The organism is Methylopila capsulata, from assembly GCF_016907975.1.
GTDB classification, from domain to species: Bacteria; Pseudomonadota; Alphaproteobacteria; order Rhizobiales; family Methylopilaceae; genus Methylopila; species Methylopila capsulata.
The window spans coordinates 223,849-279,442 of the sequence record NZ_JAFBCY010000004.1 but is presented as its reverse complement, the minus strand read 5'-3'; the positions used below and the strand labels follow the sequence as shown (position 1 = coordinate 279,442).

General features: G+C 69.8%; 52 protein-coding genes, 2 tRNA genes and 1 riboswitch (2 of these 55 running past the window's edge). Of the genes, 30 read left to right on the top strand and 24 right to left on the bottom strand.

Translation table 11 applies throughout. The features are described from left to right. The 4 genes from JOD31_RS17215 to JOD31_RS17200 all read left to right on the top strand — a co-directional run. Positions 1-562, top strand: partial view of an ABC transporter substrate-binding protein gene (locus JOD31_RS17215; protein ID WP_204951662.1) — the final stretch only. It extends 578 nt beyond the left edge of the window; only the last 562 of its 1,140 coding nucleotides appear in the window; its start codon lies off the left edge, out of view; the stop codon is at positions 560-562. Positions 563-736: 174 nt separating this feature from the next. Then, on the top strand, positions 737-1,849 hold the full coding sequence (locus JOD31_RS17210; RefSeq protein WP_204951661.1) for an ABC transporter ATP-binding protein: 1,113 nt from the start codon (positions 737-739) through the stop codon (positions 1,847-1,849). A gap of 65 nt (positions 1,850-1,914) precedes the next feature. Further along, entirely contained in the window at positions 1,915-2,886 is a 972-nt protein-coding gene (locus tag JOD31_RS17205) for an ABC transporter permease (protein ID WP_204951659.1), read from the top strand. Positions 2,887-3,049: 163 nt separating this feature from the next. Then, positions 3,050-3,865, top strand: a complete 816-nt coding sequence (locus JOD31_RS17200; protein ID WP_204951658.1) for an ABC transporter permease — start codon at positions 3,050-3,052, stop codon at positions 3,863-3,865. Positions 3,866-3,881: 16 nt separating this feature from the next. On the opposite strand, the gene JOD31_RS17195 is transcribed toward JOD31_RS17200, so the two are convergent. The 4 genes from JOD31_RS17195 to JOD31_RS17180 form a co-directional block, all read right to left on the bottom strand. Continuing rightward, positions 3,882-6,578: a valine--tRNA ligase gene (locus tag JOD31_RS17195; protein WP_204951657.1), complete on the bottom strand. Its 2,697-nt coding sequence runs from the start codon at positions 6,576-6,578 to the stop codon at positions 3,882-3,884. Between the two features lie 345 nt (positions 6,579-6,923). Further along, positions 6,924-7,562 (bottom strand): PopZ family protein, encoded by a 639-nt coding sequence (locus JOD31_RS17190; protein ID WP_204951656.1) that lies wholly within the window; start codon positions 7,560-7,562, stop codon positions 6,924-6,926. Positions 7,563-7,717: 155 nt separating this feature from the next. Continuing rightward, positions 7,718-9,121, bottom strand: a complete 1,404-nt coding sequence (locus JOD31_RS17185; RefSeq protein ID WP_246482564.1) for a TolC family outer membrane protein — start codon at positions 9,119-9,121, stop codon at positions 7,718-7,720. A 241-nt stretch (positions 9,122-9,362) separates the two neighbouring features. Continuing rightward, positions 9,363-10,007 (bottom strand): protein-L-isoaspartate O-methyltransferase family protein, encoded by a 645-nt coding sequence (locus JOD31_RS17180; RefSeq protein ID WP_204951653.1) that lies wholly within the window; start codon positions 10,005-10,007, stop codon positions 9,363-9,365. Positions 10,008-10,201: 194 nt separating this feature from the next. Here JOD31_RS17180 and JOD31_RS17175 point away from each other — a divergent pair. The 3 genes from JOD31_RS17175 to JOD31_RS17165 all read left to right on the top strand — a co-directional run bounded on the left by JOD31_RS17175 (position 10,202) and on the right by JOD31_RS17165 (position 11,046). After that, a tRNA-Cys gene (locus JOD31_RS17175) sits at positions 10,202-10,275 on the top strand. Positions 10,276-10,414: 139 nt separating this feature from the next. Next, positions 10,415-10,888 (top strand): PEGA domain-containing protein, encoded by a 474-nt coding sequence (locus JOD31_RS17170; RefSeq protein ID WP_204951652.1) that lies wholly within the window; start codon positions 10,415-10,417, stop codon positions 10,886-10,888. Positions 10,889-10,971: 83 nt separating this feature from the next. Next, a tRNA-Asn gene (locus JOD31_RS17165) sits at positions 10,972-11,046 on the top strand. An 81-nt stretch (positions 11,047-11,127) separates the two neighbouring features. On the opposite strand, the gene JOD31_RS17160 is transcribed toward JOD31_RS17165, so the two are convergent. Further along, on the bottom strand, positions 11,128-11,892 hold the full coding sequence (locus JOD31_RS17160) for a helix-turn-helix domain-containing protein (RefSeq protein ID WP_204951651.1): 765 nt from the start codon (positions 11,890-11,892) through the stop codon (positions 11,128-11,130). Positions 11,893-12,070: 178 nt separating this feature from the next. On the opposite strand from JOD31_RS17160, the gene JOD31_RS17155 reads away from it, so the two are divergent. Then, positions 12,071-14,335 (top strand): marine proteobacterial sortase target protein, encoded by a 2,265-nt coding sequence (locus tag JOD31_RS17155; RefSeq protein ID WP_204951650.1) that lies wholly within the window; start codon positions 12,071-12,073, stop codon positions 14,333-14,335. Next, positions 14,332-14,949: a class GN sortase gene (locus JOD31_RS17150; protein WP_204951649.1), complete on the top strand. Its 618-nt coding sequence runs from the start codon at positions 14,332-14,334 to the stop codon at positions 14,947-14,949. Before JOD31_RS17155 ends, JOD31_RS17150 begins: the two co-directional genes overlap by 4 nt. A 10-nt stretch (positions 14,950-14,959) precedes the next feature. On the opposite strand, the gene JOD31_RS17145 is transcribed toward JOD31_RS17150, so the two are convergent. Further along, a complete protein-coding gene (locus tag JOD31_RS17145; RefSeq protein WP_204951648.1) occupies positions 14,960-15,739 on the bottom strand; it encodes a cobalamin-binding protein in 780 nt (259 codons plus the stop codon). Positions 15,740-15,894: 155 nt separating this feature from the next. On the opposite strand from JOD31_RS17145, the gene JOD31_RS17140 reads away from it, so the two are divergent. Genes JOD31_RS17140 through JOD31_RS17120 form a run of 5 tightly spaced genes read left to right on the top strand, consistent with a single transcriptional unit; the run spans position 15,895 to position 22,166 of the window. Next, positions 15,895-17,361, top strand: a complete 1,467-nt coding sequence (locus JOD31_RS17140; protein ID WP_204951647.1) for a cryptochrome/photolyase family protein — start codon at positions 15,895-15,897, stop codon at positions 17,359-17,361. Positions 17,362-17,372: 11 nt separating this feature from the next. Beyond that, on the top strand, positions 17,373-18,665 hold the full coding sequence (locus JOD31_RS17135) for an NAD(P)/FAD-dependent oxidoreductase (RefSeq protein ID WP_204951818.1): 1,293 nt from the start codon (positions 17,373-17,375) through the stop codon (positions 18,663-18,665). After that, complete coding sequence (locus JOD31_RS17130; RefSeq protein WP_271206215.1) at positions 18,662-19,552, top strand: DUF1365 domain-containing protein; 891 nt, start codon at positions 18,662-18,664, stop codon at positions 19,550-19,552. The genes JOD31_RS17135 and JOD31_RS17130 overlap by 4 nt, the downstream gene beginning before the upstream one ends. Beyond that, entirely contained in the window at positions 19,549-20,841 is a 1,293-nt protein-coding gene (locus JOD31_RS17125) for an SAM-dependent methyltransferase (RefSeq protein WP_246482563.1), read from the top strand. Before JOD31_RS17130 ends, JOD31_RS17125 begins: the two co-directional genes overlap by 4 nt. Continuing rightward, a complete protein-coding gene (locus tag JOD31_RS17120; protein ID WP_204951645.1) occupies positions 20,838-22,166 on the top strand; it encodes an MFS transporter in 1,329 nt (442 codons plus the stop codon). The genes JOD31_RS17125 and JOD31_RS17120 overlap by 4 nt, the downstream gene beginning before the upstream one ends. Positions 22,167-22,177: 11 nt before the next feature. On the opposite strand, the gene JOD31_RS17115 is transcribed toward JOD31_RS17120, so the two are convergent. After that, positions 22,178-22,954: an SDR family NAD(P)-dependent oxidoreductase gene (locus JOD31_RS17115; protein ID WP_204951644.1), complete on the bottom strand. Its 777-nt coding sequence runs from the start codon at positions 22,952-22,954 to the stop codon at positions 22,178-22,180. After that, positions 22,951-23,619, bottom strand: coding sequence for a ChrR family anti-sigma-E factor (locus JOD31_RS17110; RefSeq protein ID WP_204951643.1), 669 nt, complete (start codon positions 23,617-23,619; stop codon positions 22,951-22,953). Before JOD31_RS17110 ends, JOD31_RS17115 begins: the two co-directional genes overlap by 4 nt. A gap of 206 nt (positions 23,620-23,825) precedes the next feature. Between JOD31_RS17110 and JOD31_RS17105 the strand changes: the two genes are divergently transcribed. Continuing rightward, positions 23,826-24,863 carry a cysteine synthase A gene (locus tag JOD31_RS17105; RefSeq protein WP_204951642.1) on the top strand — a complete coding sequence of 346 codons (1,038 nt, stop codon included), beginning with the start codon at positions 23,826-23,828 and terminating at the stop codon, positions 24,861-24,863. Next, on the top strand, positions 24,860-25,714 hold the full coding sequence (gene sseA, locus JOD31_RS17100) for a 3-mercaptopyruvate sulfurtransferase (RefSeq protein WP_204951641.1): 855 nt from the start codon (positions 24,860-24,862) through the stop codon (positions 25,712-25,714). The genes JOD31_RS17105 and sseA overlap by 4 nt, the downstream gene beginning before the upstream one ends. 183 nt (positions 25,715-25,897) lie before the next feature. On the opposite strand, the gene pyrG is transcribed toward sseA, so the two are convergent. Continuing rightward, a complete protein-coding gene (gene pyrG, locus JOD31_RS17095) occupies positions 25,898-27,526 on the bottom strand; it encodes a CTP synthase (RefSeq protein ID WP_204951640.1) in 1,629 nt (542 codons plus the stop codon). Between the two features lie 262 nt (positions 27,527-27,788). Then, on the bottom strand, positions 27,789-29,903 hold the full coding sequence (locus JOD31_RS17090) for a sodium-translocating pyrophosphatase (protein WP_204951639.1): 2,115 nt from the start codon (positions 29,901-29,903) through the stop codon (positions 27,789-27,791). A 540-nt stretch (positions 29,904-30,443) separates the two neighbouring features. On the opposite strand from JOD31_RS17090, the gene JOD31_RS17085 reads away from it, so the two are divergent. Next, positions 30,444-31,787, top strand: a complete 1,344-nt coding sequence (locus tag JOD31_RS17085; protein WP_204951638.1) for a sugar porter family MFS transporter — start codon at positions 30,444-30,446, stop codon at positions 31,785-31,787. A 72-nt stretch (positions 31,788-31,859) separates the two neighbouring features. Then, positions 31,860-32,108 carry a hypothetical protein gene (locus JOD31_RS17080; RefSeq protein WP_204951637.1) on the top strand — a complete coding sequence of 83 codons (249 nt, stop codon included), beginning with the start codon at positions 31,860-31,862 and terminating at the stop codon, positions 32,106-32,108. Between the two features lie 162 nt (positions 32,109-32,270). Here the strand turns inward: JOD31_RS17080 and JOD31_RS17075 are convergent, their stop codons facing one another. From JOD31_RS17075 to wrbA, 6 genes are all read right to left on the bottom strand, one after another. Continuing rightward, complete coding sequence (locus JOD31_RS17075) at positions 32,271-33,113, bottom strand: lytic murein transglycosylase (protein ID WP_204951636.1); 843 nt, start codon at positions 33,111-33,113, stop codon at positions 32,271-32,273. Positions 33,114-33,282: 169 nt separating this feature from the next. After that, the gene (gene thiL, locus JOD31_RS17070; protein WP_204951635.1) at positions 33,283-34,281 is read right to left on the bottom strand and encodes a thiamine-phosphate kinase; all 999 of its coding nucleotides are present in this window, start codon (positions 34,279-34,281) and stop codon (positions 33,283-33,285) included. After that, positions 34,278-34,742 carry a type II toxin-antitoxin system RatA family toxin gene (locus JOD31_RS17065; protein ID WP_103119852.1) on the bottom strand — a complete coding sequence of 155 codons (465 nt, stop codon included), beginning with the start codon at positions 34,740-34,742 and terminating at the stop codon, positions 34,278-34,280. Before JOD31_RS17065 ends, thiL begins: the two co-directional genes overlap by 4 nt. Positions 34,743-34,834: 92 nt before the next feature. Continuing rightward, positions 34,835-35,305 carry a nucleoside deaminase gene (locus JOD31_RS17060; protein ID WP_204951634.1) on the bottom strand — a complete coding sequence of 157 codons (471 nt, stop codon included), beginning with the start codon at positions 35,303-35,305 and terminating at the stop codon, positions 34,835-34,837. Further along, complete coding sequence (locus tag JOD31_RS17055) at positions 35,302-36,276, bottom strand: quinone oxidoreductase family protein (RefSeq protein WP_204951633.1); 975 nt, start codon at positions 36,274-36,276, stop codon at positions 35,302-35,304. Before JOD31_RS17055 ends, JOD31_RS17060 begins: the two co-directional genes overlap by 4 nt. 149 nt (positions 36,277-36,425) lie before the next feature. After that, positions 36,426-37,025, bottom strand: coding sequence for an NAD(P)H:quinone oxidoreductase (wrbA, locus tag JOD31_RS17050; protein WP_204951632.1), 600 nt, complete (start codon positions 37,023-37,025; stop codon positions 36,426-36,428). 199 nt (positions 37,026-37,224) lie between these two features. Here wrbA and JOD31_RS17045 point away from each other — a divergent pair, with 199 nt between their 5' ends. From JOD31_RS17045 to JOD31_RS17010, 8 genes are all read left to right on the top strand, one after another. Continuing rightward, the gene (locus tag JOD31_RS17045) at positions 37,225-38,016 is read left to right on the top strand and encodes an enoyl-CoA hydratase/isomerase family protein (protein WP_204951631.1); all 792 of its coding nucleotides are present in this window, start codon (positions 37,225-37,227) and stop codon (positions 38,014-38,016) included. A 113-nt stretch (positions 38,017-38,129) separates the two neighbouring features. After that, positions 38,130-39,614: a glucose-6-phosphate dehydrogenase gene (gene zwf, locus JOD31_RS17040; RefSeq protein WP_204951630.1), complete on the top strand. Its 1,485-nt coding sequence runs from the start codon at positions 38,130-38,132 to the stop codon at positions 39,612-39,614. Next, entirely contained in the window at positions 39,611-40,318 is a 708-nt protein-coding gene (gene pgl / locus JOD31_RS17035; protein ID WP_204951629.1) for a 6-phosphogluconolactonase, read from the top strand. Before zwf ends, pgl begins: the two co-directional genes overlap by 4 nt. 386 nt (positions 40,319-40,704) lie before the next feature. Next, positions 40,705-42,513 (top strand): phosphogluconate dehydratase, encoded by a 1,809-nt coding sequence (edd, locus tag JOD31_RS17030; RefSeq protein ID WP_204951628.1) that lies wholly within the window; start codon positions 40,705-40,707, stop codon positions 42,511-42,513. A gap of 59 nt (positions 42,514-42,572) precedes the next feature. Next, positions 42,573-42,672, top strand: a riboswitch (TPP riboswitch). Between the two features lie 50 nt (positions 42,673-42,722). Beyond that, positions 42,723-43,736, top strand: a complete 1,014-nt coding sequence (thiO, locus tag JOD31_RS17025) for a glycine oxidase ThiO (RefSeq protein ID WP_204951627.1) — start codon at positions 42,723-42,725, stop codon at positions 43,734-43,736. After that, positions 43,705-43,902 carry a sulfur carrier protein ThiS gene (thiS, locus tag JOD31_RS17020; protein ID WP_204951626.1) on the top strand — a complete coding sequence of 66 codons (198 nt, stop codon included), beginning with the start codon at positions 43,705-43,707 and terminating at the stop codon, positions 43,900-43,902. The genes thiO and thiS overlap by 32 nt, the downstream gene beginning before the upstream one ends. 4 nt (positions 43,903-43,906) lie before the next feature. Further along, positions 43,907-44,677 (top strand): thiazole synthase, encoded by a 771-nt coding sequence (locus JOD31_RS17015; protein WP_204951625.1) that lies wholly within the window; start codon positions 43,907-43,909, stop codon positions 44,675-44,677. Continuing rightward, positions 44,674-45,285 carry a thiamine phosphate synthase gene (locus JOD31_RS17010; protein ID WP_204951624.1) on the top strand — a complete coding sequence of 204 codons (612 nt, stop codon included), beginning with the start codon at positions 44,674-44,676 and terminating at the stop codon, positions 45,283-45,285. The genes JOD31_RS17015 and JOD31_RS17010 overlap by 4 nt, the downstream gene beginning before the upstream one ends. Before the next feature lie 133 nt (positions 45,286-45,418). On the opposite strand, the gene JOD31_RS17005 is transcribed toward JOD31_RS17010, so the two are convergent. The 5 genes from JOD31_RS17005 to JOD31_RS16985 all read right to left on the bottom strand — a co-directional run bounded on the left by JOD31_RS17005 (position 45,419) and on the right by JOD31_RS16985 (position 50,027). Further along, the gene (locus JOD31_RS17005; protein ID WP_204951623.1) at positions 45,419-45,673 is read right to left on the bottom strand and encodes a hypothetical protein; all 255 of its coding nucleotides are present in this window, start codon (positions 45,671-45,673) and stop codon (positions 45,419-45,421) included. A 68-nt stretch (positions 45,674-45,741) separates the two neighbouring features. Next, positions 45,742-46,536, bottom strand: coding sequence for an amino acid ABC transporter ATP-binding protein (locus JOD31_RS17000; protein ID WP_271206216.1), 795 nt, complete (start codon positions 46,534-46,536; stop codon positions 45,742-45,744). A 20-nt stretch (positions 46,537-46,556) separates the two neighbouring features. After that, complete coding sequence (locus tag JOD31_RS16995) at positions 46,557-47,699, bottom strand: amino acid ABC transporter permease (RefSeq protein ID WP_204951622.1); 1,143 nt, start codon at positions 47,697-47,699, stop codon at positions 46,557-46,559. A 7-nt stretch (positions 47,700-47,706) separates the two neighbouring features. Beyond that, positions 47,707-48,909, bottom strand: coding sequence for an amino acid ABC transporter permease (locus tag JOD31_RS16990; RefSeq protein ID WP_204951621.1), 1,203 nt, complete (start codon positions 48,907-48,909; stop codon positions 47,707-47,709). A gap of 101 nt (positions 48,910-49,010) precedes the next feature. Then, positions 49,011-50,027, bottom strand: coding sequence for an amino acid ABC transporter substrate-binding protein (locus tag JOD31_RS16985; protein WP_204951620.1), 1,017 nt, complete (start codon positions 50,025-50,027; stop codon positions 49,011-49,013). 268 nt (positions 50,028-50,295) lie between these two features. Here JOD31_RS16985 and metC point away from each other — a divergent pair, with 268 nt between their 5' ends. Beyond that, positions 50,296-51,474, top strand: coding sequence for a cystathionine beta-lyase (gene metC / locus JOD31_RS16980; RefSeq protein WP_204951619.1), 1,179 nt, complete (start codon positions 50,296-50,298; stop codon positions 51,472-51,474). Positions 51,475-51,481: 7 nt separating this feature from the next. On the opposite strand, the gene JOD31_RS16975 is transcribed toward metC, so the two are convergent. From JOD31_RS16975 to JOD31_RS16965, 3 genes are all read right to left on the bottom strand, one after another. Further along, a complete protein-coding gene (locus JOD31_RS16975) occupies positions 51,482-52,066 on the bottom strand; it encodes a pyridoxamine 5'-phosphate oxidase family protein (protein ID WP_204951618.1) in 585 nt (194 codons plus the stop codon). A 173-nt stretch (positions 52,067-52,239) separates the two neighbouring features. Then, positions 52,240-52,320: a pyrroloquinoline quinone precursor peptide PqqA gene (gene pqqA / locus JOD31_RS19845; RefSeq protein ID WP_081761428.1), complete on the bottom strand. Its 81-nt coding sequence runs from the start codon at positions 52,318-52,320 to the stop codon at positions 52,240-52,242. Positions 52,321-52,465: 145 nt separating this feature from the next. After that, positions 52,466-52,714 carry a hypothetical protein gene (locus JOD31_RS16965; protein ID WP_204951617.1) on the bottom strand — a complete coding sequence of 83 codons (249 nt, stop codon included), beginning with the start codon at positions 52,712-52,714 and terminating at the stop codon, positions 52,466-52,468. A gap of 261 nt (positions 52,715-52,975) precedes the next feature. Here JOD31_RS16965 and JOD31_RS16960 point away from each other — a divergent pair, with 261 nt between their 5' ends. The 3 genes from JOD31_RS16960 to JOD31_RS16950 form a co-directional block, all read left to right on the top strand. Continuing rightward, a complete protein-coding gene (locus JOD31_RS16960) occupies positions 52,976-54,475 on the top strand; it encodes a helix-turn-helix transcriptional regulator (protein ID WP_204951616.1) in 1,500 nt (499 codons plus the stop codon). Positions 54,476-54,610: 135 nt separating this feature from the next. Beyond that, on the top strand, positions 54,611-54,802 hold the full coding sequence (locus tag JOD31_RS16955; protein WP_204951615.1) for a CsbD family protein: 192 nt from the start codon (positions 54,611-54,613) through the stop codon (positions 54,800-54,802). A 96-nt stretch (positions 54,803-54,898) separates the two neighbouring features. After that, positions 54,899-55,594: the 5' portion of a PhnA-like protein gene (locus tag JOD31_RS16950; protein WP_204951614.1), read on the top strand. It continues 201 nt past the right edge of the window; only the first 696 of its 897 coding nucleotides appear in the window; it begins with the start codon at positions 54,899-54,901; the stop codon falls past the right edge of the window.

The window sequence follows — 55,594 nt, the reverse complement described above, 5'->3', positions numbered from 1 at the left end:
CATGATCGCGGGCATCAACCCTTTCAAGGTGCACGACGCGGCCGAGATGACGGCCTTCGGCGAGACGGCGAAGAAGGTCTTCGGCGGCGCCAAGCTGGTCGGGGACATCGCGGCGATGAACCAGGCGCTGGTGTCCGGCGAGATCGACCTGCACATGACGGGCGGCACCTACTCGGTCTCCCCCGCCCGCGCCGACGGCCATCCGGAGCTTCGCGCCGTCACCCCGCTCAAGGGCCCGATCGACGGCAAGGGCGGCATCTCCTGGATCGAGATCACCTCGACCGTGAACAACCCCAACCTGTCGCCGCTTGCGACGGAGTTCCTGAAGTACGTGCAGGACCCGAAGGTCGCGCACACCGTGGCCTTCGCGGAGGGCACCTTCAACCCGGTGGCGCAGATGGGGAACAAGGCCTGCTTCGACCTCTTCACCAAGGAGGAGCTCGACGCCATCCAGTGGGACAGCCTCGAGGAGGAGATGTCGCGCTCGGCCGAGTACGACATCGTGCCGGACTACGACAAGGCGCTCGAGATCATGACCTCGGCCAAGCGCACCAAGGGGTGAGACGGCGATCTCAAGCCGTCGTCCACGCCGCCTCATGGACCGTCATCCCGGACGACGGCGCAGCCGTCGATCCGGGATTGTCCTGAAATGAGCGCGAAAATCTGCGCGATCCCGGCTCTCGCTCCGCGCGGCCGGGATGACGTCCCTTGATCCAAGACGCATGAGGTTCAGGCCATGACGGCGACCGCCCTCGCCGCGCCCAAGGCGCCCTCGCCTCTCCCGGAGGCTTTGCCCATCCTCCAGCTCGTCGGCGTGCGGAAGACCTTCGGCGCCTTTGCCGCCGTCGAGCGCATCGATCTCGACATCCGCGACGGCGAGTTCCTGACGATCGTCGGGCCCTCCGGGTCGGGAAAGACGACGCTGCTGCGGATGCTGGCCGGGATGGAGGCGCCGAGCGAGGGCGACATCAGCCTGCGCGGCGTGCGCATCAACGAAACGCCGCCGGCCCGGCGGCCGACCTGCCTGGTGTTCCAGTCGCTCGCGCTGTTCCCGCACAAGACCGTGGGCGAGAACATCGAGTTTCCGCTGAAGGTGAAGAAGGTCGCCGGCGCCGCCCGCAAGGCCCGCGCGCTCGAGCTGCTGCGCCTCGTCCAGCTGCCTGAGAGCTACTACGCCAAGAACGTCATGCAGTGCTCCGGCGGCGAGCGGCAGCGCGTGGCGCTGGCCCGGGCGCTCGCCTACGACCCCGACGTGCTGTTCTTCGACGAGCCGCTGTCGGCGCTCGACTACAAGCTCAAGAAGGTGATGGAGAAGGAGCTCAAGGACCTCCACCGCCTGAGCGGCAAGACCTTCGTGTACATCACCCACAGCCTCGAGGAGGCGATGGTGATGTCCGACCGCATCGGCGTGATGCGCGCCGGCCGCCTCGTGCAGGTCGGCACGCCGGAGGAGATCTACACCCGGCCGTCGACGAAGTTCGTCGCCGAGTTCATGGGCGAGGTGAACGTGTTCGACGCCGTCCGCTCCGGCGAGGGCTGGCGCATCGACGGCCTCGACGGTCCGGCCGCCCTGGACCTCCCGCCCGGGCTCCGCACGGCGGACGCTGCGGCGGTCGTGGTGCGACCCGAGTTCCTGCGCTTCGTGGACGGCCAGGCCGACGCCCAGAACCGGCTCTCAGGCGTCGTCTTCAACGAGTACGCGCTGGGCTCCCGCATCCAGTACCAAGTGCGCGTGGGCGAGAAGACCTTCCTGCTGGAGCTCTCCCGCGCCAACGCCTGGGGCGGCAAGCCCGGCGACGCGGCGACCATCGGCTGGGACGCCCGCGACGCCATCGTGGTGGCGGCGTGAGCGGGGCCGCGACCGGCGCCCCCATCGACGGCGCACGCGCGATCCCTCCCCTGGGAAAGGGGAGGGTGGACGGCGAAGCCGGCCGGGTGGGGTCCGGCGCCGGACTGCGCTCCGGGCCGAAGATCCCACCCGACCTCGGCCTTGCCGCCGAGGCCACCCTCCCCGCTGCGCGAGGAGGGAAAGGGACGGCGTTTCGCCTGTCGCGCGGCGCGCTCTGTTCACTTCCGGTCGGGCTAACGCTGCTGCTGGGATTCGTCGCGCCGCTCGCGACCGTCGCCGCCTACGCCTTCGCGACGCCGAAGAGCTTCGACGTGTTCCGCTCGTTCACGCTGGCGAACTTCGCCGCCATCTTCGACCCCGCGAACACGGTCTGGCAGTCCTTCGCCTGGTCGCTCGGGCTGGCGGTGCTGACGGTGGTCGCGCTCGCGGTCGTCGCTTACCCCATCGCCTGGGGCCTCGCCCGCAGCTTCGGGCGCTGGTCCGGCTTCATCAGCGTGCTGTTCGTGTTCCCGCTGTTCGTGTCGGAGAACGTGCGGCTCTACGGCTGGACGCTGTTCTTCCTGAAGAACGGCGTGCTCGACGGCACGCTGAAGCTGGTCGGCGGCGCCGGCCCGGAGGTGCTCTACACGCCCGGCGCGATCCTGTTCGGCATGGTCTACGTCTATCTGCCCTTCATGCTGTTACCGATGACGCTCGGCCTCGCCATGGTGCCGAAGGACCTCGTCGAGGCGGCGCGCGACCTCGGCGCCTCCCGCCTCCTGATCTGGCGCGAGATCGAGCTGCCGCTCGCGACTCCCGGGATCCTGATCGGGATGCTGCTGACCTTCGTGCTGGCGGTCGGCGCGGTGGCGGAATCCAAGGTGCTCGGCGGGCAGTCGGTGATCGTCATCACCCACGACATCGAGATCGCCTTCACCTACGCCCAGAACTGGCCGCTCGGCTCCGCGCTGGCGCTGCTGCTGACGCTCATCGTCGGGGCGCTGTCGCTGGCGGCGCTGGCGAAGCTCGACCTCGACCGCATCCTGGGGAGGCGATGATGGTGGTTCTCCAGAGGCCCCCTCACCCAGCCCTGCGGGCCGACCTCTCCCCGTTGGGGAGAGGTGCGAGACGGCGCCGTTATTCACCTCTCCCCAGCGGGGAGAGGTCGCAAGGCTCCAGCCTTACGGGTGAGGGGCCTCAACGGTCGGGAGGTCCCGCGATATGAACCAGTCCGCCCGTCGCTCCAACTTCCTGATTTGGGTCTGGACGCTGTTCGTCCTCGTGCTGGTCTACCTGCCGATCGTCTGCGGGGCGCTCGCGGGGCTGTCCAAGAGCCGCTACTTCGGCTTCCCCGTCGCCCGCTGGTCCACGGAGTGGTGGAGCCGGGCACTTGAGAGCTTCGAGGTCCAGACCATCGTCAAGACCTCGCTGGCGATCGCCTTCATCGTCACGGCTGTCGCGGTCGTCGTCGCCTTCTTCGGGGCGCTCGCCTTCGCGCGCTACGACTGGAAGGGCCGGCGGCTCTACCAGAAGCTGGTGCTGCTGCCGATCTTCTTTCCCCAGCCGGTGCTCGGCCTCGCGCTGCTGCTGTGGTTCAACGCAGTCGGGATCCAGCCGACGTGGCAGACGGCGATCTTCGCTCATCTGGTCTGGATCGTCCCGGTCGTGACGCTGGTGATCGCGATCCAGGTCTACGGCTTCGACCCGGCGCTGGAGGAGGCCGCGGCCGATCTCGGCGCGGGCCGCCTGTTCATCCTGCGCGAGGTGACGCTGCCTATCCTGTGGCCGGGCGTCTGGTCCGGGGCGCTGTTCGCCTTCCTGCTGTCCTGGGGCAACTTTCCGCTGTCGCTCTACACCACGGGCGCGGACTCCACCGTTCCCGAGTGGCTCTACTCGAAGATGGTGGCTGGCTACACGCCGATGGTGCCGGCGCTCGGGACCATGAGCACGCTGGCGGCCGCGACCCTGCTGCTCGCCGGCGGCCTGATCGCCGCCCTGCTCCGCCGCCGCGCCGCAGGCAAGGCGGCGGAAGCGTAAGGCGACGGCGCCGCCCTCACCCGCCCAGCTGCGTCAGCGCCGCCTCGATCTTGGCGAGGCGGGCGACGTAGTCCGCGCGCTTCTCGCGCTCGGCCTCGACGACCTCCTCCGGCGCGCGGGCGACAAAGCTCTCGTTGCCGAGCTTGCCGTCGATGCGCTTGATCTCGCCCTGCGTCTTAGCCTTCTCCTTGGCGAGCCGGTCCTTCTCGGCGGCGATGTCGACCACGCCCTCAAGCGGCACGGCCACCACGCAGCCGCGGACGATGAGCTGGATCGCCGCCTCGGGCGGCGAGTCCGCAAACGAGACGCTGGAGACGCGGGCGATGCGCGCGAGCGTCGGCGCGGCGCGCTCCGCGCGGGCGCGGGTCTCGTCGTCGCCGCCGACGACCACCAGCGGCAGCGTGGCGGAGGCCGGCACGCCCATCTCGGCGCGGGCCGAGCGCAGCTCGGTCACCAGCTCCACCAGCCAGCCGATCTCGGATTCGGAGGCCGCGTCGCCGAGGCCGTCCAACGCCGGCCAGCGGGTCAGCGCCAGCATGTTCGGCCGCGCCACGTCGCCGGCGCGGGACGCCCAGAGCTCCTCCGTCACGAACGGCATGAACGGGTGCAGCAGCTTCGCCACCTCGTCGAGCACGAAGGCGACGGTGGCGCGGGTCTCGTCCGCCTCGGCGCCCTGCCCTTCACCCTGCAGCACCGGCTTCACCAGCTCGAGGTACCAGTCGCAGACGACGTTCCAGGTGAAGCGGTAGGCCGCGCCCGCCGCCTCGTTGAAGCGGTAGGCCTCGAGCGCCGCGGTGGTGTCGGCGACCGCCTTGGCCGCCTCGCCGAGGATCCAGCGGTTCACGGTCTCCTTCACCGTGGAGGGGTCGAACCCTTCGACCGGGCGGCAGCCGTTCATCTCCGCGAAGCGCGAGGCGTTCCAGAGCTTGGTCGCGAAGTTGCGGTAGCCCTCGACCCGCGCGCGGGCCAGCTTGATGTCGCGTCCCTGCGCGGCCATGGCCGCCAGGGTGAACCGCAGCGCGTCCGCGCCATAGGCGTCGACCAGCTCGATCGGATCGATCACGTTGCCCTTCGACTTCGACATCTTGGCGCCCTTCTCGTCGCGGACGAGGGCGTGGATGTAGACGTCGCGGAACGGGACCTCCTTCATGACGTAGAGGCCCATCATCATCATCCGGGCCACCCAGAAGAAGATGATGTCGAAGCCCGTCACCAGCACGGCGTTGGGATAGTACTTCTCCAGCTCCGGCGTCTGGTCCGGCCAGCCCATGGTCGAGAACGGCCACAGCGCGGAGGAGAACCAGGTGTCGAGCACGTCTTCGTCGCGGGTGAGCGCCGTCGGCGTTCCGTAATGCGCCTCCGCGGCGGCGAGCGCCTCGGCCTCGCTTTCCTCGACAAATATCTGCCCGTCCGGCCCGAACCACGCCGGGATCTGGTGCCCCCACCACAGCTGGCGCGAGACGCACCAGGGCTGGATGTTCTCCATCCACTCGAAATAGGTCTTGGACCAGGTCTCCGGGACGAACCGCGTCCGCCCGTTGCGCACCGCCGCCATCGCCTCGACCGCCAGCGTCTTGGCGTCGACGTACCACTGGTCGGTCAGATAGGGCTCGATCACGACGCCCGAGCGGTCGCCATGAGGGACCTGGTGGACGTTGGGCTCGATCTCGACCAGCAGCTCGCGCGCCTCCATCAGCGCGACGACCTGCTTGCGGGCGTCCACCCGGTCGAGACCGTCGAGCGCGAGCGCGTCCGCCTCGGGCTCGGCTCCGGCCAGAAAGGCCTCGTTGCCGGCGAGCAGCATCCGGCCTTCGGGCGTCAGCACGTTGATCAACGGCAGGTTGTGGCGCTTGCCGACCTCGAAGTCGTTGAAGTCATGCGCCGGCGTGATCTTGACCGCGCCGGTGCCCTTCTCGGGGTCCGAATACTCGTCCGCGACGATCGGGATGCGGCGGCCGACCAGCGGCAGGACAACGTATTTGCCGACGAGGTGCTTGTAGCGCTCGTCCTCCGGGTGCACCGCGACGGCCGCGTCGCCCAGCATGGTCTCGGGTCGCGTGGTCGCGACGACGATCGACTCGTCCGAGCCCTCGACGGGGTAGCGCAGATGCCAAAGATGGCCCTTCACCTCGATGGACTGGACCTCGATGTCCGAGATCGCGGTGAGGAGCTTCGGGTCCCAATTGACCAGCCGCTTGTCGCGGTAGATCAGCCCGTCCTTGTGCAGCCGGACGAACAGCTTGACGACGGCCCGCGACAGCCCCTCGTCCATGGTGAAGCGCTCGCGCGACCAGTCGGCGGAAACGCCGAGCCGCTGCAGCTGCTTCAGGATCATACCGCCAGATTCGGCCTTCCATTCCCACACACGCTCGACGAACTTGTCGCGCCCCATGTCGCGGCGGCCGGGCTGCTGGCGCTCGGCCAGCTGGCGCTCGACGACCATCTGCGTCGCGATGCCGGCGTGGTCCATGCCGGGTTGCCACAACACGTCCTTGCCGCGCATGCGCTCGAAGCGCGCGAGGATGTCCTGCAGCGTGTCGTTGAGCGCGTGGCCCATGTGGAGCGAGCCGGTGACGTTCGGCGGCGGGATGACGATGCAGTAGGGCTCGGCGCCCGGCTCCGCCCCCGCGCCCGCCTTGAACGCGCCGACCTCGTCCCAGCGAGCCGCGATCCGCTCCTCGATGTCGGCCGGAGAATAGGTCTTGTCGAGCATGGGACGGCCTCGGACGCGCTTGGGAACCTGCGGACCGCGAACGGCCCGCGCGCGTTGAACCCCAAGCGCGGCGGGAGTGTCAATCTCGGGAGCCGGGGAGCAGAGGCCAGCCTGCCGTCGAGCCATCCTCATGGCGGCCGAAGGCGGCCTCCAGACGCCGGCGCGTCTCGCGTCAGGCGACCTGCGATCTGCGCCTCACGCCCAGCCGTCGCCCCGGGCCTGTCCCGGGGCCCATAATCCCTGAGTGTGCGATCTATCTGGACCGGCGGACTGATGGGTTCCGGAACGTCGCCCGGAACGACGCGTGGTTCCCCGCGTCCCGGTCACGGAACATCACGTCGCGCCTCAGCGGCCGCCGCGGGCGACGCGTTCGATCTCGTGGCGCACCAGGCGCTCCACCAGGGGCGGCAGGTTGTCGTCGAGCCAGGCCTTCAGCATGGGCCGCAGCATCTCCTTGACGAGGTCGTCCAGCGTGCGGGCGTTCTGCGACAGGATGGTGTGGGCCAGCGAGCCGAAGGCGGCGTTGACAGCCTCGCCCGCGGGCTCCGAGATCAACCGCTCCGCGAGCGCCTCGCGCGGCGCGGACGCAGGGCGCGGCCCGAAGGCCATCGGCGCAGGCTCCGGCTCCGCGGCCATCTCGTCCGTGAGCTCGAAGACGTCGAGATCGTCCATCTGCGAATCGGGCTCCGGCGCGGCTTCCACGATCACCGGGCGGAGCGACGCCCTCTCCTCAGCCGCAGGCTTCGCGGCAGCCTTTGGCTTCTCGAGCGGCTCCGCCTTCGGCGCGGGCGGCGCGTCGAAGGACGCGAGCATGGCGTCGATGTCGTCCTGCCCGAGCGAGCTGGACGCCTCGGCCTCGATGGGTTCGGGCGCCTTCAACGGCTCGGCCTTGGTCTGCGCCGGCTCGTCATCGGAGATGATGCGACGGATCGAGGCCAGGATCTCCTCCATCGTCGGCTCGTGAGCCTTCGCGGCAGTGCTCATACGTCTGTCCTCTCACTCGCGCGACCGCCCCTCGGCGCGACTGCCATCGACGCGGGCTGGCACGAATCGCCCGGCCGCACACCGATTTCCGCGAGTATGGCGCCCTCGACTCGGCTCACAAGCGGCGGCTGACCGCCGCCCACAGCCTCGCGCGGTCAGCGACCGTCCGGGGTGCGCAGGCCGATCCACTTGTCGCGCACCTGGTCGTAGTGGACGTTCGGATCGTAACGCGCGACCTGCAGGCCCAGACGCTCGGCCGTCAGCCAACCGACCGACGAGAGCAGAGCGTAGGTCGCCACCACGCGGTCGCGCTGGGCGGTGATCAGCGATTGCCGCGCGTTCAGCAGGTCCTGCTGCGCGTTCAGCACATCGAGCGTGGTGCGCTGGCCGACCTTGGCCTCCTCGCGCACGCCGTTCAACGCGGTCTGCGACGCCTCGATCTGCGCCTGCGCAGACTTGATCTGCGCCGTGGTGGCCTCGACCTGGCCCCAGGCCGAGACGACCGCCTGCCGCACCTGATCACGCGACACGTCGGCCTCGAGCCGGCGCTGCCCCGCGGTCTCCTTGGCCTGACGGGCCTGGGAGTAGACGGTGCCGCCCTCGTAGATCGGGATCGTCAGCTGGCCGACGATGGAGCCCGACGTCGTGCGGTTGATCGACGAGCCCGGATCGTAGCGGCGCTGGAACGAGGCCTGCAGGTTGAGCGACGGCAGCAGGTTGCCCTCGACCACGCGGATGTCGAGGTTGGCCGCGTCCACGCCGTGCAGCGCGGCGAGGATCGCCGGGTGCTGCGCCTGGCTGAGGCCGATGGCCTGGGCGAGCGACTTCGGCAGCAGGCGGTCGATCGACTTCGCCGCCCGCGGCCGCGCGATGTCCTCGCCCACCACCTGGCGGTAGGTGGCCCGGCTCGTGTTGAGCTGCGATTCCGCGGCGCTGACCTCGGAGCGGGCGCCCTGCAGCGCGGCCTCGGCCTGCGCCGTGTCGGTGCGCGTCACCTCGCCGACCTGGAAGCGCTCGCGCGCGGCGCGCAGCTCCTCCTCCAGCACCTGGACGTTGTTCTTGCGGACGTCGAGGATCGCGTAGTCCCGCAGCACGTCCATGTAGGCCTGCGCCGCGTCGAACAGGATGTTCTGCTCGCTGTTCCGCAGGGTCTCGCGCGCGCCGAGGATGTTCGATTCCGACCGACGCACGGAGTTTTTTGTCTGGAAGCCGTTGAAGACGTTCTGCTCGACCGTGACGCCGGCGCCGCGGGGATAGCTGTTCTCGATCAAGTTGTACTTGGCGCCAACCTGACCAAGGCCTCCGGGAGCGGTCGGATCAAGGATTGAGCCGCTCTGTGTGCCCTTGGTCCGGTCGCGCTGAAATCCAGCGTCCACGGTCGCGCTGATCGTCGGCCGATAGCCCGACAGCGCCTGCGGCACCTGTTCGTCGGTGGCGCGCACCTGGGCGCGCTGCGCGTTGAGAGTGGGATTGCCCTGGTAGGCGCGCGACAGCGCGCCCTCGAGCGTCTGGGCCTGCGCCGCCGTCCCCCCAAACGACAGCGCGGCCAGGACGGCCATCGCTGCGACGCCCAGCGCGCGGCGCTGGCGGAGACGATACGAGTCGCTCGTCGACATATACTCACCGAATTTCGTGCGCGGCGACGGGATGAGACTCCCATCGCGCGTCGTGACGCGTCCCGGCGGCGATCCTATCGGCGCCGTCCCGCCATGGAAACGACCGAGGCGCGCCGTTAACCATTAAGTCACGACCTGTGACGCAGCGGCGCCACAGCGGTTCACGCTGAGGTGATCTCCGCCCTCAGAGCGCGAACACATCCTCCGCTGCAAATCCAGGCAAGACCGCCGCATGCGCGTCGAAGGCCGGAGCCGCGCCGAGCTCCGCGCCGTTGCGGCGGAAGATGGTGGCCTTCGTCGGCCGCGTGCGGCCCGCGGGCGCGATGATGCGGCCGTGAGGCTTCAGCTGCCCGGCGAGAGCGCTGAGGCCGTCCTCCACCGCGCCGTCGATGAAGATCAGGTCGTAGGGCGCCCCATTTGGCGCGCCGGCCGGCAGCGGCCCCTCGACCAGCGTCACGCCGTCGCCCGCAAGATTCGCCCGAGCAGCCGCCGCCAGAGCCGGATCGCTTTCCACCGCCGTCACCACGGCGACGAGCCGCGACAGCACCGCGGCCGCATAGCCGAGCCCGGCGCCCACGACGAGCGCGGTTTCGCCCTCGCGCGGATCGGCGAGCTGCACGAGCTTGGCGAGGGTCATGGGGTCGAGCATCTCGCGACCGCCGCCGAGCGGCGCGCGCGAATCGAGGTAGGCGACGTCGCGGCGGCCGGCGGGCATGTAGTTTTCGCGCGGCGTCTCGGAGAAGGCGGCGATGACCCGCGGATCGGTCACGTCCGCGACACGGATCTGGCAATCGACCATGCCCTGCCTGAGGCGCGCGAAATCCGACATGACGTCTCGTCTCCGAACGTTCCTGGCGCCGGGCCAGCCCCGCGCCGCGACGTTCTATCTGCGGCGCCGCGCCGCGTCAGGCAAGCGCGTCGCGTCATTCGCGTGTTGCGATGGCCCGACCTGCAGGCTATGGAGAGCCGCCGTTCCGCGAGCAGCAAATGCTGGGTCCCAGACCCGAGCCGCATCTCGCACGAGGCCACGTGGCGGAATGGTTACGCAGAGGACTGCAAATCCTTGCATCCCGGTTCGATTCCGGGCGTGGCCTCCACTTTTCAGCGGCGGATTCGCCACAGTCTGCTGATCCTTCGACGACTACGCAGTTTCACTCTCACGCGAATCGTCGCGCGTCCGTCATCCACCCGTCTGCGGTCGCCACGTGCGCGGCCACTTCGGGGGATTTGGGACTCATGCGCTTCGTTCTCGTCATCGCCGCGGCGGCCTCGCTCGCGGGCTGCGCCAGCATCACGCGCGGCTCCACCAACCAGATCACGGTCACGACGGAGCCGGCGGGGGCCAGCGTCCGCACCTCGATGAACCACAGCTGCCCGACCAGCCCCTGCACCTTCACGGTCGGCCGCAAGGACGAGTTCATCGTGACCGCCTCGAAGCCCGGCTACCGGGACGCCACGATGCCGGTGAAGACGCGGATCGCAGGCTCCGGCGCGGCGGGCTTCGCGGGCAACGTGCTCGTCGGCGGCGTCATCGGCATGGGCGTCGACGCCGCGACAGGCGCCACCCTCGAGCATTATCCCAATCCCATCGTGCTCGCGCTGCAGCCCGAGGCGGCGGCGTCCGCGCCGGGGCCGCGCCGCAAGAAGGCGCCCGCCTCCAGGCCCGGCTCCAAGCCGGTCGCGCAGGCGGAAACCACGCCCGCGTCGTGACGTCGTCGCGAAAGCGGCTTGGCGCCCGGTCGAATCTTCTGCTATAGGCGCGGCCTCCCGAGAGCGCGGCGCGCTTCTCGCGGTCCTCGGTAGCTCAGCGGTAGAGCCCTCGACTGTTAATCGAGTTGTCGCAGGTTCGAATCCTGCCCGGGGAGCCAGTTTCAGACCCAAGCGGTTGATCCGCTTCGATCCAAAAAATCCCCGGACGCCGGCGCGTCCGGGGATTTTGCGTTCTGGCCTCACCGGAACAGCGCGAAGCCCTCGCCCTTCACCCGGTCGAGCCGTTCGCGGCAGGCGGCGTAGGCGGCGTCGCCCGGGCGCACGCGGCCGAGCGGGGCCGCGCTCCAGTCCGTCTCCCGCACGAACGCGATGGGCGCCGCGATCGGCGTGAGTTGCGAGCCGAGGCCGGCGAGCAGCGTCGACAGCACGCCGTACATCGCGCCGTCGATGGTGGGCCGCCCCACCGTGATCAGCCGGTGCTGCCCGTGGCGGTTGGTGACGAGGTAGAGGTGGCCGGACTGGTGCGGCGCCGCCACCTCGCCGGACTGCGCGTAGGGCGCGTCGAGCCGCTCCCGCTCCACGAACACGAGACGGCTGGCGTCGTCGTTCCAGAGGATGTCGGTGCGGTAGGCGTAGACGGCGTCGGCGTCCCCGAAGGAGGGCCGCAGCGTGAGGTAGGCGCCCTCGAGCCAGCGCACCGCGGGCCGGGAGTAGGCGCCCAGCGAATCGGGCGCGGAAGCCTCGCCCAGGGCGGGCGCGGAGGGCGGCGCCGGGCTCTCGCGCAACCGCACGCCGAGCGCGTCCTCGAGCCGGATCACGCTCGCCAGCGTGAAGGGACGGCGGCCGGACAGCGCCTTCTCCAGCGTCGAGATGCTGATGCGGGCGAGGTCGGCGAGCCCCTGCCGGGACATCCGGCGCAGCGCCAGCTCCTCGCGCACGCGGAGCGCCAGCGCCTGGGCCGCCGCGCCCTCGATCTCCCCGTCCGCCCCCGGCGTTCCGTCCATATCCGCACCGTTCCGCACAAAACCGCACACGCCGCGACAGTGCCGCGCCGCCGTCCGCCGGACAAGGCGGAGCGCGCCGGAAGCTTGCCGATCATCACGCTCGCGCGGCGCAGGTCCTCCGGGCGACGACGGACGGGCGGCCGATCGGGCCGCGATCCTCTCATGCGGAGCGCCTGCGATGTCCCTGCCCTGCTTTCCCACCACCGCGTTTGGCGCCGCTCGCCGGCCCGTCGCGGACCGGACCCCGCCGCTGCGGCTCGACCAGGGCCGCGGGTCCGTCCGGCGGTTCCTGATCGCGCTGGCGACGCTGTTCGTGGTGCTGGCCTCGAGCTTCGGCGGCCTGCTCGCCATGGCCGCCGGCGGCCGCGCCGCGGAGAGCGCGGCCGTCTCGCCCATGACGGCGCGGGCCGGCGCGTTGCTGCTGAAGGGTGCGACGCCGGGCGCCTATGTCGAAGCCCCCGCGGTGCGCGCGGACTACGACGTGACGGTCAGCGGCCCGACCCAGCGCACGCGGGTGACGCAAGCCTTCGTCAACCCCGGCTCGGGCTGGATCGAGGGCGTCTATGTCTTCCCGCTGCCGGAGAACGGCGCGGTGGACGCCATGCGGATGGTCGTCGGCGGCCGCGTGGTCGTGGCGGAGATCAAGGAGCGCGCCGCGGCCAAGGCCGCCTACGAGCAGGCCAGGCGCGCGGGCCAGGCCGCGGCGCTGACCGAGCAGGAGCGGCCGAACATGTTCACCAACTCCGTCGCGAACATCGGGCCGGGCGAGACCGTGGTGGTGCAGATCGAGTACCAGGCGCCGGTGCGCCGCGACGGCGACGTGTCCTCGCTGCGCATCCCGCTGGTCGTCGCGCCGCGCTACGTTCCGGCGGCGGCGGCGCGGGTCGAGACCGTCTCCGACGCCGCCCCGTCCGACGCGCCGCGCGGCGGCGATCCCGTTCCGGACCGCGACCGCGTCACGCCGCCCGTGCTCGACCCGGCGACGTCCGCGCCGACGAACCCGGTGACGATCACGGTGCGGCTTCAGGCGGGCTTTCCCGTGGCGACCATCGAAAGCGCGCACCACGCCGTCCGCACCGAGGCCCCCGCCCCCGACCAGCGCGTGGTGACGCTGGACGGCCCCGTCGCCGCCGACCGCGACTTCGAGCTGAGCTGGACGGCGACGCCAGCCGCGGCGCCCTCCGTCGGCCTGTTCCGCGAGCGCGTCGGCGACGCCGACTACCTGCTGGCCTACGTCACGCCCCCTGCGGCGAAGGCGGCGCCGGTCGATACGCCGCGCGAGGCGGTGTTCGTCATCGACAACTCCGGCTCCATGGGCGGCCCGTCGATGGCGCAGGCCAAGGCCAGCCTCGCCTTCGCCCTCCGTCGGCTGAAGCCGGCCGACCGGTTCAACGTGATCCGCTTCGACGACACCATGGACACGCTGTTCGCCGACGCGCTGCCCGCGACCGAGGCCAACGTGGCGCGGGCGCTCCGCTTCGTGGAGGCGCTGCAGGCGCAGGGCGGCACGGAGATGCTGCCGGCGCTGAAGGCTGCGCTCAACGATCCCCGCCCCGCCGACGAGCGCTTCCTGCGCCAGATCGTGTTCCTGACCGACGGCGCCGTGGCCGACGAACAGCGCATGTTCGACGCCATCGCCGCCGGCCGCGGCCGCAGCCGCCTGTTCATGGTCGGCATCGGCTCGGCCCCCAACAGCCACCTGATGAGCCGCGCCGCAGAACTCGGCCGCGGGACCTTCACCCACATCGGCTCGGCCGCGCAGGTCGAGGAGAACATGCGCGCCCTGTTCGGCAAGCTCGAGAGCCCGGCCGTCACCAACCTCTCGCTCGCGATCCCCGGCGGCGCGGCCGACATGACGCCGGCGATCGTCCCGGACCTCTACCGCGGTGAACCGCTGGTGGTGGCCCTGCGCCTGCCGCGCGCCGAGGGCGCGGTGGAGATCCGCGGGACGATCGGCGACCAGCCGTGGCGCGAGACGCTGAACCTCGCGGACGCGACGCCGGGCGCCGGCGTCTCCAAGCTCTGGGCGCGGCGCAAGATCGACGACGCCGAGATCGCCCGTACGACGGCCACGCTGACGCCGGACCAGGCCGACGCCGCCATCCTGCGGCTGGCGCTCGAGCACCATCTCGTCACCCGTCTCACGAGCCTTGTGGCCGTGGACGCCACCCCGCGCCGCTCCGCCGACGCGCCGCTCGACCGCGCCGACGTTCCGCTCAACCTGCCGGCCGGCTGGGACTTCGAGAAGGTGTTCGGGTCGCGCGCGCCGGCCGCCCCCCTGCGCCGCGCCGATCTCGGCGACCCCGTCGCCGTCGCCGCCGCGCGGGAGGTCTCCCTGCCGCAGACGGCGACCGACGCGGAGTTGCGTCTGCTCGCGGGCCTCGGGCTGCTCGGCGCCGCCCTCCTGGTCGCCGTCGCCCGCCGGCGGGAGCGGCGCGCGTGACCCGGCGGCGGCTCTCGCTCAGGACGGCGCTCGTCGCCGTCCTGACGCTCGCAGGCCTGACGCTCGCGGCGCAGGGGCTGTGGATCCCCGCGAAGGCGGCGCTGGCGCAGGTCCTGCTCGACCGCGCCTTCGCCCGCACGCTGAGCGAAGGCCGGCCCGAAAAGGCCTGGAGCTGGGCGGACACCTGGCCGGTGGCGCGCATCTCCGTCCCACGGCTCGGCCGCAGCGCCGTGGCGCTGTCGGGCGTGAGCGGCGAGGCGCTGGCGTTCGGTCCGGGCTGGGCGCCCGGCACGCCCGAGGCCGGCGACGACGGCGTCGCCGTCTACGCCGCCCACCGCGACACCCATTTCGCGTTCCTGGCCGACCTCGTGGTCGGCGACCTGATCGAGGTGACGCGGCGCGACGGCCGGACGGCGCGGTTCCGGATGACGGGCGCCCGCGTCGCGCTGTGGGACCGATCCGGGATCGACCCGCACGCCGCCGGCCGCGGGCTGGCGCTGGCGACCTGCTGGCCCTTCGGCGCGCGCACCTCGGGACCGCTGCGCTACGTCGTCGAGGCGACGGCGGTGGAGGAGGACGCAGCCGTTACGGCCTCGGCGGAACGCCGCCCATGAGCGCGGCGCCTTACCCCGCGAGCGCCGCGGCGATGGCCGCGAGGCCGTCCGTGAGCGCCGCGGGACCCGGCTGGAGGATCAGCGGCGACTTGATCTCGACGATGCGGCCGTCGCGCACCGCGGGGATCGCGTCCCAGCCGGGACGCGCGCGGATCTTCGCGGGTGAGACCTTCTTCCCGCACCACGAGGCGAGGATCACGTCCGGGGCGGCGGCGATCACCGCCTCGGACGAGACGATCCGGTCCTTCGCCGCGGCGTTGCGCGCGAGGGCCGCGAACACGTCGTCGCCGCCGGCGACCTCCACCAGCTCGGACACCCAGCCGATGCCGCTGATCATCGGCTCGTCCCACTCCTCGAAATAGACTTTTGGCCGCGCTCGGCCCCCGACGGCGGCCCGCCGCGCCGCGAGGTCCGCGGCGTAGCCCTCCGCAAGCCGCTCGGCCCTGTCGGCGGCTCCGACGAGCGCGCCGACGCAGCGGATCATGGCGAGGACGCCCGCGACGTCCCGATGGTTGAAGCCGTGGACGGCGACGCCAGCCCGCAGGAGCTCCGCCACGATCTCCGCCTGCAGGTCGGAGAATGCGAACACGAGGTCGGGCGCGAGGGCGAGGATCTTCGGGATGTCGGCGGAGGTGAAAGCCGAGACGCGCGGTTTCTCACGCCGCACCTGCGGAGGGCGGACGGCGTAGCCGGAGACCCCGACGATCCGCCTGTCCTCCCCAAGCAGGTAGAGCGTCTCCACCGTCTCCTCGGTCAGGCAGACGATCCGCTCCGGCGGGAAACAGCGCATCTCGTCGCCTCCAGGTTCGCGGCGCTTCGGGACGTGCGGCCAGACCTAGCGGAACCGCCCTGGCGGGACCAGCGGCGGGCCTGCCGGCGACTGATCCGTCGCCCGGCCCCAGCCGTAGGCTTGGAAGCTCCCCTTCCCCCCGCCCGCGGAGTCCGATGCCCTCCTCCGGAAAGCCCTCGTCCTGCGCGCTCGTGTGGTTCCGCGAGGATTTGCGCCTCGCCGACAATCCCGCGCTCCACGCCGCCCTGGACTCGGGCAAGCCGGCGCTCGGCCTCTATGTCTTCGACGACGCCACGCACGGACCTCGGCCGCTCGGCGGCGCCTCGCGCTGGTGGCTGGCGCAATCGCTGCGCGCGCTTGCGAGGGACTGCGCGGCGATCGGCTTTCCCTTCGTGATCCGACGGGGCAAGACGGCCGAGGTCGTGCCCGCCGCCGTCGAGGAGACCGGGGCCGACATGGTGCTGTGGAACCGGCGCTACGTCGCGTCGGAGAACCAGATCGACGCGGCGCTCAAGGAACGCCTTCGCAAGGACGGCCGCGAGGTCGAGAGCTTCAACGCGCGCCTGATGTTCGAGCCCTGGGAGGTCACGTCCAAGGCCGGCGAGCCCCTCAAGGTCTACTCGCCGTTCTGGCGCGCCTGCATGGCGCGGGGCGAACCGCGCCCGCCGCTGCCAAGGCCACGCAAGGGCAAGATCGCCGCGGCGCCGGCGCTGAAGGGCCTGACGGTCGACGACCTCGACCTGGAGCCGACGACGCCCGACTGGGCCGGCGGGCTGCGGGAGGCCTGGACGCCGGGGGAGACCGGCGCGCGCGCGGCGCTGACGGATTTCATCGACCACGGCCTGCGCGGCTACGCGGATGGCCGCGACCGGCCGGACCAGCCGCACGTGTCGCGGATGTCGCCGCACCTGCGGTTCGGCGAGGTGAGCCCCTATCAGCTGTGGCACGCGGTCGAGCGGGCGAAAGCCGAGGGCGACGCGACGGCGACGGACGTCGAGAAGTTTCGCTCGGAGCTCGGGTGGCGGGAGTTCTCGTATCACCTGCTCCACGGCAACCCAGACCTCGCCACCAAGAACTTTAACGCGCGGTTCGACGCCTTCCCCTGGAAAACCCCGGACTCTGCGCATCGGAAGGCCTGGCGAAAGGGCCTCACAGGTTTTCCGATCGTCGACGCCGGTATGCGGCAGCTCTGGACGACGGGCTGGATGCACAACCGGGTGCGGATGATCTGCGCCTCGTTCCTGATCAAGGACCTGATGATCGACTGGCGCGAGGGCGAGGACTGGTTCTGGGACACGCTGGTCGACGCCGACCCGGCGAACAATTCCGCGAGTTGGCAGTGGGTGGCGGGATCCGGCGCCGACGCCGCGCCGTACTTCAGGGTGTTCAACCCCTCGCTTCAGGGGAAAAAGTTCGACCCGCAGGGAGACTACGTGCGCGCCTTCGTTCCCGAGTTGAAGGACGTCCCCGCGAAGCACATCCACGAGCCGTGGGACGCCCCGCGCGAGGTTCTCGAGCGCGCCGGAGTGACCCTGGGCGAGACCTACCCACGGCGCATCGTCGACCATCACGCCGCCCGCGACGCCGCGCTGAAAGCCTTCGGCCGGATCAAAGACCGATGACGACGTCCCGCCTGCGCATCGCCGTCGTCGGCGCCGGCATCTCCGGCGCCGGCGCCGCCTTCGCGCTCCACCCCCACCATGACGTCACCGTCTACGAGCGCGAGCCGCGTCCGGGCGGGCACAGCCACACGGTGGACGTGGACTACGACGGCGTGCGGATCGCCGTCGACACCGGGTTCATCGTCTACAACGGCCTGAACTACCCCAACCTCACCGCCTTGTTCGACCATCTCGGCGTCGCCACCAAGGCGACCGAGATGAGCTTCGGGCTGTCGCTGGACCGGGGCGCCTTCGAGTGGTCGGGCAAGACGCTGAGCGCACTGTTCGCCCAGCGCCGGAACCTGGTCGCGCCGTCCTATCTCTGGATGCTGCGCGAGGTGGTGCGGTTCAACAGGCTCTGCGTCGCCGACAAGGCGGCCGGCGCGCTGGTCGGCCTCAGCCTCGGCGACTGGCTGGACAAGCGCCGCTTCGCCCGCCGTTTCCGCGAGGACTACCTCGCCCCCATGGCGGCCGCGATCTGGTCGACGCCCGCGGCGCACGTGTTGGACTTCCCCGCGGAGAGCTTCGTCGCCTTCTTCGCCAACCACCGGCTGATCAACTACGAGCGTCCGATCTGGCGGACGGTCGAAGGCGGCAGCCGGTCCTACGTCGAGAAGCTCAACGCGCCCTTTCGCGATCGGCTGCGCCTCGGCGCGCCCGTGGCGTCGATCGCCCGCGACGACCTCGGCGTCACCGTGACGGACGCCGCCGACCGGGCCGAGCGGTTCGACCAGGTGGTCCTGGGGTCGCACACCGACGAGTCGCTCAGGCTGTTGACCGACGCCAGCGACGCCGAGCGCGCGGTGCTCGGCGCGATCCGGTATCGCCCCAACGACGTGTGGCTGCACAGGGATGCGCGCCTGATGCCGCGGCGCAAGGCGGTGTGGTCGGCCTGGAACTACCTCGGCAGCCGGACCGATCCCGCCGTCGCCGCCCGCGACGTCGCGGTGACCTACTGGATGAACGAGCTGCAGGGCATCGATCCCGAACGTCCGCTGTTCGTGACGCTGAACCCGCCGTTCGAGCCCGACCCGGCGCTGACCTTCGCCCGCTTCCGCTACGACCATCCACAGTACGACGCCGAGGCGCTCGCCGCCCAGCGGCGGTTGCCCGAGATCCAGGGCAAGCGTCGGACGTGGTTCTGCGGCGCGTGGACCGGCTACGGCTTCCACGAAGACGGCTTGTCATCAGGCCTCGCCGTGGCGGAAGCTCTCGGAGCCGCGCCGCCGTGGCGCGCAGCCAGCTTCGCCGAGGCCGCGGAGTGACGGGATACGAGGCGCCCACCTTCCGGCCGCCGGAGGCCGCCGCGTCGCTCTACCCGGGCGAGGTGATGCACGCGCGCCTGAAGCCGTTTGTTAACCGGTTTGTTTACCGGGTGTTCGCCTTGTTGATCGATCTGGACCGGCTTGAGGTCGCTTGCCGCGCCGCGCGCCTGTTCTCCGTCGGGCGGTTCAATCTCGCGAGCTTCCACGAGTCCGACCACGGGCCGGCCGACGGCTCCTCGCTGTCGGCCCATGTCCGCGGCCTGCTGGCGCGGGCCGGACAGGACCCGGAGGGCGGCCGCGTGCTGCTGCTCTGCTACCCCCGCATCCTCGGCTACGTGTTCAATCCCTTGAGCGTGTATTGGCGCTACGACGACGCAGGCGCCCTCACCGCCGTCGTCTACGAGGTCACCAACACCTTCGGCGAGCGCCACGCCTACGTCGCCCCGGTCAAGGACGGCGAGCTCACCGAAGCCGGACTCCGGCAGGAGCGGGACAAGCTGTTCTACGTCTCGCCCTTCCTCGAGACCGCGATGCGCTACGCCTTCCGCATCCGCCCTCCGACCGACAGCGTGCGGCTGCGCATCCTCGAGAGCGACGCCGAAGGGCCGATCCTCGCCGCCACCTTCGCCGGCGAGCGCCGGGCGCTCACTGACCGCGCGCTGCTGCGTCTCTGCAGCGCCATGCCGTTGATGACCCTCAAGGTTTTTGCCGGCATTCACTGGGAGGCGTTGAAGCTCTGGATCAAGGGCGCGCGCCTCGTGGACCATGACCCGCCCCCTTCTCCTGCGAGCCACGACGCTCCAGGCCCCATACGCCACGGGCGTGGGGCTCGCCGCCCTCAAGACCGCGCCATGGCGCCGACCGTCCGGGAAACGACCGCGCCATGACCGCCGCCCCGATGTCTCAGAGCCCCGCCAGCTTCCCCGCGCGCCTGCCGGAGCCTGCGCCGCCCGCCGCGCCGTTGCGCGTGACGCTCGACAACGTCGCGGAGGCCGCGCGGGGCCTGCCGCTGGAGGTCCGCATCGCGCTGCAGGTCGCGGCGCGCATCGCCCGCGGCCGTCTGTCCGTGACTTTCCCCGACGGCCGCACTCTGGTGTTCGACGGGGTCGAGCCGGGGCCCGACGCAACGCTCGTCGTGCGCGATCTCGGCTTCGCCCGCCGCATCCTGAAGGGCGGCGACATCGGCGTCGCCGACGGCTTTCTCAACGGCGAGTGGGACAGCCCGGACGTCACCGCCTTCCTCGAGCTGTTCTGCGTCAACGTGGACCACGTTTCGCAGCATCTGATGATGAAGCCGCTCTACCGCGCGCTTCAGAACGTCCGACACTGGCTGAACCGGAACACCCGGAAGGGCGCGCGACGAAACATCGAAGCGCATTACGATCTCGGAAACCGCTTCTACGAGCAGTGGCTCGACCCGACGATGACCTACTCCTCCGCGATCTTCGACGGCGGGGCGCAGGACCTCGGGGCGGCGCAGCGGCGCAAGTACGAGACCTTGGCGTGCTCCATCGGCGCGAAGCCGGACGACCATATCCTCGAGATCGGCTGCGGCTGGGGCGGCTTCGCGGAGTACGCCGCCACCGAAATCGGCTGCAAGGTGACCGGCCTCACCATCAGCCCGGCGCAGCTCGATTACGCCCGTAAGCGGATGTTCGAGGCAGGCCTCTCCGAGCGGGTCGAGCTCAAGCTGCAGGACTACCGCGACGAGCGCGGCTCCTACGACGGCGTCGCCTCGATCGAAATGTTCGAGGCGGTCGGCGAACGCTGGTGGCCGACTTATTTCTCGCAGGTCCGCGACCGGCTGAAGCCCGGCGCCGCCGCCGGCATCCAGGTCATCACCATCCAGGACCGGCTCTTCGACGCCTACCGCCGCGAGACCGACTTCATACAGCGCTACGTCTTCCCCGGTGGCATGCTTCCGTCGCCTACAGTTCTGCGCGATGTCGCCAAGGCCGCGGGCCTCGCGGTCGCGGCCGAGAAGATCTTCGGGGTCGACTACGCGCAGACGCTGGTGGAGTGGCGCAAGAGCTTCCGTGCGGCCTGGCCGACCATCCAGCCTCTCGGCTTCGACGAACGCTTCCGCAGGCTGTGGGAGTACTACCTCGCCTACTGCGAGGCCGGGTTCCGCTCCGGCAACATCGACGTGCGCCAGGTGGTGTTCGCACGGGCATGAGAACCGGCCGCGAACTCTCGCTCGCAGCCCTCGTCGCCTACGCCCTCCCCGCGATCCCCTTCGCGGCGCTCACCCTGCCGCTCTACATCGTCGTGCCGAGCTACTACGCGGAAGGCCTCGGCCTGCCGCTTGCGGCCGTCGGCAACGCCCTGCTGGCCGTCCGGCTGATCGACGCGATCGCGGACCCCGCCGTCGGCGTCGTCGCGGACCGCTGGCGTCCGCGGTTCGGCCGGCGCCGTCTCTGGTTCGCGGCCGCGATGCTGCCGACCGCGATCGCGTCGTGGATGATCTTTACGCCCGAGCACGGCGACGGGATCGGCTACCTGCTGCTTTGGGGCGCGGCGCTGTCGATCGCCTGGACCGCGGCTCTGGTGCCCTACAACGCCTGGGGCGCGGAGCTCTCCACGTCCTACGCCGGCCGTAGCCGGATCGCCGCATGGCGCGAGAGCGCGGCGCTTGTCGGCACGCTGATCGCGCTGTCGCTGCAGGCGGTCATCCCCGCGATGACCGGTGGCGGGCAGGCCGAGGTGCTGGCCTCCTACGCCGTGTTCGTCGGCCTCGGCCTTCCGCTGCTCGCCCTCGGGACGCTCACGCTGACGCCCGAACCTGTCGACGCCTCACGGCGGCGCCTGGGCTTTCGCGAAGGTCTCGCGGCCATGAAGGCGAACACCGCCTTCGCCCGGCTGTTAATCGCATTTTTCGTCAACGGCTTCGCGAACGGGCTGCCCGCGACCCTGTTCCTGTTCTTCGTCGGCGAACGCCTGGGCGCGCCGGATCTCGCGGGACCGTTCCTCGTCGCCTACTTCGCGGCCGGGGTGCTCGGCGTGCCGCTCTGGCTCTGGTTGGCGCGGCGGACCTCGAAGCACCGCGCCTGGTGCCTCGCCATGCTGCTTGCGTCCGCGGTGTTCCTGCTCGCGCCGCTGCTCGGCCCCGGCGACGTCGTCCTGTTCGGCGTCGTGTGCCTGATCACGGGAGCGGCCGTCGGCGCCGACCTTGCGCTGCCGCCCTCGATCCAGGCGGACGTGATCGACGTCGACACCGCCGCATCGGGCGAGCAGCGCAGCGGGCTTTATCTGGCCGCCTGGGGGCTCGCGACCAAGCTGGCGCTCGCGGCCGCCGTCGGCCTCGCCTTCCCTGTGCTCGCCGCGACCGGTTTCGACCCTGCGGCTGGATTGCGCGAACCGCTCGGGCTCACGACCCTCGCCTGGCTCTACGGTGGCCTCCCCGTCGCGCTGAAGCTGCTTGCGGTCGGATTGATGTGGAATTTTCCGCTCGACGAAGCCTCGCAGAAGGAGCTTCGCGCCCGCATCGAGGCGGCAGCGTAGCGTCCCGCCGTTCAGTCCGTCTTCTTGTCCCAGCCCGTCGCCTTGGTCACCAGCCAGAAATAGGCGGGATAGGGCAGCAGCTTGAGAACTTTCAGCACGTAGGTGAAGCGCTTCGGGAAGGTGATTTCGAAACCGCCGCGCTCGATGCCGGCGACGATGCGCTTCGCCGCGTCGTCGACGGCCAGCAGCGCTGGCATCCTGAAGTCGTTCTGCTTGGTCGCCGGCGTGTCGACGAAGCCCGGGTTCACCACCTGGATGGCGACCCCGACCCTGTCGAGATCGAACTTCAGGCTTTCCGCGAGATTGTTCAGCGCCGCCTTGGTGGCGCCGTAGGCGGCGGAGCTGGGCAGGCCGGCGTAGCCCGTCACGGAGGCCACCAGCACGATCTTGCCGCCCCGTCGCGCGGTCATCGCCGGAAGCACCGCGGCGAGGCAACCGACCGTGCCCTTCAGGTTGACGTCGCAGGTCTTGTAGAAGGCGTCGGCGTCGAAAGGGACGGCCCGAACGGGGATGAAGAGGCCGGCGTTCAGCACGGCGAGATCGATCGTCCCAAGCTCGGCCGCAATACGCGCCGCCAAGGGCGTCAGGCTCTCCGGATCGGACAGGTCGCCAGGATAGGCCGCGACACGACCGCCGAACCCTGCGGCCTCCGCCGCGAGGCTCGCAAGTTCGTCCTCGCGGCGGGCGGTCGCGGCGACCACGACGCCCGACCGGGCGAGCTCGAGAGCGACGGCGCGTCCGATGCCGGAGCTCGCGCCGGTCACCCAGGCGACCGCGACGCCCTTCACTTGCCGAACAGTTTCTGCAGGACGCTCCACACGGCCCCGGTCATCTTCAGCGGCGCATCGGTCACGGCGAAGCAAACGCAGTCCTCGTCCCGGCTGGTCGTCGGCCTATGCTCGACGAAGCCGTCGGCCAGCGCGACGTCGCCGCGACGATAGAGATCGCGCTCGTCGTGGAATGCGCCCCGCAGCACCAGGGTCGCTTCGGACCCGGCGTGGGTGTGCTTCGGCATCCGGCTACCGGCCGAGATGTGGTAGAACACCGCCTCGACGCCGCCTTTGTCGTAGACCTTGCACTCCTTCAGTCCCGGCAGCTTTCGCTTCCACGGCAGCTGGTCGAGCGGCTTGCCGACAAGACGGAAGAGCGGCGACGGAAGCTCCGGATCATGCTGCGCCGGACGGCCGGTCCCATAGTAGCCGCCGGCGTAGATCGCGGAGAGCACATGGTCGCGCGGTACGCGCTGCGGCAACGGCGCGTCGATGCGATCGAGCGCCGCGCCGGCTTCCGCCTCGAGGGCCCGAACGAAGCCGCGGTTCTCATCCGACAGCATGAGATGGGCGGTAATGAGCGCATGCATGTGCGGCTCCAGCGCCCCCGCCACATACCCAGCGAGCACCGCGTCGATCGGTCGGGAGGCGTCTTCCGGCGTTGGGCTGAAAGGCGAAGCCACGTGAAACGAACCTCGGTGAACCGCTCGGGGTCGGGACGGACCAGCCCACGGCGTCCAGTTGGTTACGCGCGGCCTGTCCTGATGGATTATCGTTTCCCCGCGCCTTTCGCCACAGGGCGTCGGAGCTGGGGCGGCCGCGCTTTTCAAGCCGACGCCGCCAGACTACGGTGCCGCCCTCGCGATTAATCTATCGAATGAGGTTGTTCATGACCATCCGCAGCGGTCTGGTCGACGCCATCGGGCGGACGCCGCTCATCCGTCTGCGCCAGGCCTCCGAGCTGACGGGCTGCGCCATTCTCGGCAAGGCGGAGTTCATGAACCCCGGCCAATCGGTGAAGGACCGCGCCGCGCTCTGGATCATCGAGGACGCGGTCAGGCGCGGCGAGCTGAAGCCCGGCGGCGTCATCGTGGAGGGCACGGCCGGCAACACCGGCATCGGGCTCGCGCTGGTCGCGAACGCGCTCGGCTACCGCACTGTGATCGTCATTCCGGACACCCAGTCCGACGAGAAGAAGCAGATGCTCCGGCTCGCCGGCGCGGAGCTCGTGGAGGTGCCGGCCGTTCCCTACAAAGATCCGAACAACTACGTGAAGCTTTCTGGCCGACTGGCCGAGGAACTGGCGAAGACGGAGCCGAACGGCGCGATCTGGGCGAACCAGTTCGACAACGTGGCGAACCGGCAGGCGCACATCGACGGGACCGGCCCTGAGATCTGGAACGACCTCGACGGCAAGGTGGACGGATTCGTCTCCGCGGTCGGCACCGGCGGCACGCTCGCCGGCACGGGCATGGCGCTGAAGGCGCGGTCGAAGGACGTCAAGATCGCCCTCGCCGACCCGCCCGGCGCCGCGCTCTACAGCTACTACACCACCGGCGAACTGAAGGCCGAGGGCTCCTCGATCACCGAGGGCATCGGCCAGGGCCGCATCACGGCCAATCTCGAGGACGCGCCGGTCGACTTCGCCTACCGGATCCCGGACGCGGAAGCCGTGCAGATCGCCTTCGACCTGCTGGAGCACGAGGGGCTGTGCCTCGGCGGCTCGTCCGGCGTCAACGTCGCTGGCGCGATCCGGCTGGCGCGGGAGCTCGGCCCCGGCCACACCATCGTGACGATCCTCTGCGACTACGGCACGCGCTATCAATCCAAGCTGTTCAACCCGGAGTTCCTGCGCTCGAAGGCGCTGCCGGCGCCGGCCTGGCTCGAGAAGCCGGGCACGGTCGATCTCAGGAAGGTGATGCAGTGACCAACCCCAACCTCGTCTCCACCGAATGGCTGGCCGAGCGTCTCGGCGACCCGACGGTCATCCCCGTCGACGGCTCCTGGTACCTGCCCGCGGCGAACCGCGAGGGACCGAGCGAGTTTCTCGAGGCCCACATCCCCGGCGCCGTGTTCTTCGACATCAACGTCGTGGCGGACACGTCCACCGACCTGCCGCACATGCTGCCCACGCCGGACGTCTTTGCCGAGGCGGTGGGCAAGCTCGGGATCGGCGACGGCGCGACGATCGTCGCTTACGACGGCGCGGGCCTGTTCGCGGCGGCCCGCGTGTGGTGGACGTTCAAGGCGTTCGGCGTGAAGGACGTCTACGTGCTCGACGGCGGCCTGCCGAAATGGAAGGCCGAAGAGCGCCTGCTCGAAAGCGGCGCCTCGACCCGCGGGCCGGCCAGCTTCACCCCGCGCTTCGACCCCGCCGTCGTGAAGAGCGGAGATCAGGTGGCCGAGGGCGTGGACGCCGGCCTGTTCCAGGTGATCGACGCCCGCCCCGCCCCCCGCTTCCGCGGCGAGGCGCCCGAGCCGCGCCCGGGCCTCGCGCTCGGCCACATTCCAGGCTCGCTCAACGTACCGTTCGACCAGGTGGTGAAGGACGGCCGGCTCGCCGAGGAGGCGGAGCTGCGCGCTGCGTTCGAAGCCGCCGGCGTCGACGTGGCCGGCCCGATCGTCACCAGCTGCGGGTCAGGCGTCTCCGCCGCGATCCTGGCGCTGGCGCTGGAGGGCGTGGGCTCGAAGGCCGAGGGGATCTACGATGGCTCGTGGGCCGAGTGGGGCGCCGGCGGCCGCCCCGTGGAGACGGGGCCGGCGAAGCCGAAGGCGTAGCGTTCGTCATCCCGGACGGCCAGAGGCCGACCCGGGATCGGCAGCAGAATGAAGTTCGTCATGGTCCGGCTTGAACGGGCCATCCATGTCCGACGTCGAGCCTGACGTCCGACATGGGTCGGTCACGCCGGAGGACGACGAGCCCTCTTAGTCAGCCCGCGCGCCTAAGCCTTAGAGGCCCCATCACACCAGCCGGCTCTGCGCCAGCGCGGCCGTAACAAACGACGCGAACAGCGGGTGCGGCTCGAAGGGGCGCGACTTGAGCTCGGGGTGGAACTGGACGCCCACGAACCACGGGTGGTCCTCGTACTCCACGATCTCCGGGAGCAGCCCGTCCGGGGACATGCCGGAGAACACCAGCCCGTTCGCTTCCAGCCGCTCGCGGTAGGCGGTGTTGACCTCGTAGCGGTGGCGGTGGCGCTCGGAGATGTCCTCGGAGCCGTAGATCTCCGCCACCTTTGAGCCGTGCTTCAGCCGGGCGTCGTAGGCGCCGAGGCGCATGGTGCCGCCGAGGTCGCCGTCGGCGCGGCGGGCCTCCAGCGCGTTGCCGCGGGTCCACTCGGTCATCAGGCCGACGAGCGGCTCGGTCGTGGGGCCGAACTCGGTGGAGTTGGCGTCCGGAATCCCCGCGAGGTTCCGCGCGGCCTCGATCACCGCCATCTGCATGCCGAAGCAGATGCCGAGATACGGCACTTTGCGCTCGCGCGCGAAGGTCGCCGCGCGGATCTTGCCCTCGGCGCCGCGCTGGCCGAAGCCGCCGGGCACCAGAATGCCGTGGACGTGCTCCAGGAACGGCGCCGGGTCCTCGTTCTCGAAAATCTCGCTCTCGATCCAGTCGAGGTTGACCTTCACGGTGTTGGCGATGCCGCCGTGGGCCAGCGCCTCGGACAGCGACTTGTAGGCGTCCTTCAGCCCCGTGTACTTGCCGACGATCGCGATCGTCACCTCGCCCTCGGGGTTCGTGACCCTCTGGGTGACGTTCCGCCAGCGGTTCAGGTCCGGCGCCTTGCCCGGCTCGATCCCGAAGGCCGCCAGAACCTCGGTGTCGAGGCCTTCGCGGTGATAGGCCTCCGGCACGGCGTAGATCGTGTCGACGTCGCGGGCCTCGATCACGGCGCTCTCGCGCACGTTGCAGAACAGGCCAAGCTTGCGGCGCTCCTCCGGCGGAATCGGCCGGTCGCAGCGGCAGAGCAGAATGTCGGGCTGGATGCCGATCGAGCGCAGCTCCTTCACCGAATGCTGGGTCGGCTTGGTCTTGAGCTCGCCCGCGCTCGGGATCCACGGCAGCAGCGTGAGGTGGATGTAGATCGCGTCGCCGCGCGGAAGGTCGTTGCCGAGCTGGCGGATCGCCTCGAAGAACGGCAGGCCCTCGATGTCGCCGACGGTGCCGCCGATCTCCACCAGCACGAAGTCGAAGGCCTCGTTGCCGTCGCGGACGAAGTGCTTGATGGCGTCGGTGACGTGCGGGATCACCTGCACCGTGCCGCCGAGGTAGTCGCCGCGGCGCTCCTTGGCGATGATGTCCTGGTAGATCCGCCCGGTGGTGATGTTGTCCTTCTTCGACGCGGGAATGCCGGTAAAGCGCTCGTAGTGGCCGAGGTCGAGGTCGGTCTCGGCGCCGTCGTCGGTGACGAACACCTCACCGTGCTGGGTCGGGCTCATCGTGCCGGGATCGACGTTGAGATAGGGGTCGAGCTTGCGCAGCCGCACCGAATAGCCGCGCGCCTGGAGCAGCGAGCCGAGCGCCGCGGAGGCGAGGCCCTTTCCGAGCGAGGACACCACGCCGCCGGTGATGAAGACGTATCGGGCCATCGCTCTCTTTCGCTCGCATCCCAAAGGGCCGCGCGCGTCGCGACCCGTCAGGCCTAACCGGCCGCGTCCGATTCGGGGAGGCGGCGGGCCAGTTGTTCACACCACGAAACAACGCGTCCGCCGGCCCGGCCTTGAGGGGGTCGGGTCGATGAGCGGGCGATCGCTGTTGTCTGGACGCTCCTGTTACATCGGGCGCCCCCCGAGGGGAAGCGTCTCGCGCATGGCAGCGGGGCCGCCATGCGCAGGACGTGGTCTTTGGGTGTCAGTGCGCGAGCACCGCGAGCAGCAGCAGCGCCACGATGTTGGTGATCTTGATCATCGGGTTCACCGCGGGGCCCGCCGTGTCCTTGTAGGGGTCGCCCACCGTGTCGCCGGTCACCGCGGCCTTGTGGGCGTCGGAGCCCTTGCCGCCGTGGTGGCCGTCCTCGATGTATTTCTTGGCGTTGTCCCAGGCGCCGCCGCCAGACGTCATCGAGAGCGCGACGAACAGGCCGGTCACGATCACGCCGAGCAGCATCGCGCCCACCGCCGAGAAGGCCTCGCTCTTGCCCGCGACGCCCAGCACCACGAAGTAGGCGACGATCGGCGACAGAACCGGCAGCAGCGAGGGGACGATCATCTCCCGGATCGCCGCGCGGGTTAGCAGGTCCACGGCGCGACCGTAGTCCGGCCGGTCGGCGCCGGTCATGATGCCCGGCTTCTCCCGGAACTGCCGCCGCACCTCCTCGACGATCGCGCTGGCGGCCCGGCCCACAGCCGTCATCCCCATGGCGCCGAACAGGAACGGCAGCATGCCGCCGAACAGCAGGCCCACGACGACGTAGGGGTTGGTAAGCGCGAAATCGAGTTTTACGCCTTCGAAATAAGGGTATTGCGCGCTGTTTTGGATGAAGTGGTTGAGGTCTGAGGTGTAGGCCGCGAACAGCACCAGCGCGCCGAGGCCGGCCGAGCCGATCGCGTAGCCCTTGGTCACCGCCTTGGTGGTGTTGCCCACGGCGTCCAGCGCGTCGGTGGCGTGGCGCACCTCCGCCGGCAGGCCCGCCATCTCGGCGATGCCGCCGGCGTTGTCGGTGACGGGTCCGAAGGCGTCGAGCGCCACCACGAAGCCGGCCAGCGCCAGCATGGCGGTGACTGCGATCGCGATGCCGAACAGCCCCGCGAGCGCGTTGGTCGAGATGATGCCGGCGATGATCACCAGCGCCGGCAGCGCCGTCGCCTCGAGCGAGATGGCGAGGCCTTGGATGACGTTGGTGCCGTGACCGGTGACGGAGGCCGCGGCGATCGACTTCACCGGACGGAAGTTGGTGCCGGTGTAGTACTCGGTGATGACGATGATGAGGCCCGTGATGACGAGGCCGATCACCGCGCAGAGATAGAGGCTCCAGCCGGTGAAGGTGACGCCCGTCGTCGTGGTGTAGGACGTCGAGAACCCGACCAGCAGGCCGGTGACGATCGCGATGCCCACCAGCGAAAACGCCGCCGCCGCGCCGAAGCCGCGGTAGAGCGCGCCCATGATCGACTGGCTCGCCGGCAGCTTCACGAAGAAGGTGCCCGCGATCGAGGTGACGATGCAGATCGCGCAGATCGCGAGCGGGTAGAGGATCAGGCTGGGCAGCGCGGCGTTGCCGGCGAAGAAGATCGCGGCGAGCACCATGGTGGCGACCACGGTCACCGCATAGGTCTCGAACAGGTCCGCCGCCATGCCGGCGCAGTCGCCGACGTTGTCGCCCACGTTGTCGGCGATGGTCGCGGGGTTGCGCGGGTCGTCCTCGGGAATGCCGGCCTCGACCTTGCCGACGAGGTCGCCGCCGACGTCCGCGCCCTTGGTGAAGATGCCGCCGCCGAGGCGGGCGAAGATCGAGATCAGCGAGGCGCCGAAGCCCAGCGCCACCAGCGCGTCGACCACCACGCGGTCCTCCAGCGTGTGGCCGAGGATCCCGGTCAGCACCGCGTAGTAGCCGGCGACGCCGAGCAGCGCGAGGCCCGCCACCAGCATGCCGGTGACGGCGCCGGAGGTGAAGGCGATGTCGAGCCCCGCCGCAAGCGATTTGGAGGCCGCCTGGGCGGTGCGCACGTTGGCCCGCACCGAGACGTTCATGCCGATGAAGCCGGCCGCCGCCGACAGAACCGCGCCGATCAGAAAGCCGATGGCGACCGTCACCGAGAGGAAGATCGCGACAGCTACGAAGATCACGAGCCCGACGACGCCGATGGTGGCGTATTGCCGGCGAAGATAGGCCTGCGCGCCCTCGGCGATCGCCCCTGCGATCTCCTGCATCCGCGCGTTGCCGGCGTCCGCCGCCACAACGGACCGAATGGCCCATACGCCGTAGACGACGGACAGCAAACCTAAGACGATTATCAACAAAAGCGCCATCGAAGCCGTTCCTTGGATTGCGTTTCCTCGTGAAGGCGGAACGGCGTGGACGTTCGGCGATCATGCGCCGCGCCCGTTTTTGCTTGTCGTTTTCGACGCCCGCTCCGCCTGACCGATCGGTCGACGAGAAAGCTGCCAGAAGGGGGCGCCCCGCGCAACGCGCCGGTGCGCTGCTCCCCTTCGCGGACGATAGCGCATAGCGGGTCGGCTGTGCGGGTGGCGGATGGAGGGCGTCCCGGACGACCCCTCACCCTTACCCTCTCCCGCAGGGGGAGAGGGGGACCGCGGCGTCCCGTAACATCTCACGCGTACAGCCAAGCTCCCCCGTCGAAGCGGGGCGCTCTTCCCTTCTCTCCTTGCGGGAGAAGGTGGCGCGGAGCGCCGGATGAGGGGTCGTCCGGGACATCCTCACCAGAGGCGACCCCGGCCTGGGCGATCCTCGCCTTTCGGCCCGTTGCGCTCGTCGGCGCGCGCGCCGAAAGTGCCGGCGAGAATCTCAACGCGGGCGGGACGTTCCGCGGCGAACAGGGAGTAAGCGGCGTGAAATTCCATGTGGTGGCGGCGACCGCGTCGCTCGGCGGCCTCCTGTTCGGCTACGACACCGGCGTGATCTCGGGCGCCCTGCCCTTCATCCGCGACCTGTTCCAGCTCTCGGAAGCCATGCAAGGCTTCGTGGTCTCGATCGCGCTGCTGGGAGCGGCCGTGGGAGCCGCGACCGCAGGCTCGCTCGCCGACGCCTACGGCCGGCGCAAGGTGATCCTCGTCGTCGCGGTGCTGTTCGTGGTGGGCGCGCTCGTCTGCGCGGCGGCGCACGAGGTCGTCACGCTGCTGATCGGCCGCGCCATCCTGGGCGTGGCGATCGGCGTCGCCTCGATGCTGACCCCGCTCTACCTCGCCGAGATGGCCCCCGCCGAGAAGCGCGGCGGCGTGGTCTCGCTGAACCAGATGTGCATCACCCTCGGCATCCTGCTGTCCTACATCGTCGCCTACCTGCTGTCGGAGGTCGACGGCGGCTGGCGCTGGATGCTGGCGGTCGGCTGCCTGCCGGGGATCGTGCTCGGGATCGGCATGCTGACGCTGCCCGAAAGCCCCCGCTGGCTGGCCGGCCAGGGCCGCCACGACGAGGCCGCCGACGCGCTCTCCCGCCTGCGCGACGACGGCGACGTCACGGCCGAGCTGAACCAGTTGCGCACCGACCTGAAGGCCCGCGACGGCCAGATCGCCCCGTGGTCGGCGCTGCTCGCGCCCCGCGTGCGCATTCCGCTGATCGTCGGCGTCGGGCTTGCGATCTTCCAGCAGGTCACCGGCATCAACACGGTGATCTATTACGCCCCGATCATCTTCGAGAAGGCCGGCATGGCCTCGACCTCGGCCGCGATCCTCGCGACCGCGGGCGTCGGCGTGGTCAACGTCGTCATGACCTACGTAGCCCTGAAGCTGCTCGACACCGCGGGGCGGCGGAAGCTGCTGATCGTCGGTCTCGCCGGTATGGCCGCGATGCTCGCAATCCTCACGGCCGGGTTCGCGGTCGGCACGGAAGGCGCGCTGGCCTGGATTGCGACGCTGTCGGTCGCGGCCTATGTCGGCTTCTTCGCGATCGGGCTTGGGCCGGTGTTCTGGCTGCTGATCTCGGAGATCTTCCCGCTCGCCGTCCGCGGTCGCGCCATGAGCGTCGCGACGGTCGCGAACTGGGGCTCCAACCTGATCGTCAGCCAGGTGTTTCTCATGTTGATCGCGGGCCTTGGCTCGGCGACGACCTTCGGCGTGTTCGCGGTCATGAGCGTCGGCGCGCTGCTTTTCACCATCGCGCTGGTGCCGGAGACCAAGGGCCGGACGCTGGAGGAGATCGAGGCGGGCTTCGCGGGCGACGCCGTCAAGGCATGAGCGTCGAGGGCCTCCCCCGAAGCGGCGCGGCGTCCCATATGAGCTGCAGATCTCGCTGCAAACGGTGACGCCATGACCGCACGCCTTCTGCTCATCGCCGCCGGGCTTCTCGCGCTCGGCGGCTGCGCGGCGGCCCCGAAGGAGCTGGCCGCAGCCGACAGCGCCAAATGCCGGGAGTACGGTATGCGCCCAGGCACCGATGCGTTCGCAAACTGCCGGATGACGCTCGACGTCGAACGCCGGCGGGCGCGCGATCGACCGATCTATGTGCCGATCGACGGCTACGGCCCGCTTGGGCCCGGCGGCTATGGGCGGTTCTGACGTTGTTGCGCGGCGCAGACTGAAGGCGGAGCCAGACTCCGCTAAGCCCACGATCAAACCCGGACGTTCGCCGTGGCGTGCGTCCTACGATTGACGCCGATCAAACGAAAAAGCCCCGGCGCTTGCGCCGGGGCTTTCGAATCACACGATGCGACCGAGGCGTCAGCGGGCGGCCGTCGAACCTTCGTCGATGCGGGTCGCGGCGTAGGCGATCGCCTTCTGGTAGACGCTCGCCTTGTTCCACTCCGACAGCACGGCGAAGTTGGCCGAGCCTTCTTCCCAGCCGCCGCCGGCGCGCCAGCCCTTCTGCTTCAGGTAGTTGCCGATCGACGCGATGGTGTCGGCCGACGAGCGGACCATGTCCGCGCGGCCGTCGCCGTCGCCGTCCACGGCGTACTTGAGATAGGACGACGGCAGGAACTGCGCCTGCCCGATCTCGCCGTGTTCTGCGCCGCGCATCTCCGCCATGGTCAGATCGCCGCGGTCGACGAGGGTCATGGCCGCGATCAACTCGCCCTGGAACATGTCCGTGCGGCGGCAGTCATAGGCGAGCGTGGCGAGGCCGTTGAAGACGTTCTTGGTGCCCTGGATCGCGCCGAAGGCCGTCTCCATGCCCCAGATCGTCGCGATGATCGGCGCCGGCACGCCGTAGCGGGCCTCGACGCGGTCGAACAGCGCCTTGTTCTTCTGGATGCGCGAGCGCGCCTGGCTGATCAGCGAAGCGGGCGCGCGCTTGGCGATGAACTGCTCCAGCGTGAGCTTGAACGGCCGCTGGGTGCGATCGTAGGCGATCAGGCGGCGGTCGTAGGAGACGCCCGCCAGCGCCGCGCTCGCGGTGCGCTGGGAAATGCCGCGCGAGACCGCCTCAGCCTGGAAGTTCTGGACCCAGGCGTCGAAGCCTGCGCCGTCGTTGCCGCCGCACTGCGCCGCAGACGCCGTCCCTACGGACAACGCGGCGCCTAGGCTGATCAAGCCGGCGCTAAGAAGCTTCGTGGTGATGCGCATGTCGTCTCCGCCGCGTCTGATGTTTGTTCATGACGTCTACGGGACCCGACACGACGCCAACGCCGACATCAAGTCGGCTCCGGCGGCATTTTGATGGTCGAAGCTTGCGATTCAATTGCGGCGGGCCGTGATGGCCGATCACACGTTGCGCGGCGGCAACACGTTGCCGTCAGAAATGGCTGAAGCTCTCGTCTCCGAGCATGACCGGCCGGCCGTGGCGCTCCACGCCGACGCCCTCGCCCTCGATCAGCACGCCGATGTCCGTCACGCGCACGCCCGCCGCAGCCGCCTCCGACTCGAACGCCTCGGCGTCCTCCGGTTCGATCGCGACGAGGATTTCGTAGTCGTCGCCGCCGGTGAGCGCCGTCGCGAAGGCGGCGGGATCCACGCGGGTCGCGCGGAACGCCGCCGCCGACAGCGGCACCCGGCCGGCGTCGATCACGGCGCCGACCTTCGAGGCGGCGGCGAGCTTGCCCAGGTCGCCGACCAGACCGTCTGAGACGTCCATCGACGCGGTGGCGTAGGTCGCGACCACGCCGGCCAGCGCGAGCCGAGGCTCCGGCAGCAGGTAGCGGTCGAGCAGCGTCTCCTTCTCGGCGCGCCGCAGATCCCAGAGCGCCGCCAGGCGCTCGTCGAGCCTCAGCTTCAACCCGAGCGCCGCGTCGCCGATCGTGCCGGACACGTAGAGCCGCTGCCCCGGCGCCGCCCCCGTGCGACGCGGAGCCTGACCCTCCGGGGCGTGACCGAAGGCGGTGATCGACACCATCAGCGGCCCCGGCGTCCGCACCGTGTCGCCGCCGAGCAGCGACAGGCCGAACTCCTCCTGGTCGATGGCGAGACCTTCGACAAAGCCCTCCAGCCAGTCCGTCTCCCAGTCGTCGGGAAGCGCCAGCGTTACGAGATAGCCGGCGGGCTGCGCGCCCTTGGCGGCGAGATCGGAGAGGTTCACCCGCAGCGCCTTGCGGGCGATGGCGTCCGGCGGGTCATCGGGAAAGAAGTGCACGCCCGCGACGATCGCGTCGACGGTGACGACCAGATCCTTGCCGAAGGCGGGCGGGATGGTGGCGGCGTCGTCCAGCAGCAGGGCGGCGCCCGGGGCGGTGGCCAGCGGCCGGAAGAACCGCGCGATCAGGCCGGCCTCGTCGGGGCGTCCGCGGCGTCCGGTCACGCCAGCGCCGGCTTCGCGCCGTATACCCGGTCGGCGCGCTGTTCGAACGCCTCGGCGTAGCGGCGGAACACGCGCTCGAAAGCGGCGCCGACGAGCATCGACAGGGTGCGGCTGCGGAGCTCCCAGTCGATGAAGAACCGGACCTCGCAACCGCCCGACTCCAGCGGCTCGAACGACCAGCGATTCTCGAGCCGGCTGAACGGGCCGTCGAGATACTCCACGAGGATCGAGCGCTTCTCCCGGTCGAGGGTCACCCGGCTTGTGAAGGTCTCGCGGAAGATCTTGTAGGCGACCGTCATGTCGGCGACGAGCACCGGCCGCTGGTCACGCTCTTCGCGACGGCGGATCTTCAGCGCCTCGCAAAGCGGCAGGAACAGTGGATACTTCTCCACGTCCGCGACGAGATCGAACATCTCCTCGGCGGAATGAGGAACCCGGCGGGACGTGCGGAAGCTCGGCATATGTCGTGTCAGGCTCGGATCGAAAGCGCGTCAACGTGCGGATAGAGGTCGTCCGGCGGTGTTATCGCCCGGATCGCGGCGCGTGGCCACCGTCAGTAGATCGTCCCGTTTCGGGCGAGCCACTCGTCGAACACGGCTTCGGCTTCCGGCATCTCGACGCGCTCGCACGCGATCCACCGCTGGTCGAGCGGCCGGCCGATCTCCTCGTAGATCCGGGCGTCGTCGAAGCCGATCCGCGCGGCGTCGTGGCGGCTGTTGGCGAAGACGATCCGATCCATCCTCGCCCAGGCGACCGCCGCAAGGCACATCGGGCACGGCTCGCACGAGGCGTACATTACGTGGCCCGTGAGCACGTGCGTTCCGAGCGCCTCCGCCGCGCGGCGGATCGCGACGACCTCGGCGTGGGCGGTCGGGTCGCCATGGGACAGGACCTGGTTCCAGCCCTCCGCCACGACGCGCCCGTCCGGCGTCGCGACGACGGCCCCGAACGGACCGCCCTCGCCCGCCTCGCTGTGCGTCCGCGACAGTTCCACCGCGCGCGCGAGAAGCTCCCGGTCGCTCATGGGATGAGGATGGTCGAGCCGGTGGTGGCCCGGCCTTCGAGCGCCCTGTGGGCGTCGGCCGCCTGCTCCAGCGGATAGCGCGCCCCGATGTCGATCGTCACCGCGCCGGACGCGATCACGTCGAACAGGTCCTCGGCGGTCGCAAGCAGCTCAGGCCGGGTCGCCGCGTAATGGTTCAGGCTGGCCCGGGTCGCAAAGAGCGAGCCCTTCTGGGCGAGCAGGCCGATGTTGAACGGCTCGATCGGGCCCGAAGACTGGCCGAAGCTCACCCACATGCCGCGCGGCTTGATGCAATCGAGCGAGGCCGGGAACGTGTCCTTGCCGACGGAGTCGTAGACCACGTCGACGCCCTTCCCTCCGGTGATCTCCTTCACCTTGGCGACGAAGTCCTCGGATCGGTAGTCGATGACGTGCGCGCAGCCCTTGGTTTTGGCGAGCGCGACCTTCTCCGGCCCACCGGCGGTGCCGATCACCGTCGCGCCGAGATGACTGGCCCACTGGCAGGCGATCTGGCCGACGCCGCCGGCCGCGGCGTGGAACAGGATCGTGTGCTCCGGTCCGACGCGGAACGTGCGGCGAAGCAGGTACTGCGCCGTCATGCCCTTGAGCATCGCGGCGGCGGCGGTCTCGTCGGTGACGCCGGCAGGGATCTTCACCAGACGCTCCGCCGGGATCACCCGCTCCGTGGCGTAGGCCCCAAGCGGGCCGCCGGCGTAGGCGACGCGGTCGCCCGGCTTCAGGTCGGTCACCCCCTCGCCGACCGCCACCACTTCGCCCGCGCCCTCGGACCCGAGCACGAAGGGCGTCTCCTGGGGGTACAGCCCCGTGCGGTGGTACACGTCGATGAAATTCACCCCGATCGCCGTGTGGCGGATGTGGGCGTCGCCCTTCTTCAGCGGCGGCAGTTCGACGTCCTCGAAGGTCAGCGCCTCGGGGCCGCCAGTCGCATGCACGCGGATCGCCTTCGCCATGGGACAGGGTCCTTCTCGATGTGACTCGGGTTTCGCCGCATCACATGGCGCAGAGTGGCCGCGAGAGAAAGCGCGCCGCGCGCAGGGCCACCGACAAAAAGCGGCGGAGCCGATGACTGGCCCCGCCGCAGACGATCAGGATATGGCGGTCAGCCCGCGAGCTTGGCGGCGATTTCCGCCACGTGCTTGCCCTGGAACTTCGCCCCGGCAAGCTCGTTCGCGCTCGGCTGGCGGGAGCCGTCGCCTTTGGCGAGGGTGCTCGCGCCATAGGGCGACCCGCCGGTGATCTCGTCCATGTTCATCTGGCCGGCGAAGGAATACGGCAGCCCGACGACCACCATGCCGTGGTGAAGCAGGGTCGGGAGGAAGCCGAGGATCGTGCTCTCCTGGCCGCCGTGCTGGGTGGCGGACGCGGTGAACACCGAGCCGACCTTGCCGACCAGCTTGCCGGCGAACCACAGGCCGCCGGTCTGATCGATGAAGCTGCGCATCTGCGAGGCGACCGTGCCGAAGCGGGTCGGGGCGCCGAAGATGATGGCGTCGTACTCGGGAAGCTCGTCGACGGTCGCGATCGGCGCGGCCTGATCGAGCTTGAAGTGGCCGGCCTTGGCGACCTCCTCCGGCGCCGTCTCCGGCACCCGCTTCACGACCGCCTCGGCGCCGGCCTCACGGACGCCCTCGGCGACCGCGTTCGCCATGGTCTCGATGTGGCCGTAGGTGGAGTAGTAGAGGACAAGCACTTTGGTCATCGGGACTCTCGCTGGCTAGAAGGGGTCCGGCGCGACGCGCCGACGGCTTGAGCGTTAGAGTGCGCCGTGCGCCAGCGCCAATCAATCCCTCGAAATTGGATATGTATATTGCACCTATGCACGATAGTTTGCGGCGCGCTGCGCAGGGCGCGCGCAAGATGCTAAGCGGGGAGACGGACCTTTTGGAGATGCCGCTGCGATGACCGAGCCCGCCGCCTCCGTCAAATTGCTGCGCGAAGGCGCGCGGGCGACGATCCTGATCGACCGTCCCGCCAAGAAGAACGCCATCGACGAAGCGACCTGGCGCGCGTTCCCGGTGGTCGCGGCCGAGATCGCGGCCGACCCCGAGATCGCGGTGGTGGTGGTGCGCGGCGCGGGCGGCGTGTTCAGCGCGGGAGCCGACATCGGCGAGTTCGTCGCGCTCACCACCGCGGACGAGGCCCGACGGCGCTCCTACGCCGACGCGGTGCGCGACGGCGAGGAGGCGATCGCCCGCATCGCCCAGCCGACCATCGCCGCGATCGAGGGCGTCTGCGTCGGCGGCGGATGCCAGATCGCCTTGGCCTGCGACATTCGGGTCGCGACCGAAGGAACCCGCTTCGGCGTCACGCCGGCGCGGCTCGGCATCGTCTATCCCGTCGAAAGCACCGCGCGGCTAGTGGGCGCCGTCGGCGCCTCGGCGGCGAAGGAGCTGCTGTTCACGGCCCGGCTGATGGGCGCGGACGAAGCCCTGGCGAAGCGGCTTATCGATCGCCTCACAGCTCCGGACGCGCTCGACGGGGCGATCGACGAGCTCGTCGCCGCCATGGCCGCGGCGTCCCGCTACTCCATCGACGCCGCCAAGCGCACCGTCGACGCGATCGCCGCCGGCGCGCCCGACCCCGTGGCGCTCGACTCGCTGTGGCGCGGCGGCTTCTCGGGAGAAGATCTCAAGGAAGGCGCCCAGGCATTCCTGGACAAGCGGCTTCCGCGCTTTACGTGGCGGCCATGACCTCGCTCGAGGCGACCGTGAGGTCCTGAGGAGCCGTCGAGGTTTGACAGCGCTCCGCCGCAGGGTCCAATTCGCAGCTGCAGCAATCCATGATAAGTCCGGAGACGTCCCCCATGACGAGCCGAATCGTAGCCGTCGATCCCTTCGATCTGGTGGTGTTCGGCGGCACCGGCGATCTCGCGCACCGAAAACTGTTTCCCGCGCTTTTCCGCCGCGACCATGACGGCCAGCTGACCGATCCGACGCGCATCGTCGGCGTCTCCCGCAAGGAGCACACCGACGAGTCGTTCCGCGCCGAGGTCAAGGAGGCGCTCCAGACCTTCGTGCCCGCCGACGAGCTCGACAAGCCGACAGTGAAGCGCTTCCTCGCCCGCATCCGCTACGTCACCGTCGAGGCGGCGGGCGACGCGGGCTGGGCGGATCTGAAGACGCTGATCGCCGACGGCCTCGACCGGGTGCGGGCGTTCTACCTCGCGACCTCGCCCGACCTGTTCGACGCCATCACGCACAATCTGAAGACGCACGACCTGATCACTCAGAAGACCCGCGTCGTGCTCGAGAAGCCGCTCGGCAAGGACCTCGCCTCGGCGCAGGAGATCAACTCCGCGGTCGGCGAGGTGCTGGATGAGAGCCAGATCTACCGCATCGACCACTATCTCGGGAAAGAGACGGTCCAGAACCTGCTGGCGCTGCGCTTCGCCAACGTGCTGTTCGAGCCGGTGTGGGACTCCGCGCACGTCGACCACGTCCAGATCACCGTCGCCGAGAAGATCGGCGTCGGCTCGCGCGGCGGGTACTACGACACGTCCGGCGCGCTGCGCGACATGGTGCAGAACCACATCCTCCAGCTGCTCTGTCTCGTCGCCATGGAGCCGCCGGGCGAGCTCGACGCGGACTCGTTGCGCGACGAGAAGCTGAAGGTGCTGCGGGCGCTGAAGCCCATCGACGACGCCTCGGTGCGCTCGCTCACCGTCCGCGGCCAGTACCGCACCGGCGCGATCGACGGAAAATCCGTGCCGGGTTACGTCGAGGAGCTGGGCGACGGGTCGCAGAGCCAGACCGAGACATTCGTCGCGCTGAAGACCGAGGTGCAGACCTGGCGCTGGGCCGGCGTGCCGTTCTATCTCCGCACGGGCAAGCGCCTGCCGCAGCAGGTCTCCGAGATCGTCATCCAGTTCCGTGAGGTGCCGCGCTCGATCTTCGGCCCGGCCGGCGGCTTCCTCGCGCCCAACCGCCTCGTCATCCGCCTGCAGCCCGACGAGGGCGTGAAGCTCTACCTGATGATCAAGGACCCCGGCCCCGGCGGCCTGCGGTTCCGCGAGGTGCCGCTGAACCTATCCTTCGCCGACACGTTCAAGGTCCGGAACCCCGACGCCTACGAGCGGCTTCTGATGGACGTGATCCGCGGCAGCCAGGCGCTGTTCATGCGGCGCGACGAGGTGGAGGCCGCCTGGAAATGGGCCGACCCGATCCTCGAGGCCTGGTCGCGGCTAGGCCACGCGCCATCGACCTACACCGCCGGAACGTGGGGGCCCTCCTCCGCCGTGGCGCTGATCGAGCGCGACGGCCGCACCTGGCATGAGGACCCCGACGCATGAGCGATCACCACGTCGCGATCACCGAATTCGAGACCCGCGAGGAGCTGGCGCAGGCGCTGGCCGACCAAACCGCCGACGCCCTGCGCTCGGCGATCTCGGACGGCGGCGCGGCGACGCTCGCCGTCTCCGGCGGCTCGACGCCGAAGCTCTACTTCCAGAAGCTCTCGCTGGCCGAACTCGACTGGGAGTCCGTCACCGTCACGCTGGTCGACGAGCGCTGGGTTCCGGAAAGCTCCGAGCGCTCCAACGCCCGGCTGGTGAAGCAGAACCTGCTCCAGAACGAGGCCCACGCCGCGAGCTTTGTCCCGCTCTACACCGGCGCGGCGACCCCTGAGGAGGGCATCCACGAGGTCGCCGAGCGCGTCGCCGACATGTCCGGCCCGATCACGGTCGCGATCCTCGGCATGGGCGACGACGGGCACACCGCCTCGTTCTTTCCCGGCGGCGACCGGCTGGCCTACGCGATCGACCCGACGAGCCATCTGCTGGTCTCGCCGATGCGCGCCGAAGCCGCCGGCGAGCCGCGCATCACGCTGACCTTGCCCGTGCTGCTCGCAGCCACGATGCTGGTGCTGCACGTGGAGGGCGCCGGCAAGAAGAAGGTCCTGGAAACGGCGCTCGCGGGCAAGGACGCGAACAAGATGCCGATCCGCGCCGTCGTCGCCCACGCGCCCCATCCGCTGCAGATTGTGTGGGCGCCTTAAAACGAGAACAAGATGCAGCCGATCTCCGGCCGACAAGTCGCGAACATAATTACCGCGCTCGCTCTCGGCCTTCTTATCTGTTTTATCTTTTGGAGCCTGTACGTCACATCGACTCCCGCCGCACCAAATTCAGAGGTGATACTCGGTGTCATTCTTTTTAGTTTTCTAGCAGCACTGTTCGTCGGAATATTCTCGCTTAGTTTCCGATATACAGAGACATCACCTCGAACAGCACTCATATCCGCTGCAGTGATCGGATTTGTTTTTTACTTGCTTGTTCGTAAGACAGAAATATTGTTCGGACTCGCTTCTATTCTAGTAATTCCGCTGATGTTGATCGTATACGCGTTGTTTTTGTCCCGGCATAGAGAAAGGGAGTGAAGGGCATGACCCTCGACGCCCGCATCGCAGAGGTGACCGAAACGATCGTCGCCCGCTCGCGCGACGGACGCGCGCGCTATCTCGACGGCATCGCGAAGGCCGCCGCCAAGGGCCCTCACCGGGCCGCGCTGTCCTGCGGCAACCTCGCCCACGGCTTCGCCGGCTGCGGCGCGACCGACAAGGACGCGCTCAAGGGCCAGGTCGTGCCGAACATCGGCGTCGTCACCGCCTACAACGACATGCTGTCGGCGCATCAGCCCTACGAGCGCTTCCCCGACATCATCCGCGCCGCGGCGCGCGAGGCCGGCGCGGTGGCGCAGGTGGCGGGCGGCGTGCCCGCGATGTGCGACGGCGTCACGCAAGGCCAGCCCGGCATGGAGCTGTCGCTGTTCTCCCGCGACGTCATCGCCATGTCGACCGCGGTTGCGCTCAGCCACGACATGTTCGACGCCGCGCTCTACCTCGGGATCTGCGACAAGATCGTCCCCGGCCTCGTCATCGGCGCGCTGGCCTTCGGACACCTGCCGGCGGTGTTCGTGCCGTCCGGCCCCATGCCCTCCGGCATGACCAACGACGAGAAGGGCCGCATCCGCGGGCTCTACGCCGAGGGCAAGATCGGCCGCGCCGAGCTGCTGGAGGCCGAGAGCGAGAGCTACCACTCCCCCGGCACCTGCACCTTCTACGGCACGGCGAACTCCAACCAGATGCTCATGGAGATCATGGGCCTCCACCTGCCGGGTTCGAGCTTCGTGCCCCCGAACACCCCGCTGCGTGACGCGCTGACCACCGCGACGGTGAACCAAGCGCTCGCCATCACACGCTCGGGCAACGGCTACGCCCCGATCGGCCAGATCCTCGACGAGAAGGCCTTCGTGAACGGCATCGTCGGCCTCAACGCCACCGGCGGCTCCACCAACCACGCGATCCACCTCGTCGCGATGGCGAAGGCCGCCGGCATAACGCTGACCTGGGACGACTTCGACCGGCTCTCGGCGGCGACCCCCCTGCTCTGCCGCATCTACCCCAACGGTTCGGCCGACGTGAACCACTTCCACGCCGCCGGGGGCATGGGCTTCCTCATCCGCGAGCTTCGCGGCGCCGGCCTGCTACACGACGACGTACTGACCGTCATGGGTCCGGGTCTCTCGGAGTACGTCAAGGAGCCGAAGCTTGTCGGCGAGGAGATCGTCTGGAAGGACATCGAGCCCCGAAGCGGCGACCTCTCAGTGCTGCGCCCCGTGGCCGAGCCGTTCCAGGCGGACGGCGGCCTGCGCCTGCTCGACGGCAACATGGGCCGCGCGGTCATCAAAGTCTCCGCGGTCGACCGCGACCGCTGGATCGTCGAGGCGCCGGCGCGGGTGTTCACGACGCAAGACGGGCTTGAGGCCGCGTTCCGCGCGGGCGAGCTCGACCGCGACGTGGTGGCCGTGGTGCGATTCCAGGGACCCAAGGCTAACGGCATGCCGGAGCTGCACCGGCTCACGCCCGCGCTCTCCGTGCTGCAGAAGCGCGGCCACAAGGTCGCGCTCGTCACCGACGGGCGGATGTCGGGCGCGTCCGGCAAGGTGCCGGCGGCGATCCATGTGACGCCGGAGGCCGCGCACGGCGGGCCGATCGGCAAGATCCGCGACGGCGACGTCATCCGCGTCGACGCGGAGGCCGGCAGCCTCGAGGTGCTGGTGGACGCGGCCGAGTTCGCGGCGCGCGAAAACGCCTTCGAAGCGACCGAGCCGCAGTTCGGCATGGGGCGCAACCTGTTCGCCGCCTTCCGGGCAGCCGTCGGACCCGCCGAGCAGGGCGCCAGCGCGCTCTGAGGGCGGCCTTGCCCCTCGCTGCGGCAGGTTGACACAAGCGGCGGCGATCCCCATCGTCTCCACACTCCGAGGGGCGCCCGCACGGGCTGAGACGGCGATCGCCGAACCCTTTGAACCTGTCCGGGTCATGCCGGCGAAGGAACGGGGCGCCTCTCCAAGACGCTTCCCGACGTTCGCCGGCTGCGACCCGCTTGTGAAAGCCGCACGCCATGGCCGCGCAGACGCGCGTCACCGTTCTCGGAGCCGGCGTCGCCGGCCTGACCACAGCCGTCGAGCTCGCGGAGCGCGGCGCGGACGTGACGGTGCTCGAACGCGGAGCCCGCGTCGGCGAACGCGCCTGCTCCTGGTCCGCCGGCGGGATGCTCGCGCCCTGGTGCGAGCGGGAGAGCGCCGAGGAAGCGGTGATCGCGGGCGGCGAGGTCGCGCTGGACTGGTGGCCGGCGCATGTGGACGGCGTCGTGCGCCAGGGCACGCTGGTGGTCGCGCCGGCCCGCGACAGCGCCGAACTCGCCCGCTTCGCCCGCCGCACCTCCCGCTTCGAGACGCTCGACGGCGACGGCGTCGCCGCGCTTGAGCCTGACCTTGCCGGCCGGTTCCGTTCCGGCCTGTTCTTCCCCGATGAGGCCCACCTCGACCCACGCGCCGCGCTGGCTGGGCTCGAGGCGCGGTTGGCGGCGCTCGGCGGCCGCATCCGCTTCGGCGTCGAGGCCGACGCCGACGGCGCCGAGGGCGACGCCGTGGTGGACTGCCGTGGCTTTGCGGCCCGCGAGGCGTTCCCAGACCTGCGTGGCGTGCGCGGCGAGATGCTTGTCGTGCGCACACGGGATATCGCGTTCCAGCGGCCGGTGCGGCTGCTGCATCCGCGGATCCCGTTCTACGTCGTGCCCCGCGCCGACGGCCTGTTCATGCTGGGCGCGACCATGATCGAGAGCGCGGAGCGGCGCGGCCCCGTCGTGCGTTCGGTGGTCGATCTGCTCAACGCGGCCTACGCGCTGCACCCGGCGTTCGGCGAGGCCGAGATCGTCGAAACCCGCGCGGACGTGCGCCCCGCCTTCCCCGACAACCTGCCCCGCGTTGAAACCCGCGGCCGGGTCACTTACGTCAATGGTCTGTACCGACACGGCTTTCTGCTCTCGCCAGCCTGCGCCCGCGCAGCCGCGGACGCCGTGCTGGGGCCGAAGGAGATGAGCCATGAAGCTGATCGTGAACGGCGACGAGCGTGAGCTCGGCGTGCGCGATCTGGCCGAAGCGCTGAGCGCGCTCGACTACGACGACGCGATCGTCGCGACCGCCGTCAACGGCGACTTCGTGCCGGCGCGGGCGCGCGCCGCGACGGCGTTGAGCGAAGGCGACCGGATCGAGATCGTTTCGCCGCGGCAGGGAGGCTGAGGCCATGGAGCTCTACGGAGTCGAGATCGACTCGCGCCTGCTGCTGGGCACGGCGCAATACCCCTCGCCCGCGATCCTCGCTGACGCCGTGAGGGCGTCCGGCGCGGGGATCCTCACAGTCTCGCTGCGCCGGGAATCCGGGCGGCTGCGGGAGGGCCAGGACTTCTGGGGCCTGATCGCGGGGCTGAACGTGAAGGTGCTGCCAAACACCGCCGGTTGCCATTCGGTCAAGGAGGCGGTCACGACCGCGCAGATGGCGCGCGAGGTGTTCGGCACGAACTGGCTGAAGCTCGAGGTGATCGGCGACGCCGACACGCTGCAGCCCGACGTCTTCGGCCTCGTCGAGGCGGCACGGATCCTCACCGAGGACGGCTTCGAGGTGTTTCCCTACACGACGGAAGATCTCGTTGTGGCGGAACGACTTATCGAGGCCGGCTGCAAGGTCCTGATGCCCTGGGGCGCGCCGATCGGCACCGGCATGGGGCTCAACAACGTCTATGGCCTGCGGTCGCTCCGGGCGCATTTTCCCGACGTGCCGCTGGTGGTCGACGCCGGCATCGGCAAGCCCAGCCACGCCGCCGCCGCCATGGAGCTCGGCTACGACGCCGTTCTGCTGAACACCGCTGTGGCCAAGGCGGGCGACCCCGTCGCCATGGCCGGCGCCTTCAAACTCGCGGTCGAGGCCGGCCGGACGGCCTACCTCGCGGACCCGATCGAACCGCGCGACATGGCCGCGCCCTCCACCCCCGTTTTCGGCCGCGCGAGCCTCGCATGACGCGCCGCCTCGACCCGTTCTACCCCGTGGTGGACAGCGCCGCATGGGTGCGGCGCATGACAAACGCGGGCGCGAAGCTCGTGCAGCTGCGCGTTAAGGACAAGCCGGAATCCATTCTGCGTGCTGAGATTTCCGACGCGCTCGCGACTTGCTCTGCGGTGGGCGCCGATCTCGTCGTCAACGACTACTGGGAGATTGCGATCGATCTCGGCGCGTCCTTCCTCCACCTCGGCCAGGAGGATCTCGACGACGCCGACCTCACGGCGATCCGCGCGGCCGGGATCAGGCTCGGCGTCTCGACGCACACGCCGGAAGAGCTCGACCGCGCGCTGTCCGTGGACCCGCACCACATCGCTCTCGGGCCGATTTGGCCCACCATCCTGAAGAAAATGCCCTTTGCGCCTCAAGGACTTGAGCGCATCGGCGAATGGAAGCGCGCGGTCGGCGAGCGCCCGCTGGTCGCGATCGGCGGGCTGACGCCGGACCGCGCCGCGCAGTGCCTCGCGGCCGGCGCGGACGTCGTGGCGGTCGTGAACGACGTCGTCGGCGCGGCGGACCCGGAAGCCCGCGCCCGGGAGTGGATCGAGCTGACCCGGGCCGCGGCCTGAGGCGCGAGCGGCCCGGCTCTGCCCGGACGCGCTGGTTAACTTAGCCGAGCAGGCGGTTAACGCGGGGCGACTTTCGGGTTAATTCCGGATGCAAGTCACGAACGGTCGACGCGTCAGAGCGCTCGCGTCCCGCTCACCCCATGCCGCCGTCGTTCTCCGCCGACAGATCCTCGACCGCCGTCGCACCGGGCGCGGGGTCCGGCTTCGGGTCGTCCTCGCCGGGCTTTCGGCGGACGCCGGCAACCTCCGAGGCGTCCGGCGCCTCGACGTTCTGCGCGTCGTCCGGCCCCGCCTTGGCGCCAGGCTTCACCCCCGGCTGACGGGCGGCCTCGGCCTCGGAAAGGCCGGTCGCGGCGCTGGCGGGGTCGGGCTTGGGATTGTGCGTCATGAACCTGTCTCCGGTCGGTCGCCTCAAGGGGGAAGCGCTGCCGGAGGACGAAGGTTCCAGCCGGATCCTCAGTGCAGGATCTGGCTCAGGAACAGCTTGGTGCGCTCGTGCTGCGGGTTGGCGAAGAAGGCGTTGGGCTCGTTCATCTCGATGATCTGACCCGCGTCCATGAAGATCACGCGGTTCGCGACCTGCCGGGCGAAGCCCATCTCGTGCGTGACGCAGAGCATGGTCATGCCGTCGTTGGCGAGGCCGACCATGGTGTCGAGCACCTCCTTCACCATCTCGGGGTCGAGCGCCGAGGTGGGCTCGTCGAACAGCATGATCTTGGGCTGCATGCAGAGCGCGCGGGCGATCGCCACGCGCTGCTGCTGGCCGCCGGAGAGCTGGCCCGGATACTTCTTCGCCTGTTCGGGGATGCGCACCCGCTTCAGGAAGTGCATCGCCAGCTCCTCGGCCTCCCTCTTCGGCATCTTGCGCACCCACATCGGCGCCAGCGTGCAGTTCTCGAGGATGGTCAGGTGCGGGAAGAGGTTGAAGTGCTGGAAGCACATCCCGACGTCGCGGCGGATCTCGTCGATCTTCTTGAGATCGTTGGTGAGCTCGGTGCCCTCGACGATGATCTGGCCCTTCTGGTGCTCCTCCAGCCGGTTGATGCAGCGGATCATGGTGGACTTGCCGGAGCCGGACGGCCCGCAGATCACGATGCGCTCGCCGCGCTTCACCTTGAGGTTGATGTCCTTCAGCACGTTGAAGTCGCCGTACCATTTGGACATGCCGATGATCTCGACCGCGGTCTCGTTCGAGATCTGCGGTTTCTGGGCGGCGGACAGTTCGGAAGCGTCGACGACGGACTCGGCCATGGGCGTGGCTCCTTGACGGTTCAATGCTTGTGGCCGACGTCCAGCCGCTCTTCGACGAAGCGCGAGTAGCGGGACATGCCGTAGCAGAAGATGAAGTAGACGATGCCGGCGAAGGCGAAGCCGGTGTAGACCGTGCCCGGCGTCGCCCAGTTCGGGTCGGCGAAGGCCGACCGGATGATGCCGAGGAAGTCGAAGATCGAAATGATCGCCACCAGCGTCGTGTCCTTGAACAGGCCGATGAAGGTGTTGACGATGCCGGGAATGACGAGCTTCAGCGCCTGCGGCAGCACGATCAGGATCATCATCGGCCAGTAGCGCAGGCCCATCGCCATGGCGCCCTCGTACTGGCCTTTCGGGATCGCCTGCAGGCCGCCGCGCACCACCTCCGCCATGTAGGCCGCGGAGAACAGCGACACGCCGACCAGCGCGCGCAGCAGCCCGTCGATGCTCCAGCCCGAGGGCAGGAACAGCGGCAGCATGTAGGTCGCGAAGAACAGCACGGTGATCAGCGGCACGCCGCGCCAGAACTCGATGAAGGCGATGGCGAAGAACCGCACCACCGGCAGCTTCGACCGCCGGCCGAGCGCGAGCAGCACGCCGAGCGGCAGCGAGGCGACGATGCCGGTGGTCGCCACCACGAGCGTGACCAGCAGGCCGCCCCAGGCGCGGGTTTCGACCGGGCGGAGGCCGAAGAAGCCGCCGCTGAGCATGACGAAGGCGAAGATCGGGAACGCGACGAAGAACAGGAGCGCGTTCGCCTTCTTGTAGGGCGCGGAGGGGGTCAGCAGCGGCGCGATCAGCGCGACCGCCACGAAGAACACCGTCGCCGGCCGCCAGTGCTCCTCGGCGGGATAGAAGCCGTAGAGCATCTGGCCGAAGCGGGTGGTGATGAAGGGCCAGCACGCCCCAACCTCCGGCCCAATGCAGGCCTCGCGGTTCGCGCCCGTCCACACCGCCCGGAGGACGAGGAAGTCGAGCATGATCCACGCGACATAGGTGGCGAGGGCCAGGCAGAACAGGGACAGCAGCGTGTTGGCCGGCCCGACGAACAGGTTCTGCCGCGCCCAGCCCGAAAATCCCACCAGCGAGGCCGGCGGCGGTTCGGGTTGCAGGATCTCCTTGCGAACGAAGGGTTGGCCGTGGCCGATAGCGACGTCGCTCATGTCCGCCTCACCGTTCGATCAGCGCGACGCGCCGGTTGTACCAGTTCATGAAGAGCGAGGTCACAAGGCTGATGACGAGGTAGCAGCCCATCGTGATGGCGATGATCTCGATGGCCTGGCCGGTCTGGTTGAGGGTCGTTCCGGCGAAGACCTGCACAAGCTCGGGGTAGCCGATGAAGGCCGCCAGCGACGAGTTCTTCGTCAGGTTGAGGTACTGGCTCGTGAGCGGCGGGATCATCACCCGCATCGCCTGGGGAATGACCACGAGCCGGGTCGAGAGGCTGGGCTTCAGGCCGAGCGAGGCGGCGGCTTCCGACTGGCCGTGGCTGACCGCCTTGATGCCGGCGCGGACGATCTCCGCGATGAAGCCGCCGGTGTAGATCGAGAGCGCCACGACGAGCGCCGCGAACTCCGGCAGCAGGCGCGAGCCGCCGACGAAGTTGAAGCCCCTGAGAACGGGCGTTTCGATGGTGAGCGGAAAGCCCACGAGGGCGAAGCCGATCAACGGCAGCGCCACCAGCATGGCGACCGAGGTCCAGAACACCGGGAACTGCTGCCCGGTCTTCTCGCGGCGGGCGGTCGACCACCTGTTCAGGGCGATCGCGCCGACGATCGCGATCCCCAGGGCGACGAAGCCGACGAGGCTGCCCTCGCCGAACACGATCCTGGGGATGTAGACGCCGCGGTTGTTGAGGAAGACCTCGCCGAAGATAGAGTAGCTGTTTCGGGCGGCGGGCATCGCGGCCAGCACCGCGAGGTACCAGAACAGGATGTGGAACAGCAGAGGAAGGTTGCGGGTGACCTCGACGTAGACGGTGCAGACCTTGCGCACCATCCAGTTCTTCGACAGGCGGCCGACGCCGACGAGGAAGCCGAGGATGGTGGCGAACACGATGCCGACGACGGCGACGAGCAGCGTGTTCAGAATGGCGACCAGCAGCGCGCGGCCGTAGCTCGACGACTCGCTGTAGGGGATCAGCGTCTGGTTCAGGCCGAAGCCGGCGGTCTGGTCCAGGAAGCCGAAGCCCGAGGCGATACGCTGGTTGGAGAGGTTTTCCTGCGCGTTCCAGACCATCGCGCCGAGCGCGAGCGCCACGACGACCACCACGACGACCTGCGCCACGTTTCCGCGGAACCGCGCGTCGTTCCAGATGGATGAGGTCGAGGGCGGCCGGGCCGCCGGGGCCGGGCCTTCATGCGTAATCGCCATCACACGCTCCAACTTCACGGCAGGTTCGACGCCCTACGCGACGTGAGCCCCGCTCCGCCCGGGCGAGCCGGGCGAAGCGGAAGCGCGGCGCGACCGTCGGCTCAGCGGATCGGCGGGCCGTACTGAAGACCGCCCTTGGTCCACAGCGCGTTCTTGCCGCGCTCGATCTGCAGGGGCGAGCCCTTGCCGACGCTGCGGTCGAAGGCTTCGCCATAGTTGCCGACCTTGGAGACGATGCGGACCAGCCAGTCCTTCGTCAGCCCGATCTGCTCGCCGAAATTGCCCTCCGCGCCGAGCATGCGCTTGATGTCGGGGTTCGGCGAATTGAGCATGTCCTTGACGTTCTGGGAGGTGATCCCCGCCTCTTCGGCGTTCAGCATGCCGTAGTGGACCCACTTCACGATGTCGAACCACTGGTCGTCGCCCTGGCGGACGGCGGTGGCGAGTGGCTCCTTGGAGATCAGCTCCGGCAGGATGACGTGCTCGTCCTTGTCGGCGAGCTTCAGGCGCAGCGCGTAGAGCTGGGACTGGTCCGAGGTGAAGACCTCGCAGCGGCCGGATTCATAGGCCTTCAGCGTCTCTTCCTGGCCCTGGAACGCGACGACTTCGTACTGGAGGTTGTTGGAGCGGAAGAAGTCCGCGACGTTGAGTTCGGTCGTGGTGCCGGACTGGGTGCAGACCGAAGCGCCGTTCAGCTCCATCGCCGACTTCACGCCGAGCGACTTGCGGACCAGGAAGCCCTGGCCGTCGTAGTAGTTGGTGGCGGTGAAGTTCAGGCCCTGGGTCGCGTCGCGCGACAGCGTCCAGGTGGAGTTGCGCGACAGGATGTCGACCTCGCCGGACTGGAGCGCGGTGAAGCGGTCCTTGGCGGTCAGCGGCGAGAACCGCACCTTGGTCGGGTCGTCGAAGACCGCGGCGGCGACGGCGCGGCAGAGGTCGACGTCGAGGCCGGTCCACTCGCCCTTGGCGTCGGGGTTCGAGAAGCCGGGCAGCCCAGTGCTGACGCCGCACTGGAGAAAGCCCTTTTGCTTGACCTGGTCCAGGGTCGCCGCATCGGCGGCGCCGGACGCGAAGACCGCAGAAGCGCCAAGCGCCAGAGCGGTAAGGAACTGTTTCATCGGGGGAGCTCGCCTCTCTCACAAGGGACGCCGGGCCCGGCCTTGGGCGGCGGCGTGGCTTGCGCCTGCTCCCGTCGCCGTCAGCTCCGGCCTTGTCGTCGAACGCGTCGCCGGGGTGCGCCGCCGTTCAGGCGCCATCTTCGCGCGATAATTCGGCCACCGCGAGATGATTTTCGCGCCACTCGCAAAAAGTGGACAAGGCTTGACGGGATCTTAGCAAGCGCCCGACAACCTCATGTTTCCATCCGGGATTTGAAGGGCGACTGCCATGGAACGCGATGGGGAACGCCCTTTCGGACCGCTGACGGACCTCGTGCTCGGCGGTCGCTCGGTCGTGGAGCAGCACGGATTCGTCAACCCGCCGATCGTCCGCGGCTCCACCGTGCTGTCGCCCACCGTCGCCGACCTCGAGGGGCGAACCGGCCGCTACGCCTATGGACGGCGCGGCACGCCGACCTCCGACGCGCTGGCCGACGCCCTGAAAACGTTGGAGGGCGGCGCGCATGTGGCGCTCACGCCCTCCGGACTGAACGCGGTCGCGACCGCCCTTCTGGCGGTGCTCGGCGCGGGCGATCACCTGCTGATGGTGGACACCGTCTACCAGCCCACGCGGCACCTCTGCGACCTCACGCTGAAGCGGCTCGGCATTGAGACGACCTACTACGAGCCGTCGGTCGGCGCGCAGATCGCCGATCTGATCCGGCCGGAGACCAAGGCCGTCTTCGTGGAGAGCCCGGGCTCCCTCACCTTCGAGATCCAGGACATCCCGGCCATCGCCGGCGCGGCGCATGCGCGCGGCGTCGCGGTGGTGATGGACAATACGTGGGCGACGCCGCTGTTTTTTAAGGCGCACGACCAGGGCGTCGATCTCTCCGTCACGGCCGGCACCAAATACCTCGGAGGCCACGCCGACCTGCTGCTCGGCACGATCTCGGCGAACGAGGCCTACGCGCCCGCCCTGATCGCCGCCCATGGGGCGCTGGGGCTCTGCGTCGGGCCGGACGACATGTTCCTCGCCCTGCGCGGCCTCAGGACGTTGGGCGTGCGGCTCGCCCACCAGCAGGACGCGGGCTTGCGGGTCGCGCGCTGGCTCGAATCGCGCTCCGAGGTCGCCCGCGTGCTGCATCCCGCGCTCGAGAACGACCCCGGCCACGCGCTGTGGCGGCGCGACTTCACCGGCGCCTCCAGCTTGTTCGCGATCGAGCTGAAGCCGGGGCCGAAGGGCGCGGTCGCGGCCTTCCTGGACGGGCTGAGGCTGTTCGGCCTCGGCTACTCCTGGGGCGGGTTCGAGAGTCTCGCGATCCCCTACGACGCCCGGCCGATCCGCACCGCGAGCCGCTGGGCGCCGGCGGGGCCGACCGTCCGCATCCACGTCGGGCTGGAAGAGGTCGGGGACCTGATCGCGGACCTCGACGCCGGGCTCGCCCGCTACGCCGCGGCGCTCTGAGCCGGCGTCAGGGCGTCAGCCACCGCATGCCGCCGGCGCGCTCGAACAGCGCGCGGCGATGGCCGCCGCGGCCGAGGTACAGCCATTCGAGCGTCGCGACCGCGACCTCGACCACCGCGAAATGGCGGAAGCCGCCATCGCCGCCGGGCGCGGGCGCATAGGCGCCACCCTCGCCGATCGCCTCGCCGGGGGCCGGCTCGACCGCGTAGAGGCTGCGCGCCTCCTCGGGAACGGCGACCCATGCGATGCGGGCGATGTCGTCGCCGGCGTGGACGCGACCGATGCCCTCGAGCCGGATCTGCGCACGCTCGTCGCGGTCCCAGGCGCAGAGCGCGGTCCGAGGGTCGGCGGCGATCTCGGCGATCTTGTCGGAGCGAGTGTCGGCGTGGAACCGGACGCGCCAGGCGCCGGGATCGGCCTTGCGCAGCACCACCGTGCGCGCCCGCGGACGCGCGTCGAGGCCGACCGTCGCGAGGGTGAGGCGCCGCATCGGGGCGAGCGGATCGGTCGCCGCCTCGCTCAACAGGCGCCACGCCTCCGCGCGGGAGGCGGCGAGGTCGTCGTAATAGGAAGGGCGGGCCAGGTTGGTCACGGCCCGCCGAGACTAGCCCAGCGTGTGACGCCGGAAAATATCCCTCGGCGTGCGCTGCGGCAAAAAAGTGCTTCCCGCCCCGGGGGCGGCTCGAAAACAGACAAAGAAAAACCCCGCGCAGCGAAGCCGCGCGGGGTCGAAACTGTCAACGAACGGGCCGAAGCCCAGTCGTTTCAGAGCTCAGCCGGGCTGTACGAGGTGACCTCGAGGCCAACCGGGGTCTCGGAAACGATCGGAGCGGTCCAAATAGCCATTGTAGCCTCCTAAAAGCTTGCGCGATGCGCCGCACCGCGCGGCGATCAGAACGCCGTCTGCGTTCGATGGAGCGAGTATCCGGCGGACGGGCGGCGGGCGCCAGTTAATTTCCTGTCATGTTTCGACAGGCCCGCCGGGCGACGATCAGCTGCGGGTGTTGGTCGGAGCGACCGGCTTCTTGGAGCCGCTCTTTTTGTGGGAGTGCTTCTTGGCCTTCATCGGCGAGGTCGCCTGATGCTTGCGCGTCGTGTCCATCTCGCTGCGCTCCTTGGCGCTCTCGCGATCTCCGGTCGACTGGGCAGCGCCGCTCGTCTGGGCGAAGGCGGCGACCGGCGCGACAAGCATCGCGGCGGCGAGAGCGCCGGACGCGAGCATCTTCATCGAAGATTTCATGACTTTTGTTTCCCTTGGTACGCTTCGCGACAGAAACGGCGGGTCGCGCCTGATGGTTCCGCCCGTCGATTCACTTGCGCCGCAAGGTCGTGCAACTGCGATCGATCCCGCTCACTGCGCGGTGACCAGCCGGCTGCGGGCGCGGCGGTCGGTGGCCCCGCCGACGGAAAGCCGCCGCGCCGGCGCGTCGCCACGACGCTTTGCCCATCGCCTTTCAGCGTCCGTGTCTCACATAGGCTCCATGCCCCGTCTGGAGATCCTATGGACGCCATCCCTAACCGCCCCGGCCGCGCCTCGCTGCAGCAGGTCATCGCCGGCCTGACGGACGGCGTGATCCTGGTCGAGCCGGACCAGTCGATCTCCTGGGCGAACGCCGCGGCGGTCGCGATGCACGGCGTCGACGACGTCACCGGACTCGGCGGCGACGTCGACGGCTACCGCGCCCGGTTCAGGCTGCGGTTCCGCAACAACCACCCGCTGCCCGAAGACCGCTACCCGCTCGACCGCGTCATCGCGGGCGAAAGCTTCGACGACGTCACGGTGGAGGTGTCCCCGAGCGCCGACCCCGAGCGCGTGTGGGTGCACACGATCCGGAGCCTCGTCGTGGTCGACGCGTCGGGCGCGCCCGAGCTGCTGGTGCTGATCATCAAGGACGAGACCGAACGCTTCGAAGCCGAGGACCGGTTCGAGAGCGCCTTCAACGCCAACCCGGCGCCCGCCCTGATCTGCCGTCTCGCCGACCAGGTCTATGTCCGCGTGAACCAGGGCTTCATGGACATGACCGGCCACGACCGCGCGGCGGTCATCGGAAAGACCGTGCGCGAGCTCGACATCTTCTCCGGGGCCGAGAACCACGACCGCGCCTTCGAGCGCATCGGCGAAGGCCGCTCCGTCATGCAGATGGAATCGGAGGTCCCGCTGCCGGACGGATCGAGCCGCGCCGCGATCGTCGCGGGCCAGCCGATCGAGGTCGAGGGCGAACCCTGCATGCTCTTCACCTTCGCCGATCTCGAACCGCGCCGGAAGGCTGAGACCTCGCTGCGCAAAAGCGAGGAGCGCTTCTCGAAGTCGTTCCGTCTGTCGCCCGTCGCGATGGCGATCACCCGCCTGCCGGACCACGCCTTCATCGACGTCAACCGCGCGTTCGAAGCCATGACGGGAACGCCGGAGATCGAGATCGTCGGCCGCAGCGCGTCCGACCTGAAGTTGTGGACGGACCCGGCGGCGCGGCGCGCGGTGGAGGCCGCGCTGAAGGACGGCCGCGGCGTGCACGGCGCGCCTCTGCGCATGCGCGCCGCCGACGAGGCCGAGATCGACTGTCTGGTCTCGGCGGAGGCGGTCGAGATCAACGACGCCCCCTGCGTGCTCTGGGTCCTTCAGGACGTGACCGAGCGCAAGAAGTCCGAGGACGAGCTGATCTCCGCCATCGAGAGCGTCATGGCCGACACCTCCTGGTTCAGCCGCACGGTCGTCGAGAAGCTCGCGAACCTGCGCCAGACCTCGCGCCGTCCCGGGCCCGGCGTCGGCCTCGACGATCTCACCGACCGCGAGCGGCAGATCCTGGGGCTGATCTCCGAAGGCTGCGACAACGTCGCGATGAGCGACCGCCTCAAGCTTTCCACCAACACGGTCCGCAACCACGTCGCGTCGCTGTTTCGCAAGATCGGCGTCAACCGGCGCGCCGCGGCCGTGGTGTGGGCGCGGGAGCGCGGGATCACGGGCGGAGCGGCGGTCGAGCCGCGCCGGGCTCCCAAAAGCTGATCACACTCGAAATCGGTCCCAAAATACTAGGTCGCCTAGTCCTTGCGTCTCTATGGCCGCGGCGTCATCCGGGCCATTTTCCTCTTCACCGCCAGACGCCCACGGCTCGGGAGCCGCGGCCCCGGCACGCAGGAGATGGAGACGAACGTGGACAAGAATCGCATCGAAGGCGCCGTCAAGGAAGTTAAGGGCTCCGTGAAGGAAGCCATTGGCAAGGTGACCGGCAACAAGGCGACCGAAGCCGAAGGCAAGGCCACCAAGGTCGAGGGCAAGGTTCAAGGCGCGGTCGGCAAGGTCGCCGACAAGGTTCGCGACGCCGGCAAGTGACGCGCTTCGCAGGGCGGCCCCGCCGTCGACCGCCCTGCCCGCCGCCCCGCGCGGCCTGACTCTCAGACAGTTCTGCGAAGCCTCGAAAGGGCGAGAATGACCGACACCTCCATAACCGGCGGCGCGACGGCCGCGCGCGCCGACCTCGATCGCGCCGCCGCGTTCGATCGGGTCGCGCCGAGCCGGATCTCCTGGGGCGCCGTGTTCGCCGGCGTCGCGCTGGCCCTCACCGTCCAGTTCGCCCTCAACCTCCTCGGCGTCGGAGCGGGCGCCGCGGTGATCGATCCGGGCACGAGCGACAATCCGGGCGCCGCGGCGTTCTCCATCGCCGGCGGTCTCTGGTACGTGGCGTCCGGGCTGATCGGCGCCTTCGTCGGCGGATACGTCGCGAGCCGCCTCTCCGGCCACGCCGCCAAGACGGTCGGCGGCCTGCACGGCCTCACCACCTGGGCCGCAACGACGCTCGTCATCCTCTATCTCCTGACCACGTCGGTCGGCGCGCTCGTGGGCGGCGCCTTCAGCGGTCTCGCCAGCGTGATCGGCGGCGTCGGCGGCGCGGCGTCCAGCGCCGTTCAGGCGGCCGCTCCCAGCATCGCCGCGATGAACCCGCTGCAGCAGATCGAGACCGAGGTGCGCGAGGCCGCCGCGGGGCAGGACCCCGAGGCTCTGCGCTCCGGCGCGGTCGCGGCCGTCCAGGCGGTGCTGACCGGCGATCCGGCCAAGGCAGACGAAGCCCGCACGCGAGCCGCGGAAGCTCTCGCCCGGGCCCAGAACATCAGCCCCGATCAGGCC

What these genes read in the sequence shown, in the direction of transcription:
- JOD31_RS17105 (WP_204951642.1), top strand. Translation starts at nt 23,826, where the DNA reads ATGACCATCCGCAGCGGTCTGGTCGACGCCATCGGGCGGACGCCGCTC.
- JOD31_RS17090 (WP_204951639.1), bottom strand. Translation starts at nt 29,903, where the DNA reads ATGGCGCTTTTGTTGATAATCGTCTTAGGTTTGCTGTCCGTCGTCTAC.
- JOD31_RS17125 (WP_246482563.1), top strand. Translation starts at nt 19,549, where the DNA reads ATGACCGCCGCCCCGATGTCTCAGAGCCCCGCCAGCTTCCCCGCGCGC.
- pgl (WP_204951629.1), top strand. Translation starts at nt 39,611, where the DNA reads ATGAGCGATCACCACGTCGCGATCACCGAATTCGAGACCCGCGAGGAG.
- JOD31_RS17185 (WP_246482564.1), bottom strand. Translation starts at nt 9,121, where the DNA reads ATGGCCGTCCTGGCCGCGCTGTCGTTTGGGGGGACGGCGGCGCAGGCC.
- JOD31_RS17160 (WP_204951651.1), bottom strand. Translation starts at nt 11,892, where the DNA reads ATGGACGGAACGCCGGGGGCGGACGGGGAGATCGAGGGCGCGGCGGCC.
- JOD31_RS16965 (WP_204951617.1), bottom strand. Translation starts at nt 52,714, where the DNA reads ATGAAATCTTCGATGAAGATGCTCGCGTCCGGCGCTCTCGCCGCCGCG.
- metC (WP_204951619.1), top strand. Translation starts at nt 50,296, where the DNA reads ATGGAACGCGATGGGGAACGCCCTTTCGGACCGCTGACGGACCTCGTG.
- JOD31_RS17045 (WP_204951631.1), top strand. Translation starts at nt 37,225, where the DNA reads ATGACCGAGCCCGCCGCCTCCGTCAAATTGCTGCGCGAAGGCGCGCGG.
- JOD31_RS16995 (WP_204951622.1), bottom strand. Translation starts at nt 47,699, where the DNA reads ATGAGCGACGTCGCTATCGGCCACGGCCAACCCTTCGTTCGCAAGGAG.
- JOD31_RS17140 (WP_204951647.1), top strand. Translation starts at nt 15,895, where the DNA reads ATGCCCTCCTCCGGAAAGCCCTCGTCCTGCGCGCTCGTGTGGTTCCGC.
- JOD31_RS17180 (WP_204951653.1), bottom strand. Translation starts at nt 10,007, where the DNA reads ATGTCGGATTTCGCGCGCCTCAGGCAGGGCATGGTCGATTGCCAGATC.
- JOD31_RS17015 (WP_204951625.1), top strand. Translation starts at nt 43,907, where the DNA reads ATGGAGCTCTACGGAGTCGAGATCGACTCGCGCCTGCTGCTGGGCACG.
- JOD31_RS17060 (WP_204951634.1), bottom strand. Translation starts at nt 35,305, where the DNA reads ATGAGCGACCGGGAGCTTCTCGCGCGCGCGGTGGAACTGTCGCGGACG.
- JOD31_RS17080 (WP_204951637.1), top strand. Translation starts at nt 31,860, where the DNA reads ATGACCGCACGCCTTCTGCTCATCGCCGCCGGGCTTCTCGCGCTCGGC.
- JOD31_RS17000 (WP_271206216.1), bottom strand. Translation starts at nt 46,536, where the DNA reads ATGGCCGAGTCCGTCGTCGACGCTTCCGAACTGTCCGCCGCCCAGAAA.
- thiO (WP_204951627.1), top strand. Translation starts at nt 42,723, where the DNA reads ATGGCCGCGCAGACGCGCGTCACCGTTCTCGGAGCCGGCGTCGCCGGC.
- JOD31_RS17170 (WP_204951652.1), top strand. Translation starts at nt 10,415, where the DNA reads ATGCGCTTCGTTCTCGTCATCGCCGCGGCGGCCTCGCTCGCGGGCTGC.
- JOD31_RS17155 (WP_204951650.1), top strand. Translation starts at nt 12,071, where the DNA reads ATGTCCCTGCCCTGCTTTCCCACCACCGCGTTTGGCGCCGCTCGCCGG.
- JOD31_RS17190 (WP_204951656.1), bottom strand. Translation starts at nt 7,562, where the DNA reads ATGAGCACTGCCGCGAAGGCTCACGAGCCGACGATGGAGGAGATCCTG.
- wrbA (WP_204951632.1), bottom strand. Translation starts at nt 37,025, where the DNA reads ATGACCAAAGTGCTTGTCCTCTACTACTCCACCTACGGCCACATCGAG.
- JOD31_RS17195 (WP_204951657.1), bottom strand. Translation starts at nt 6,578, where the DNA reads ATGCTCGACAAGACCTATTCTCCGGCCGACATCGAGGAGCGGATCGCG.
- JOD31_RS17075 (WP_204951636.1), bottom strand. Translation starts at nt 33,113, where the DNA reads ATGCGCATCACCACGAAGCTTCTTAGCGCCGGCTTGATCAGCCTAGGC.
- JOD31_RS16990 (WP_204951621.1), bottom strand. Translation starts at nt 48,909, where the DNA reads ATGGCGATTACGCATGAAGGCCCGGCCCCGGCGGCCCGGCCGCCCTCG.
- pyrG (WP_204951640.1), bottom strand. Translation starts at nt 27,526, where the DNA reads ATGGCCCGATACGTCTTCATCACCGGCGGCGTGGTGTCCTCGCTCGGA.
- pqqA (WP_081761428.1), bottom strand. Translation starts at nt 52,320, where the DNA reads ATGGCTATTTGGACCGCTCCGATCGTTTCCGAGACCCCGGTTGGCCTC.
- JOD31_RS17065 (WP_103119852.1), bottom strand. Translation starts at nt 34,742, where the DNA reads ATGCCGAGCTTCCGCACGTCCCGCCGGGTTCCTCATTCCGCCGAGGAG.
- edd (WP_204951628.1), top strand. Translation starts at nt 40,705, where the DNA reads ATGACCCTCGACGCCCGCATCGCAGAGGTGACCGAAACGATCGTCGCC.
- JOD31_RS17055 (WP_204951633.1), bottom strand. Translation starts at nt 36,276, where the DNA reads ATGGCGAAGGCGATCCGCGTGCATGCGACTGGCGGCCCCGAGGCGCTG.
- thiS (WP_204951626.1), top strand. Translation starts at nt 43,705, where the DNA reads ATGAAGCTGATCGTGAACGGCGACGAGCGTGAGCTCGGCGTGCGCGAT.
- JOD31_RS17200 (WP_204951658.1), top strand. Translation starts at nt 3,050, where the DNA reads ATGAACCAGTCCGCCCGTCGCTCCAACTTCCTGATTTGGGTCTGGACG.
- JOD31_RS17210 (WP_204951661.1), top strand. Translation starts at nt 737, where the DNA reads ATGACGGCGACCGCCCTCGCCGCGCCCAAGGCGCCCTCGCCTCTCCCG.
- JOD31_RS16985 (WP_204951620.1), bottom strand. Translation starts at nt 50,027, where the DNA reads ATGAAACAGTTCCTTACCGCTCTGGCGCTTGGCGCTTCTGCGGTCTTC.
- JOD31_RS16960 (WP_204951616.1), top strand. Translation starts at nt 52,976, where the DNA reads ATGGACGCCATCCCTAACCGCCCCGGCCGCGCCTCGCTGCAGCAGGTC.
- JOD31_RS17005 (WP_204951623.1), bottom strand. Translation starts at nt 45,673, where the DNA reads ATGACGCACAATCCCAAGCCCGACCCCGCCAGCGCCGCGACCGGCCTT.
- JOD31_RS16955 (WP_204951615.1), top strand. Translation starts at nt 54,611, where the DNA reads ATGGAGACGAACGTGGACAAGAATCGCATCGAAGGCGCCGTCAAGGAA.
- JOD31_RS17120 (WP_204951645.1), top strand. Translation starts at nt 20,838, where the DNA reads ATGAGAACCGGCCGCGAACTCTCGCTCGCAGCCCTCGTCGCCTACGCC.
- JOD31_RS17145 (WP_204951648.1), bottom strand. Translation starts at nt 15,739, where the DNA reads ATGCGCTGTTTCCCGCCGGAGCGGATCGTCTGCCTGACCGAGGAGACG.
- zwf (WP_204951630.1), top strand. Translation starts at nt 38,130, where the DNA reads ATGACGAGCCGAATCGTAGCCGTCGATCCCTTCGATCTGGTGGTGTTC.
- JOD31_RS17010 (WP_204951624.1), top strand. Translation starts at nt 44,674, where the DNA reads ATGACGCGCCGCCTCGACCCGTTCTACCCCGTGGTGGACAGCGCCGCA.